General features: G+C 38.7%; 47 protein-coding genes, 1 tRNA gene and 1 other RNA gene (2 of these 49 cut by a window edge). 1 reads left to right on the top strand and 48 read right to left on the bottom strand.

Going from position 1 to position 57,671, the window contains the following annotated elements; translation table 11 throughout:
* The 3 genes from asnB to gltB form a co-directional block, all read right to left on the bottom strand.
* Positions 1 to 631, bottom strand: the start of a protein-coding gene (gene asnB / locus F0Q01_RS13105) for an asparagine synthase B (RefSeq protein WP_090489254.1). 956 nt of this gene lie to the left of the window's left edge; only the first 631 of its 1,587 coding nucleotides appear in the window; it begins with the start codon at positions 629 to 631; its stop codon lies beyond the left edge, outside the window.
* A gap of 310 nt (positions 632 to 941) precedes the next feature.
* Positions 942 to 2,438, bottom strand: a complete 1,497-nt coding sequence (locus tag F0Q01_RS13100) for a glutamate synthase subunit beta (RefSeq protein WP_090489252.1) — start codon at positions 2,436 to 2,438, stop codon at positions 942 to 944.
* Between the two features lie 2 nt (positions 2,439 to 2,440).
* Positions 2,441 to 6,973, bottom strand: coding sequence for a glutamate synthase large subunit (gene gltB / locus F0Q01_RS13095; RefSeq protein ID WP_090489250.1), 4,533 nt, complete (start codon positions 6,971 to 6,973; stop codon positions 2,441 to 2,443).
* A gap of 256 nt (positions 6,974 to 7,229) precedes the next feature.
* Between gltB and F0Q01_RS13090 the strand changes: the two genes are divergently transcribed.
* On the top strand, positions 7,230 to 11,480 hold the full coding sequence (locus F0Q01_RS13090) for a 2-hydroxyacyl-CoA dehydratase (RefSeq protein ID WP_090489249.1): 4,251 nt from the start codon (positions 7,230 to 7,232) through the stop codon (positions 11,478 to 11,480).
* A 69-nt stretch (positions 11,481 to 11,549) separates the two neighbouring features.
* Here F0Q01_RS13090 and F0Q01_RS13085 read toward each other — a convergent pair whose 3' ends face one another.
* The 45 genes from F0Q01_RS13085 to F0Q01_RS12865 form a co-directional block, all read right to left on the bottom strand.
* Positions 11,550 to 12,932, bottom strand: coding sequence for an alpha-amylase family glycosyl hydrolase (locus F0Q01_RS13085; protein ID WP_090489248.1), 1,383 nt, complete (start codon positions 12,930 to 12,932; stop codon positions 11,550 to 11,552).
* A 225-nt stretch (positions 12,933 to 13,157) separates the two neighbouring features.
* Positions 13,158 to 15,239, bottom strand: a complete 2,082-nt coding sequence (gene htpG / locus F0Q01_RS13080) for a molecular chaperone HtpG (protein ID WP_090489246.1) — start codon at positions 15,237 to 15,239, stop codon at positions 13,158 to 13,160.
* A gap of 203 nt (positions 15,240 to 15,442) precedes the next feature.
* Complete coding sequence (locus F0Q01_RS13075; protein WP_090489244.1) at positions 15,443 to 16,585, bottom strand: hypothetical protein; 1,143 nt, start codon at positions 16,583 to 16,585, stop codon at positions 15,443 to 15,445.
* Positions 16,586 to 16,611: 26 nt separating this feature from the next.
* Positions 16,612 to 17,013, bottom strand: a complete 402-nt coding sequence (locus tag F0Q01_RS13070) for a PaaI family thioesterase (protein ID WP_090489242.1) — start codon at positions 17,011 to 17,013, stop codon at positions 16,612 to 16,614.
* 172 nt (positions 17,014 to 17,185) lie between these two features.
* Positions 17,186 to 17,608, bottom strand: coding sequence for a DUF6465 family protein (locus F0Q01_RS13065; protein WP_090154989.1), 423 nt, complete (start codon positions 17,606 to 17,608; stop codon positions 17,186 to 17,188).
* A gap of 165 nt (positions 17,609 to 17,773) precedes the next feature.
* Entirely contained in the window at positions 17,774 to 18,766 is a 993-nt protein-coding gene (locus F0Q01_RS13060; protein ID WP_090154987.1) for a peptidylprolyl isomerase, read from the bottom strand.
* Positions 18,767 to 18,768: 2 nt separating this feature from the next.
* Positions 18,769 to 19,023: a glyoxalase gene (locus F0Q01_RS13055; RefSeq protein WP_090154985.1), complete on the bottom strand. Its 255-nt coding sequence runs from the start codon at positions 19,021 to 19,023 to the stop codon at positions 18,769 to 18,771.
* 2 nt (positions 19,024 to 19,025) lie between these two features.
* Positions 19,026 to 22,622 (bottom strand): helicase-exonuclease AddAB subunit AddA, encoded by a 3,597-nt coding sequence (addA, locus tag F0Q01_RS13050; protein ID WP_090489240.1) that lies wholly within the window; start codon positions 22,620 to 22,622, stop codon positions 19,026 to 19,028.
* A gap of 2 nt (positions 22,623 to 22,624) precedes the next feature.
* A complete protein-coding gene (locus tag F0Q01_RS13045; RefSeq protein ID WP_090489239.1) occupies positions 22,625 to 26,062 on the bottom strand; it encodes a PD-(D/E)XK nuclease family protein in 3,438 nt (1,145 codons plus the stop codon).
* A 112-nt stretch (positions 26,063 to 26,174) separates the two neighbouring features.
* Positions 26,175 to 27,722 carry an amidohydrolase gene (locus tag F0Q01_RS13040; protein WP_090489237.1) on the bottom strand — a complete coding sequence of 516 codons (1,548 nt, stop codon included), beginning with the start codon at positions 27,720 to 27,722 and terminating at the stop codon, positions 26,175 to 26,177.
* 26 nt (positions 27,723 to 27,748) lie between these two features.
* On the bottom strand, positions 27,749 to 28,993 hold the full coding sequence (locus F0Q01_RS13035) for a 6-phosphofructokinase (RefSeq protein WP_090489235.1): 1,245 nt from the start codon (positions 28,991 to 28,993) through the stop codon (positions 27,749 to 27,751).
* A 45-nt stretch (positions 28,994 to 29,038) separates the two neighbouring features.
* Positions 29,039 to 29,299: a hypothetical protein gene (locus F0Q01_RS13030; RefSeq protein ID WP_090154975.1), complete on the bottom strand. Its 261-nt coding sequence runs from the start codon at positions 29,297 to 29,299 to the stop codon at positions 29,039 to 29,041.
* A gap of 61 nt (positions 29,300 to 29,360) precedes the next feature.
* On the bottom strand, positions 29,361 to 29,897 hold the full coding sequence (locus F0Q01_RS13025; protein WP_090154973.1) for a phosphatase PAP2 family protein: 537 nt from the start codon (positions 29,895 to 29,897) through the stop codon (positions 29,361 to 29,363).
* Positions 29,898 to 29,900: 3 nt separating this feature from the next.
* Positions 29,901 to 30,434, bottom strand: coding sequence for a CarD family transcriptional regulator (locus F0Q01_RS13020; RefSeq protein ID WP_090154971.1), 534 nt, complete (start codon positions 30,432 to 30,434; stop codon positions 29,901 to 29,903).
* A 359-nt stretch (positions 30,435 to 30,793) separates the two neighbouring features.
* An RNA gene (gene rnpB / locus F0Q01_RS13015) (RNase P RNA component class A) lies at positions 30,794 to 31,168 on the bottom strand.
* A gap of 23 nt (positions 31,169 to 31,191) precedes the next feature.
* Positions 31,192 to 32,856 carry a nucleoside kinase gene (locus F0Q01_RS13010; protein WP_090154969.1) on the bottom strand — a complete coding sequence of 555 codons (1,665 nt, stop codon included), beginning with the start codon at positions 32,854 to 32,856 and terminating at the stop codon, positions 31,192 to 31,194.
* Between the two features lie 13 nt (positions 32,857 to 32,869).
* On the bottom strand, positions 32,870 to 33,583 hold the full coding sequence (locus tag F0Q01_RS13005) for a tRNA (adenine(22)-N(1))-methyltransferase (protein ID WP_090489234.1): 714 nt from the start codon (positions 33,581 to 33,583) through the stop codon (positions 32,870 to 32,872).
* Positions 33,584 to 33,706: 123 nt separating this feature from the next.
* On the bottom strand, positions 33,707 to 34,837 hold the full coding sequence (gene rpoD, locus F0Q01_RS13000) for an RNA polymerase sigma factor RpoD (RefSeq protein WP_090489284.1): 1,131 nt from the start codon (positions 34,835 to 34,837) through the stop codon (positions 33,707 to 33,709).
* A 280-nt stretch (positions 34,838 to 35,117) separates the two neighbouring features.
* Positions 35,118 to 36,887, bottom strand: a complete 1,770-nt coding sequence (dnaG, locus tag F0Q01_RS12995) for a DNA primase (RefSeq protein ID WP_090154965.1) — start codon at positions 36,885 to 36,887, stop codon at positions 35,118 to 35,120.
* Between the two features lie 19 nt (positions 36,888 to 36,906).
* Positions 36,907 to 37,923: a deoxyguanosinetriphosphate triphosphohydrolase gene (locus F0Q01_RS12990; protein ID WP_090154963.1), complete on the bottom strand. Its 1,017-nt coding sequence runs from the start codon at positions 37,921 to 37,923 to the stop codon at positions 36,907 to 36,909.
* Positions 37,924 to 38,020: 97 nt separating this feature from the next.
* Positions 38,021 to 39,298, bottom strand: a complete 1,278-nt coding sequence (locus F0Q01_RS12985; protein ID WP_090489232.1) for a sensor histidine kinase — start codon at positions 39,296 to 39,298, stop codon at positions 38,021 to 38,023.
* A gap of 3 nt (positions 39,299 to 39,301) precedes the next feature.
* Positions 39,302 to 39,973, bottom strand: coding sequence for a response regulator transcription factor (locus F0Q01_RS12980; protein WP_090154959.1), 672 nt, complete (start codon positions 39,971 to 39,973; stop codon positions 39,302 to 39,304).
* 12 nt (positions 39,974 to 39,985) lie between these two features.
* On the bottom strand, positions 39,986 to 41,383 hold the full coding sequence (locus F0Q01_RS12975) for a C45 family autoproteolytic acyltransferase/hydolase (protein ID WP_143096670.1): 1,398 nt from the start codon (positions 41,381 to 41,383) through the stop codon (positions 39,986 to 39,988).
* A 5-nt stretch (positions 41,384 to 41,388) separates the two neighbouring features.
* A complete protein-coding gene (locus F0Q01_RS12970; RefSeq protein WP_090489228.1) occupies positions 41,389 to 42,153 on the bottom strand; it encodes an ABC transporter ATP-binding protein in 765 nt (254 codons plus the stop codon).
* A gap of 22 nt (positions 42,154 to 42,175) precedes the next feature.
* On the bottom strand, positions 42,176 to 44,590 hold the full coding sequence (locus F0Q01_RS12965) for an ABC transporter permease (protein WP_163927278.1): 2,415 nt from the start codon (positions 44,588 to 44,590) through the stop codon (positions 42,176 to 42,178).
* Positions 44,591 to 44,897: 307 nt separating this feature from the next.
* On the bottom strand, positions 44,898 to 45,968 hold the full coding sequence (locus F0Q01_RS12960) for a helix-turn-helix domain-containing protein (RefSeq protein WP_090489223.1): 1,071 nt from the start codon (positions 45,966 to 45,968) through the stop codon (positions 44,898 to 44,900).
* 197 nt (positions 45,969 to 46,165) lie between these two features.
* Positions 46,166 to 46,249, bottom strand: a tRNA-Leu gene (locus F0Q01_RS12955).
* Positions 46,250 to 46,854: 605 nt separating this feature from the next.
* On the bottom strand, positions 46,855 to 47,604 hold the full coding sequence (locus F0Q01_RS12950; RefSeq protein ID WP_177209294.1) for a nucleoside/nucleotide kinase family protein: 750 nt from the start codon (positions 47,602 to 47,604) through the stop codon (positions 46,855 to 46,857).
* Positions 47,605 to 47,671: 67 nt separating this feature from the next.
* Entirely contained in the window at positions 47,672 to 48,358 is a 687-nt protein-coding gene (locus F0Q01_RS12945; RefSeq protein ID WP_090489221.1) for a hypothetical protein, read from the bottom strand.
* A 13-nt stretch (positions 48,359 to 48,371) separates the two neighbouring features.
* Positions 48,372 to 48,692 (bottom strand): zf-HC2 domain-containing protein, encoded by a 321-nt coding sequence (locus tag F0Q01_RS12940; protein WP_090489219.1) that lies wholly within the window; start codon positions 48,690 to 48,692, stop codon positions 48,372 to 48,374.
* Complete coding sequence (locus F0Q01_RS12935; RefSeq protein WP_090489217.1) at positions 48,692 to 48,988, bottom strand: zf-HC2 domain-containing protein; 297 nt, start codon at positions 48,986 to 48,988, stop codon at positions 48,692 to 48,694. Before F0Q01_RS12935 ends, F0Q01_RS12940 begins: the two co-directional genes overlap by 1 nt.
* Positions 48,981 to 49,466: an RNA polymerase sigma factor gene (locus F0Q01_RS12930; RefSeq protein ID WP_242941880.1), complete on the bottom strand. Its 486-nt coding sequence runs from the start codon at positions 49,464 to 49,466 to the stop codon at positions 48,981 to 48,983. Before F0Q01_RS12930 ends, F0Q01_RS12935 begins: the two co-directional genes overlap by 8 nt.
* A gap of 150 nt (positions 49,467 to 49,616) precedes the next feature.
* Positions 49,617 to 50,192, bottom strand: coding sequence for a GNAT family N-acetyltransferase (locus F0Q01_RS12925; protein WP_090489213.1), 576 nt, complete (start codon positions 50,190 to 50,192; stop codon positions 49,617 to 49,619).
* Positions 50,193 to 50,249: 57 nt separating this feature from the next.
* Entirely contained in the window at positions 50,250 to 50,705 is a 456-nt protein-coding gene (locus F0Q01_RS12920; protein ID WP_090489211.1) for a GNAT family N-acetyltransferase, read from the bottom strand.
* A gap of 43 nt (positions 50,706 to 50,748) precedes the next feature.
* Positions 50,749 to 51,465: a sulfite exporter TauE/SafE family protein gene (locus F0Q01_RS12915; RefSeq protein WP_090489207.1), complete on the bottom strand. Its 717-nt coding sequence runs from the start codon at positions 51,463 to 51,465 to the stop codon at positions 50,749 to 50,751.
* Between the two features lie 26 nt (positions 51,466 to 51,491).
* Positions 51,492 to 51,839, bottom strand: coding sequence for a cytidine deaminase family protein (locus tag F0Q01_RS12910; protein WP_242941877.1), 348 nt, complete (start codon positions 51,837 to 51,839; stop codon positions 51,492 to 51,494).
* Positions 51,840 to 51,967: 128 nt separating this feature from the next.
* Positions 51,968 to 52,405, bottom strand: coding sequence for an NUDIX hydrolase (locus tag F0Q01_RS12905; RefSeq protein WP_090154931.1), 438 nt, complete (start codon positions 52,403 to 52,405; stop codon positions 51,968 to 51,970).
* 54 nt (positions 52,406 to 52,459) lie between these two features.
* Positions 52,460 to 53,092, bottom strand: coding sequence for a class I SAM-dependent methyltransferase (locus F0Q01_RS12900; RefSeq protein ID WP_090154929.1), 633 nt, complete (start codon positions 53,090 to 53,092; stop codon positions 52,460 to 52,462).
* 49 nt (positions 53,093 to 53,141) lie between these two features.
* A complete protein-coding gene (locus F0Q01_RS12895; RefSeq protein WP_090154923.1) occupies positions 53,142 to 53,510 on the bottom strand; it encodes a hypothetical protein in 369 nt (122 codons plus the stop codon).
* Between the two features lie 73 nt (positions 53,511 to 53,583).
* A complete protein-coding gene (locus F0Q01_RS12890) occupies positions 53,584 to 53,928 on the bottom strand; it encodes a hypothetical protein (protein ID WP_090489203.1) in 345 nt (114 codons plus the stop codon).
* Between the two features lie 42 nt (positions 53,929 to 53,970).
* Positions 53,971 to 54,465: a hypothetical protein gene (locus F0Q01_RS12885; protein ID WP_090489201.1), complete on the bottom strand. Its 495-nt coding sequence runs from the start codon at positions 54,463 to 54,465 to the stop codon at positions 53,971 to 53,973.
* A gap of 54 nt (positions 54,466 to 54,519) precedes the next feature.
* Positions 54,520 to 54,774 (bottom strand): TIGR04076 family protein, encoded by a 255-nt coding sequence (locus F0Q01_RS12880; RefSeq protein WP_090489199.1) that lies wholly within the window; start codon positions 54,772 to 54,774, stop codon positions 54,520 to 54,522.
* Between the two features lie 61 nt (positions 54,775 to 54,835).
* On the bottom strand, positions 54,836 to 55,333 hold the full coding sequence (locus F0Q01_RS12875) for a GNAT family N-acetyltransferase (RefSeq protein WP_090489197.1): 498 nt from the start codon (positions 55,331 to 55,333) through the stop codon (positions 54,836 to 54,838).
* A gap of 334 nt (positions 55,334 to 55,667) precedes the next feature.
* Positions 55,668 to 56,684 carry a hypothetical protein gene (locus F0Q01_RS12870; RefSeq protein ID WP_090489196.1) on the bottom strand — a complete coding sequence of 339 codons (1,017 nt, stop codon included), beginning with the start codon at positions 56,682 to 56,684 and terminating at the stop codon, positions 55,668 to 55,670.
* Between the two features lie 171 nt (positions 56,685 to 56,855).
* A protein-coding gene (locus F0Q01_RS12865; protein ID WP_090489194.1) for a zinc ribbon domain-containing protein crosses the window boundary here: on the bottom strand, positions 56,856 to 57,671 show its 3' portion. It continues 489 nt past the right edge of the window; 816 of the gene's 1,305 nt are visible here — the last part of the coding sequence; the start codon falls outside the window, past its right edge; it ends in the stop codon at positions 56,856 to 56,858.

Genomic DNA, 57,671 nt, shown 5'->3' with positions numbered 1-57,671 from the left:
CAAGAAGCTCTTTTATCTTTGGTGCTGTTTCCTCTACGCCGTCCTTGCTGTAAGGCTTGCGCTTTGACAAATCTCTGTAGCAAATGAACTGACCTGCTTTGTAATAATGTCCTGGTGGAAATGGTTTTACTTCATCAGTTAGACCAACAAGATTCTTTGCCTCTGAAGCAAACATGATAGAGCCTTCACTGTCATAACCATAAAACAAAGGTCTGATTCCTATTGGATCTCTTGCTGCTAGCAAATCATCTGCATCCTTGTCGTAAATAACCATTGCATATTCTGCATCAAGCATATTAAACATTTCTGTTCCGTATTTACGATACATTGGTAAAATGATTTCGCAGTCGCTATCGCTGAAGAATTTATAGCCATCTGCTTTCAACTCTTCTCTCACCTTTTTGAATCCATACAACTCACCATTGCATATGGCATAATTGCCATCCAATTCAAAAGGCTGCATTCCAGCTTCAGTCAATCCCATAATTGACAATCTTTGAAATCCAAGAACCGAATCACTCACCTGAATGACCTTTTGCATATCCGGCCCTCTAGAAACTGTCTTAGAAAATGCCTCTTCAAATTCCTTCATGGAAATGTGGCATTTACTTAACGCCATTATTGAACACATACTTCTTTTTCCTTCCCAGTTTTTTTATAAAACAAAAAAGGCGTCGAAAACGATACTTTGTAGTATCATTTCCGACGCCTTTGTCGTTCCATTGATTAATATTTGTCTAGAATAATATTCCTTTGACAATTCCTTGTCAACTACTTTTTTAAAATTTTTAATTTCACGTTTTTTTGTTACGCTAACAATCCTACAATACTCTTCCCATCACTAATGTGATTGTCCAGAGTATGTAGAGATTGTTAGCTACAAAAAAATACTTATCAAAATAGCCACAAAATATTTACGCCAAATAAGCCACAATGGGGGTTTATAGATTGGTGTAACCCATTAAATATTCATCCACCTCGCGGGCGCAGTCGCGGCCCTGGCGAATAGCTTTTACAACAAGGGACTGACCTGTATGCATATCTCCTGCAGTAAATACCTTTTTCACGTTTGTAGCAAATGAATCCCCGCTTATGGATGCCACATTAGTACGAGCATCAAGACCTACCTTGAAAGCATCTGTGACATATTTCTGTGAGCCTAAAAATCCTGCTGCAATTAGACAAAGCTGGCATGGCACTTCCTTCTCTGTACCCTCTACTGGCACCATCATTCTACGTCCACTCTTCTTGTCTACCTTTGACTCAAGAGATACAAGTACAGCTGATTTTAAGTTGCCATTTTTATCTGTCTTAAATTCCTTGGCTGTAGTTGTGTATACACGTGGGTCGTGACCAAATTTGGCAATAGCCTCCTCCTGACCATAGTCTGTCTTGCAGACAAGTGGCCACTGAGGCCATGGATTAGTCTCAGCTCTTACATCTGGAGCCTTCGGCATCATCTCAAGCTGTGTTACAGACTTACAGCCGTGACGAATGGATGTACCAACACAGTCATTTCCTGTGTCACCACCACCAATGATAATTACATCCTTACCCTTGGCTGAAATATACTGGCCATCTACAAGCTGCATATCATTAGCCCAGAGGCATTTTGTTGTAGAGGTAAGGAAATCCACAGCAAAGTAAATATCCTTGGCTTCCTTTCTTCCTACAGCGTCAATATCACGAGGATTTGAAGAACCACAGCACAATACTACTGCATCATACTTCTTTACCAAATCAGCTGCCTTCACATCTGCTCCAACATCCGCATTTACGATAAAGCTAACGCCTTCCTCCTCCATGATTTTGATCTTACGGTCTATAATCTGCTTTTCAAGCTTCATGTTTGGAATGCCATAGCGAAGCAATCCGCCTACCTTGTCATTTCTCTCATAGACAGTAACCTGGTGTCCACGGCGGTTAAGCTGGTCAGCTACAGCAAGACCAGAAGGGCCAGAACCAATAACTGCAACAGTTTTTCCAGTTCTTACCTTTGGTGGCTTTGCATCTGCTAAACCATTTGCATAAGCATACTCAATAATTGCTTTTTCATTTTCCTTTGTGGATACTGCATCACCATTAAGACCACATGTACAAGCCTTCTCACAGAGAGCTGGACATACTCTACATGTGAATTCAGGGAAGTTGCTAGTCTTATGAAGACGCTTATAAGCCAAGTCATAATTTCCCTGATAAACAAGCTCATTCCACTCAGGAATAAGGTTGTTCAGCGGGCAACCTGATGTCATGCCCTTTATTGTCATACCTGACTGACAGAATGGTACGCCACAGTCCATGCAGCGGGCACCCTGTCTTTTTTGCTCCTCCTCACTGAGAGGAAGATGAAATTCATTAAAGTTTTTAATTCTCTCAAGAGGGCTGAATGCCTCAGCCTCTACACGGTCATATTCTAAAAATCCAGTTGCTTTTCCCATGACTATCTCCTTCCCATCAAAAGATTAAACGCTTCAATCTGTGCCTGCTCTGATGACAATCCCTTTTCCTCCATTTGGACAATGGTCTGCATCATTAACTTGTAATCAAATGGCACTATTCGCTTAAACTTAGGCAGATAATCACTGAAATTATCATAGATTTCCTTGCCCTTTACAGAGCCAGTTGCTGCCACGTGCTCTGCAATAATGCTCTTAAGCTCAAGAACATCATATTTGTCTGTAACAGTTTCAAGGCTAACCATAGACTTATTGAGTCTCTTGTACAAAGTGGCATCCTCATCAAGTACATAGGCGATACCACCTGACATACCTGCAGCAAAGTTCTTGCCGGTTGTACCAAGAACAACAACTCTACCACCTGTCATATACTCGCAACCATGGTCACCACAGCCTTCTACTACTGCTGTTGCTCCGGAATTACGAACTGCAAAACGCTCGCCTGCCACACCATTTATAAACGCCTTTCCTGATGTAGCTCCATAGAGAGCAACATTACCGATGATGATATTCTCATCCTGCTTGTATGTGGCATCCTTAGAAGGGTAAACTACAAGCTTTCCACCTGAAAGTCCCTTACCGAAGTAGTCGTTAGAATCACCCTCAAGCTTAAGTGTAAGTCCCTTAGGTACAAAAGCACCAAATGACTGACCACCTGCACCATGGCAATTTACAACATAGCTATCCTCCTCAAGAGTCTCACCATACTGACGGGTAAGCTGTGCACCTAAAAGTGTTCCAAGGGATCTGTCCACATTTGAAACCTGAACGTCAACCTCACCCTTAGCACCTGATGAAATAGCCTTTTTAAGCTCTTTTAAAAGAACCTTCTCATCTACTGTCTTCTCTAATTCAAAGTTGAATACATTTTTCTTGTTGTACTCAATCTTCTCATATGGATGTGGATTAGATACAACTGCAGACAAATCAACCTTGCCCATGCGCTTGCTTTCATCAACATCCTTAAGCTTCAGAAGGTCATATCTACCGCAAAGCTCATCTACAGTCTTGCAGCCAAGCTCTGCCATGTATTCTCTAAGCTCCTGAGCGATAAATCTCATAAAGTTAACTACATACTCTGGCTTACCAGCAAAACGCTTTCTAAGCTCTGGATTCTGAGTAGCTACGCCTACAGGACATGTATCAAGATTACATACACGCATCATTACACAGCCCATAGTTACAAGTGGAGCTGTAGCAAATCCAAATTCCTCTGCACCAAGTGCGCAGGCAATAGCCACGTCTCGTCCGCTCATAAGCTTACCGTCTGTTTCGATAACAACCTTATTTCTAAGTCCATTCATGGCAAGTGTCTGATGAGCCTCAGCAAGTCCTAACTCCCATGGAAGGCCTGCATTGTGAATAGATGACTTAGGAGCTGCACCAGTTCCTCCATCGTAGCCTGAAATAAGAATTACCTGAGCACCTGCTTTTGCAACACCAGAGGCAATAGTTCCAACACCTGCTTCTGATACAAGCTTTACAGAAATACGAGCATCCTTATTTGCATTTTTAAGGTCGTAAATAAGCTCTGCCAAATCCTCAATAGAGTAGATATCGTGATGAGGTGGTGGAGAAATAAGAGCTACACCTGGAGTTGAAAGTCTAGTCTTTGCAATCCATGGATATACCTTCTTTCCTGGAAGATGACCACCCTCACCTGGCTTTGCACCCTGAGCCATCTTAATCTGGATTTCCTTTGCGCTAACCAAATATCTGCTAGTAACACCAAATCGACCTGATGCTACCTGCTTGATTGCAGAACAACGATTAAGTCCGTCTGGGCCAACTGTATAGCGGCTTTCCTCCTCGCCACCTTCACCAGAGTTAGACTTACCCTGAAGAATATTCATGGCAATTGCCATAGTCTCATGAGCCTCTTTTGAGATAGAACCATAACTCATGGCACCTGTTTTAAATCTCTTTACAATTGAGTCAACAGACTCAACTTCATCAATACTTATGCCCTTCTTTGGATATTTAAAGTCGATTAATCCACGAAGATTTCTCACAGCATCCTCTTTATTCACAAGGGCTGTGTATTCCTTAAATGTATTGTAGTCACCTGTTCTAGTAGAAAGCTGAAGCAGGTGAATTGTAGCTGGATTGTATAGATGCTCCTCTGCACCTGAGCGCATCTTGTGCTGACCTCTAGAATCAAGTGTCTCATCCACAGATAATCCAAGTGGATCAAATGCCTTTGAATGCTGCATCTCCACATCAGCCTGAATATCCTCTATTGTGATTCCACCGATACGGCTGATTGTGCCAGTAAAATATTTATCAATAACATCTGAGCTAATACCGATAGCCTCAAAAATCTTGGCACCCTGATAAGACTGTACTGTTGAAATACCCATCTTAGATGCAATCTTGATGATACCAGAAATAACTGCCTCATTGTATGCATCAATAGCTGCGTGAACATCCTTTTTAAGCTGCCCCTTTTCAATGAGCTCGCCAATTGTCTCCTGAGCTAAATATGGATTGATAGCAGATGCACCATAGCCTAAAAGAGTTGCAAAGTGATGAACTTCACGTGGCTCACCTGACTCCAAAATCACTGAAAGGCTAGTTCTCTTTTTGGTCTGTACCAAATGGTGCTGAACTGCAGCAACAGCAAGAAGTGATGGAATTGCAACATGATTTTCATCTACACCTCTATCAGAAAGGATGATGATGTTGGCTCCCTCACGATTCACTCTATCTACCTCTACAAAAAGATGGTCGATAGCCTTCTCAAGAGAAGTGTTCTTGTAATATGTGATAGGTACTGTTTCTGCATGGATACCTGGAACATTCATTGACTTGATTTTCATCAAATCAGTTACTGTAAGGATAGGATTATTAATCTGTAACATATTACAGTTTTCTTCCTTTTCCTCTAATACATTTCCAGCTGTACCAAGATATATAGTTGTAGCTGTAACAATCTCCTCACGAATAGAGTCGATTGGTGGATTTGTTACCTGGGCAAAAAGCTGCTTAAAGTAGTTAAATAGTGGCTGGTGATTCTCTGAAAGAACAGCAAGAGGTACATCGATACCCATTGCGCCAGTATTTTCACCACCATTTAATGCCATTGGAAGGATTGAATCTTTGATTTCCTCATAAGAATATCCAAAGGCCTTTTGAAGTCTGTCTCTCTCCTCTGGAGAATATTTTGGAACAGACTCATTAGGAATCTTAATATCTGCCAAATGAGCAAGATTAGCATCAAGCCACTGACCGTAAGGCTGTCTAGCTGCATATGTAGCCTTTAACTCATTGTCATCAATAAGTCTACCCTCAACTGTATCAACAAGAAGCATCTTGCCTGGCTTTAATCTATCCTTTAATTTAATTCTGCTCTCAGGAATTGGAAGCACACCAACCTCTGAAGAAAGGATAAGATAGTCGTCATTTGTAATGTAATATCTAGATGGACGAAGTCCGTTTCTATCAAGGACTGCACCCATAATATCGCCGTCAGAGAAAAGAATAGATGCTGGTCCATCCCATGGCTCCATCATTGTTGAGTAGTACTGATAGAAGTCACGTCTAGCTTGATCCATTGCCTTATTTTTTACCCATGGTTCAGGAATAGTAATCATAACTGCAAGAGGAAGTGGCATGCCATTCATTACTAAGAACTCCAGGGCATTATCAAGCATGGCTGAATCGGAACCAGCCTGATTGCATACTGGTGTAATTTTTGACATCTCTGGCTCAAGAACCTGAGAAACCATTGTCTCCTCACGAGAGAGCATCTTATCAGCATTACCCTTAATTGTATTAATCTCACCGTTATGTACAATAAAGCGGTTTGGATGGGCTCTCTCCCATGATGGATTTGTATTAGTAGAAAAACGAGAATGTACTGTAGCAATAGCTGACTCGTAATCCTCATCATGTAAGTCTGCAAAGAAAAGTCTAAGCTGATTTACAAGGAACATTCCTTTATATACGATAGTTCTGCTTGAAAGAGAAGCTACATAGGTATCCTCTGCTGTTTGCTCAAATACACGACGAGCCACATAAAGCTTTCTATCGAAATCAAGTCCCTTACTACAATTTGCAGGTCTTTTAATAAAAGCCTGATATATTGTTGGCATGCAATCAACAGCCGCCTTACCTAAAATCTCTGGCTTTGTAGGAACCTGTCTCCAACCTAAGAACTGAAGATTCTCCTTTTCCACGATGATTTCAAACATCTTCATGGCCTGTTTTCTCTTCAACTCCTCACCAGGGAAGAAAAACATACCAACGCCGTAATCTCTCTCACCACCAATGGAAATTCCAATTTCCTTAGTTACCTTAGAAAAGAATTTATGGGAAATCTGAAGTAAAATACCTACTCCATCTCCAGTCTCACCAAGAGCATCTTTACCAGCTCTATGCTCAAGGTTCTCTACAATTTTCAGAGCATCAGAAACTGTCTGGTGAGTCTTGATTCCTTTGATGGAAACCACGGCTCCGATACCACAGTTGTCGTGCTCAAACTCGGGACTATACAATCCCATCTGTTGATTATCCATGTTTGCTACTCCTTCCACTTAAATGTATCTCTAAACGGCATATTTATATGCACGAAAAAAGGCGCCTAAAGAAACTCCCACTTCGGGAATTTCTTTAGACGCCTTTGTCTTGTGAAAAACTATACAACTATTTACATAATTATGCAAGCCCAATCTTAACAAATTTAATATTTTGTTTATTGTTATTTTCCTACAGTACATTTATAATACGTAAAGTTGGAAAAATGTATTTAATAAGGAAAGAATAATCACAATTATGAAAAACAATTTATTCAAACTCGGAATCGACATCGGATCAACAACTGTTAAAATAGCTGTTTTAGATGATGACAACAAAATTTTATTCTCAGATTATCAGAGACACTTTGCCAACATCCAGCAGACTCTTACAGACCTGTTGACACAGGCAAAATCAAAACTTGGCACAATAGATGTCAAGCCTATGATTACCGGTTCAGGTGGTCTTACACTTGCTAAGCATCTTGGAGTTGAGTTTGTTCAGGAAGTTATAGCAGTTTCCACATCACTTACTTTCTACGCACCACAGACAGATGTAGCTATTGAGCTAGGTGGTGAGGATGCAAAGATTATATATTTTGAAAATGGTAATGTAGAGCAGAGAATGAATGGTATCTGTGCAGGTGGTACAGGTTCATTTATCGATCAGATGGCCTCTTTGCTTCAGACAGATGCACCTGGTCTTAATACATATGCCAAGGACTACAAGGCTATTTATCCTATCGCTGCTCGTTGCGGTGTATTTGCCAAGACTGATATTCAGCCACTTATCAACGAGGGAGCTTCTAAGGAAGACCTTTCAGCTTCTATTTTCCAGGCTGTTGTTAACCAGACTATTTCTGGTCTTGCCTGTGGTAAGCCTATCAGAGGTCACGTAGCTTTCTTAGGTGGTCCACTTCATTTCCTTGACCAGCTTAGAGAGGCATTCATTCGCACTCTTAAGTTAGATGATGAGCACGCAATCTTGCTTGACAACTCTCATCTTTTCGCTGCAATCGGTTCTGCTCTTAATTCAAAAGAAGAATCAACAATGCCTATGGATCAGCTTATCGACAAGCTCTCTGAGGGTATTAAGATGGACTTTGAGGTTGCCAGACTTGAGCCACTTTTCGAGTCTGAGGAAGACTTCAGACAGTTCAAGGATAGACATGCTAAGGCTCAGGTAGAAAAGGGTGACTTAGCTAATTATCACGGTAATGTATATCTTGGAATCGACGCCGGTTCTACAACTACAAAACTTGCAGTTGTAGGTGACGATGGCAAGCTATTATATTCATTCTACTCTAGCAATAATGGTAGTCCACTTGCCACATCTCTTAAGGCACTCAAGGAAATCTACTCTATTATGCCAGAGGATACTCACATCGTTCACTCATGCTCAACAGGCTACGGCGAGGCACTTTTAAAGGCCGCCCTTCAGCTTGATGACGGTGAGGTAGAGACTATTGCCCACTACTATGCAGCTGCATTCTTCAATCCAGATGTTGACTGTATTCTTGATATCGGTGGTCAGGATATGAAGTGTATCCGCATCAAAAACGGAGTAGTTGACAGTGTACAGCTTAACGAAGCATGTTCTTCAGGTTGTGGTTCCTTCATCGAGACATTTGCAAAATCTCTTGATTTTAGTGTTCAGGATTTTGCAGAAGAAGCGCTTTTTGCACTTAATCCAATCGATCTTGGTACACGCTGTACTGTATTTATGAATTCAAAAGTTAAGCAGGCTCAAAAGGAAGGCGCATCAGTTGCTGATATCTCATCTGGTCTTGCTTACTCTGTTATTAAAAATGCATTATTTAAGGTAATCAAGCTTTCTGATGCTTCAGAGCTTGGTAAGAATATCGTTGTTCAGGGTGGTACATTCTACAATGATGCGGTACTTCGCTCCCTTGAAAAGGTAGCAGGTGTCGACGTAGTTCGTCCTGATATTGCAGGTATCATGGGTGCCTTCGGTTGTGCTCTTATTGCTAAGGAGCGCTACGAGGAGAATCCTACAACTACAACACTTGGAATCGATGAGATTAACAATCTTACATTTGATACTAAGCTCACTCGTTGCCAGGGATGTGTTAACCACTGTCTCCTTACAATTAACAGATTCTCAGGCGGACGTTCATTCATCACTGGAAACCGTTGTGAAAAGGGTGCAGGTGGAGTTAAAAACAAAGAGAATATTCCTAATCTTTACGATTACAAATACAATAGATTATTTGAGTACGAGCCACTTTCAGAAGAGGAATGCACTCGTGGTACTGTAGGTATCCCTAGAGTATTGAATCTCTATGAGAATTATCCTTATTGGGCTACATTCTTTAAGAAACTTGGATTCAGAGTTGTTCTCTCTCCTCGTTCTAACCGCAAGGTATATGAGCTTGGAATCGAGTCTATCCCATCTGAGTCAGAGTGTTACCCAGCTAAGATGGCTCACGGTCATGTACAGTGGCTTATTAATGAAGGGAATGTAGATTTCATTTTCTACCCATGTGTTCCATACGAGAGAAATGAATTTCCTGATTCAAACAACCACTACAACTGCCCTATCGTTACTTCATACGCTGAAAATATTAAAAACAATGTGGATGAGATTACATCAGGAAAGGTTCGTTTCCTTAATCCATTTATGGCATTTTCAAGTGAGGATATTCTTACAAATCAGCTTGTAAAGGTATTTGCTGATGAGTTTAATATCGGTGCTATTGAGGTTAGAAATGCTGCTCACGCCGCTTGGTTAGAGCAGGAGAATTTCAGAAATGATATGTATGCTAAGGGTCAGGAAGTTCTCAAATATCTGGAGGAGACTGGAAAGCACGGTATTGTACTTGCCGGTCGTCCATACCACGTAGACCCTGAGATCAATCATGGTATTCCTGAGCTTATAAATAGCTATGGTATTGCAGTTTTAACTGAGGATTCTATCTCAAATCTTGGAGAAGTAGAAAGACCTCTTATCGTAATGGATCAGTGGATGTTCCATTCACGTATGTATGCTGCTGCTAACTACGTTAAAAAGCATGACAACCTTGATTTAATCCAGCTCAATTCATTTGGTTGCGGACTTGATGCTGTTACAACTGATCAGGTTGCTGATATTCTTACAAACTCAGGCAAGATTTACACCTGCCTTAAAATCGACGAGGTTAACAACTTAGGTGCTGCTCGTATCCGTATCCGTTCTCTTCTTGCTGCACTTCGCGTCAAGAAAAAGAAAAAGGATACTCGCGAAATCGTACCTGCAAGCTATGACCGCGTTATATTTACAGAGGAGATGAAGGAGAAATACACAATTCTCTGTCCACAGATGTCTCCTATCCACTTTGATTTGATTGAGCCAGCATTTAACGCTGCCGGTTACAATCTAGTGGTACCAAATATTCCTACACGTACATGTGTAGACGAGGGACTTAAGTACGTTAACAACGATGCTTGCTATCCTTCACTTATGGTAATTGGTCAGCTTATGGCTGCTATTAATACAGGCAAGTTCGATATGAAGCACACTGCTCTTATGATTTCTCAGACAGGTGGTGGATGTCGTGCTTCCAACTACATTGGATTCATCCGTCGTGCACTTGCCAAGGCAGGATATCCAGATGTACCTGTTATCTCTCTCAACCTTAGCGGTTTAGAGAAGAACCCAGGATTTAAGCTTTCATTTAGCCTTTTACAGCATGGTTTCTATGCTCTAATCTTTGGAGATATCCTCCTTAGATGTGTATACAGAATCCGTCCATACGAGGCAGTTCCAGGCTCTACAAATGAGCTTCATGATAAGTGGAGAAAGAAAGTTACCGAATTTGTTTCTAATAAAAAGATGCTTTCTCATAGAAAGTTTAAGAAGCTTTGCCGTGAAATGATTAGAGATTTTGATAATCTTCCAATCATCGAGGGCCTTGTTAAGCCAAGAGTAGGTATTGTTGGAGAGATTCTTGTTAAGTTCCTTCCAGCTGCCAACAACAACTTAGCTGAGCTTCTTGAGCAGGAAGGTGCTGAGGCTGTTGTTCCAGATTTAACAGACTTCCTTCTTTACAGTTTCTACAACGCTAACTTCAAGGAAGAGAATCTTGGTTCAAGCAAGAAAACTAAGTTCTTGTGCAACATGGGAATCAAATTCTTTGAGTGGCTTAGAAGTGCTGCAAGAGACGAGTTCAACAAATCAAAGAGATTTACTGCTCCAGCTTACATTACCAATACTGCAGATGCCGCAAAGGAAATCGTATCTATTGGTAACCAGACTGGTGAGGGTTGGTTCCTTACAGGCGAGATGCTAGAGCTTATCGAAAATGGTGCTAGCAACATCGTATGTATCCAGCCATTTGGATGCTTACCTAACCACGTTGTTGGCAAGGGTGTAATCAAGCGTATCCGCCATGAGCATCCAGATGCTAATATCGTAGCAATCGACTATGATCCAGGTGCATCAGAGGTAAATCAGCTTAACCGTATCAAGCTTATGCTTTCTACAGCCAACAAAAATCTTAAAGAAGCATAGGCGATTATCAAATTCATAGTAAAAAATAAGCTCTGTTAGGCGTGTTGCTTAACAGAGCATTTATTTTGTTTAAATATTTGATGCTATTATGCGGAATTCATAAGGCTTTAGGAAGAATGGCTCCGCACTGTCTAAATCATAAGTACTGAAAACTATTCTATCTCCATAGAATTCTACCTGTCTCCTTGATGGAGTAAGATTGCAATAGACATAGAGTCTCTCTTCTTTTGCCTCACGGGTAAAAATCAAAACATCATAAGGTGCAGCAACTCTATGGTATACTCCTTCGGATAAAGCTTTTGAATTCTTTCTAAATTCAATCATCTTAGATGTGAAAGTGTATAAACTAGTAGGGTCTTCTTCCACCTTTGGGTCTCTACAATATTCGCCATCATTAATAAACGGAATCCCCACTAGGGAAAGATGCATTCCTGTATATACCTTAGCGAAATTCAAACAGTTTACCTTGTCATTGCCAAAGTACTTGGCAAAGCTGGTAGAATCTCCTGTTTCAACGTAATTAATAGGCGTCTCAAGAGTATGCTGACCCTTGTCTACTAACTTAATAAGCTTTCTATTATTTCGACGAGCCTGAAGCTTTTGAACCTTTTTGCTTTCTGAGTCTATTCGACCGCAGAAGAATATTGCATCAAGACCATCCTCACAGAAGTGTTTCGAATCATCTGGGAATATAGATGTTCCCTCGCCAATAACAAAACATTTATATTTTGACCAAACATCCTTATTTAATCTCTTAATTATATCTCGACAGCCCTTGGTATAAAGATAGTGCTCTCCACCCTTAACAAATATATTAAATCCGCCATCAGCCATTGAATTCTTGTAGATAATATTCATAGTATCAAGCCTAAAGCCTGCAATACCCTTATCTAGCCAAAATCGCATAGCATCAGCAATTTCTTCATACACATCAGGATTGCTCCAATTCAAATCAGGCTGATTCTTTCCCATTATGCTAAGATACCACTGACCATTTTCAGCTTTATTCCATGCACTGCGACTCCTAAGACCTCGCCAATTATTTCTCTTATATGCGCTTAAATAGTAATAATTTATATATTTTTCATCGCCTTCTAAAGCCTTCTTGAACCACCAATGCTCGTCAGAAGTGCTGGCAATGCACATATCCATCATTACCTTTATTCCGACTCTCTTAGCACGGCTAAGCAGTCTCTCTAAATCTTCCATTGTGCCTAAATCTGGATCAATCGCCCTGAAATCTGATGTATCATAACCACTGTCATGACGTGGGCTTGGAAAAATCGGACCCAATGCAATTACATCGACTCCTAATTCTTTTAGATAATGTAATTTTGAAATTATACCTGGAATATCACCAATATTATCACCATTGCTATCGCAGAAGGTTCTGGGATAGATTTGGTAAATTATAGCGTTCTTCCACCACTTCTTTGCACTAGATGCAGCCATAAATTTCCCCACTTTCGTCTCCCCGTATTAGCAATAATTCCCCACTGAGAAACTACCACCACTTCTAATATATAGCATTAAACATACTTTTACAACAATTATTTCACAATTTATACACATATAGGGGAAATATTCTGCACAATATCAAGTTATCCACAAAATAATAAAACAACGGCAGACAATTACGTCTGCCGCTGTGTAAAGTTGCAAGTTTGCTTTCATGCATTATTTAGCTAATAACATCATTATTTTATTAGAACGAGCAACAAATTCTGTCATTGCCTCTGGAGAAAGTGGCGCATTGGCAATCTTTGCTAAATCATAAAGCTGAGCTGCAAATACATCTACATTCTCACCATCCTTATTGTTAAGGATGTACTGGACTAAATCATTGTTAGCATTTAAAACAAGTGTCTCTGAAGCTGAGCCAAACATGCTCATATCCATGCCACCCATAGCATACATCTTCATCATATCCTGCATACGGCGGCTCTCTTCTGAAACAGTAATCATAGATGAAAGGTCCTTATTTTTGAACTTTTCTACCTTGACCTCAAGTCCCTGGTTATTAAGTGCCTTTCTAAATACCTCAGTAAGAGTCTCTGTCTCTGACTTAAGTTCATCCTCTGCAGTCTCTTCAACCATAGAATCTGTTACATCAGCATCGATACGGCAGAACTTGTAGTTCTCATTGCGCTGCTCAAGCTGAGTGATGAATGAAGTATCAATAGCATGGTCAAGGATAACGGCATTCATGCCCTGCTCCTTGAACATATTAATATACTGGCCCTGCTGAGCAACATCAGTTACATAGTAAACTGTCTTTCTCTTGTCCTCCGGCTCATTATTAGCCGCATCTGCATCCTTGTTGTCATCCACAACCTCTGCATCAACAGCCTCGCCATTCTCATCAGTAGCTTTCTCCTCTTCCTCAACAAGAAGCTCTGGAAGTGTAGTGTACTTATCATTAATATCCTTGAATAAGATGTAATCGTTCATCTTATCGCAGAACTTTGTATCCTTTAAGCAACCAAACTTGATGAATGGAGCAATGTCATCCCAATATTTCTCATATGACTCTTTCTCAGTCTTGCACATACCAGTAAGCTTGTCAGCTACCTTCTTAGTGATGTACTCAGAAATCTTTGTAACGAATCCATCATTCTGAAGTGCAGAACGTGATACGTTAAGAGGAAGGTCTGGACAATCGATAACTCCCTTAAGAAGCATCAAGAACTCAGGGATAACTTCCTTGATATTGTCAGCGATGAATACCTGATTGTTATAGAGCTTGATTGTACCTTCGATAGAATCATACTCTGTATTAATCTTAGGGAAATATAAGATACCCTTGAGATTGAATGGATAATCCATGTTAAGGTGAATCCAGAAAAGTGGCTCCTTATAGTCATGGAATACATCTCTGTAAAATGCCTTGTAATCATCATCTGTACACTCAGATGGATTCTTAGTCCAAAGTGGATGTGTCTCATTGAGAGGAACTGGACGCTTAACAATCTTGAGCTTGTCCTTGGCAGGAGAAACCTCTACCTGCTCCTTCTCACCATTTTCATTTTCCTTCTCCTCGAACTTAGCTTCCTCGTGAATCTCCTCGATTACCTTGTCAGTGTCTCTCTTGTCAGCTACGTCGATTGTCTCGTATTCTTCTGGAGCATCCTTCTTAGAAAGGAAAATCTCAGTAGGCATAAATGAGCAGTACTTTGTGATAACCTCACGAGCTCTGTACTCGTTAGCAAACTCAAGGCAATCCTCATTTAAGAATAATGTGATCTTGGTACCAACCTGGTCCCACTCGCCATCGCTCATCTCGAACTCTGTACCGCCATCACACTCCCAGTGAACTGCTGTAGCTCCATCCTTGTATGAAAGTGTATCGATGTGAACCTCGTCAGCTACCATAAATGCTGAGTAGAATCCAAGACCAAAGTGACCAATAATCTGGTCGCTGTCTGCCTTGTCCTTGTACTTCTCAAGGAAGTCTGTTGCACCAGAGAATGCAATCTGGTTAATGTACTCATCTACCTCGTCAGCTGTCATACCAAGACCATTATCAATGAATGTAAGTGTCTTATCCTCAGGGCTGACAACTACCTGAATCTTTGCCTTATAGTCAAGTGGAAGTGAATACTCTCCCATCATATCAAGCTTCTTAAGCTTTGTAATAGCATCGCAACCATTGGAGATAAGCTCTCTATAGAAAATGTCGTGATCAGAGTATAACCATTTCTTAATCACTGGAAAAATATTTTCGCTTGTAATAGATAAACTACCTTTTTTGTTTCCCATTATATGTCACTCCTTTGATATTAGCTGTTATGCTGACAATCCTAATATTTCTCCGCTCGCCTAAAATGATTGGCTTAAGAATTATTAGAGCTTGTTATCTACAGCTTTTATTCTCACTGAAATATATGATAATACTGCAAAAATAAGAAGTCAATAAAAAATTAGCACTCTTTTAACAAGAGTGCTAACAACGATTATTTTTATTATAAATTTGCTGCCTCGATGGCATCCTCATTATCTGCAAGAGGAGTGTAATCAAACATTACATTTTTCTCTTCCAATTTTTCTGCTGCTTCTATCTCTTCATCTGTCGCAGCCTCATACTCCTCACCGTCGTATGTTTTATACCATACGCCATCCTCATTTTCATAGTAATCACACTTATATCCAAATTGATAAATCATTTCAGTTGAATTGGACTCTAGATTGTATATGCCTATACCATATAAACCAGCGCCACCTGACCATACATTAGAAATAAAATGATTATCAAAATTGTAATATCTATTTCTAGCTGTGCCGCTAACTACAAGAGCAGGTTTATTGTCTACGATTGTATAGATATCATAGATTGCTCCCGGCAATTCATCATCGTCATAGATTATGCCTACAAAAAGCTCATCCACACCATCTATATTAATGTCTTTATACGCATATCCGATATGCTCAAGTGGATTGTCCATTTCATGTATCGCATATGCGAATTCAGGACTCATTTTTTTTTCTTCAAGCTTTGTAGCATCCCATTTGTCATTAACTGCTTTTACATACTCAGATAATACTGTGTTGTATAAGTCCTCACCTTTTGTACCAGCTTCATAGGTATATGTATATCCATTAATTCCTTCTAAGGATTCTACTACTGAATCTGCAGCATCGTAGAGCTTAGCAAAGCCCTCTGGCATATCAGGCTCATTATAATCCCACTGAACCTCTGTGGCATAGCCCTTTACAACATTGTATATATCGCCATTTTCGCTAGATAGTTCGCCCACTTTTTCATATGGCCCACCTGCATAATCGCTAGGACTACCAGCAGCCCATACCATAAATGCTAATCCGGAAAATCCAGCATCTTTTGCCTCTTTATAATAAATGTACATCTTGTCAGAATCTGTCTCTACCTCTGCAAGGTCTGCTAGTTCAGTTGGCAACGTGATTTTAAACAGGTCATTTGAATACTCTACTACATCACCTGTCGCATCCTCTGGCTTTGCCCCATCGGACTGAGACTCACCAGATTGGCTCTCACTAGGCTGAGATGAATCCCCAGTAGGATTTGTATTACCACATCCTGCAAGAACTAAAGCACATGCTAAAAGAATACCTAAAATTTTTCTACTCATCTAACTCTCCTTTTCTATATAATATTTTACTCAGAAACACAGTAATAATTAAATGTACCGCGACTAACTAGCTCACCACTATCATCAGTCACATCCACATCTACGACGCAAAACTTTCTAGTTCTTTTTATGACATTTCCCTTTGCAGTAATTCTACCTGATTTTGCACCTTTAAGAAAATAAAAGTTGGATTGCTGAGTAACATACTCTCTTCCATCTGCCCTTGATGAATAACCAGCACAGGTATCTGCCAGAGAAAAATGTGCACCACCGTGAGCTATTCCCAAAACATTTAATGTCTCAGGCACAATATCTATATGAGCTGTAGCTCCTGATACTTCTATATCATCAATCACGATGTGATTGTACTTAACAAACTCATTAGCCTCATAAGAACGGCGAAGCTTTTCTAATAATTCCTTACTCATAAAAAATCCTTCCAATTAAAAATCTCTTTTTATTATAAACGATTCTACAAGGAAGTGAATTATTTTTCATTAATAGGATATTACAAAGTTCCTATTAAGAAAAAAAGAGCTATACCGCATATACGGTATAGCTCTGCGCTACGACATTTAAAATTAATACCCTAAATAAATTTTAAAGATCTGCAGATCCAACGCAATCTTTGTTAGCTACATAATAAATCTTGCGCTCCTCTGGCTTGATGTAAATGTTAAGCTCTTCAAGAGTCTTTCCCTTATAATCCTTCTTGAAGGCTGACTGTGCTTTCTTTAAGCACTCTGCCTCAGAGAACTCAAGTCCCTGATACTGAACAACTGCTGTAGTAGCTACTTTCTTTTTAGCTGTAGTTTTTTTAGCTGTAGCTTTCTTAACAGTTTTCTTAGCTGCTGTAGCTTTCTTTGTAGCTGTAGCCTTAGCTTTTGCCGCTGTCTTTGTAGCAGCCTTTTTAGCTGTTGCAGCTTCCTTCTTAACCTCTGCTGCTGCAGACTTAACTGCTGATGCTGCAGAAGCAGCTGACTTCTTAACGTCGTCAACTGTAATTTTTGCACTAGTAACCATTTCTAATACCCTCCTATTTTTTGAAACAAAATAAATAATTTTGTACAAAACTTATTATAGTCATTTAGTTCGACTATTTCTAGTCTATTGTGGTAATTTTCTACCAATTAACTAATATTTGTAGGATATATTAATGGTTTATTGTAAAAATAATATTAAATTAGGTTAATTTTTCAGATATTTATTTAGTGTTTCAAAGAAGGCTCCACTGGTTAATTCCGATGCATCTTCTGGGAAAGAAATACCATCCCATAATTTTGTATTCATGTCAGAAAAATATTTTTCTTCTAGATCAGAAACAATATCATCCAATACTTTTTGTCTTCTTTTTTCGATGATTACTTCTTTATTTTCTTCTGATAATTCTTCATTGTATTTATCCAAACACTGGAAGAAATAGAAGCCATTATCAGCAGCAATTGCGCCAGATACTTCTTCTGTATCAAGATTAAAAACTACCTTGTCTACTTCTTCAGGATACTCGCCTCTTGCAAATGTAACCTGATATGTATCAAGCTCAGTGTAAGTTGATGCTAGACGTTCAAAGGTATATCCGTAATCTATCATGCCCTGGATTTCTTTCGCCTTTGACTCATCGGAAACAAAAAGTACAAAAGCTTCCATAACACGAGCTTCATCTTCCGATACTTCCTCATCAACAGAATCCATCAATTCGTTGTAAACTTTTGTTGCCAGAGCATATCGTATATACATATTTTTGATATCTTTTTTCTTGGCTCCAGTAAATGATTTTTCTGCACGAGAAAGGGAGTCATAATACTCAGCTGCTGCATCTTCACAAGCCTTGTTCTCATCATCAGTAAGTACTATCTCATGTTCCTGGGCATAAAGATTAAGAACGTAAACCTTTGTGAGATGCTCCAAAGTCAAATCCTTGATAGAGTCTGTCATAGTCTCAGTATCAAAATCCTCAGTCCAAAGATTGACCCCATCAACTGAACCATAGATGTTTTTTTCATTTAAAAGATATACAAGAGCCTCCTTTTTAGAGCACTTCATATCTCCAATTTTAAACACAGTACTGCGTCCACTTGATGTATCAAAATAAATTGTAGTGTCCTTATATGCGCATCCGGAAAAACTAACAGCAAGACATATCGTAAATACGAATGCGGTAATTCTTTTTATAAATTTCATAACTAACCCTCTACGATGAGATATCTACCATCGCCGATGGCAAAAACTTCTTCAGATGAAAGAATTTCATCCTCTGTCATCCCTGTAACATCCATCTCATCTTCAAGATACTCAATAACCTCTTTTTTATTTTTGCAAACAACTGCACATACATCCTCTAAAAACTCTGCAGCCTCCTCTTCTGTATCAACTACTGTCTCAGGAAAAAGCTGAAGCTGATTTTTGAGAAATGCTTCCACTGTCTTCTTGTCGTACATAACTAAACTCCTATCGTTTTCTCCAATGCAAAGGAATATAACAACACTTCCTTCACTGGTATATTATATGCTTTTTCAATGGCAGCCTTATATAGCTGCAATTGCTTTTCATATCTTAGCACTAATTGACTATCCTCGTCCACTCTATCAGTCTTATAATCAAGAAGTACTATTCCGTCATCTTCTTCGAAAAATACGTCGATGATACCCTGCACTAAAAGCATTTCATCTGTTGATGATTCATCTCCAAATAGCTCCTTGCCGTTGCTTCCGTACACAAAAGGCTTTTCCTTATAGAGCTTGCCATTTAATGCAGCTTTACTCATCCTATTTGCAATGTCATCATTTAAAAATCCCTGTAGCTTTTTATAATTAATTCTTTTTTGCTCATCCTCAGACAGACTATGAACATTTGTCATGTATGATAACTGCTCTTTAAATGAGAATGCAAAATCTTCTCTAGCAAAATCAAAGCACTCCATAAATCTGTGCATAGCTGTACCATAAAGGGCACCTGCCGGAACCTTGTCCCCTGCATCAATAGAAGTATCTGTAAGTTCCTTCATCATAAACTGTGGCACATACGCTTCATCTTCAGTATGTATAAATGCAGGAGCTGCATCTGCATTAAATTCAAAAGCCATCTCCATAGCCTGATGTTTAATCTCTGAAACGGAGTATTTGTTCTTGTATTTGCTATCGGCACTTCCTTCGTAATCAAACGAAACCGTATTTACGATAGGATTATCCTCTTCTAAATTTTTGGATTTTATTTCTTCAATTAATCTGCGAGCCTGTTCCTTCACAAGAGATTTTTCAACCTCCTGCACAAACAGCTGACTGCAATCTACAATTGTTCTATTGTAGTCTGCTGCCGAGGCATTCAGCGCTCTAATAATAAGCTCAATTGATGACTGAGCCTTTTCCTTTGTATAGTAATCAAGGATTGTATCATTTGCTGTATAGTCAGCTATAATATCAGGCACACTCTTTTTTGAAGTAGGCTTGATGGATGCAGTAATTATAAGCTTGTCCACCGGACGAGTAAGGGCTACATATAATATTCTCAAAAGCTCACCCTTGCTGCTTGCACTAACTTTTTTCTTTATCAGATTGTAAAAGCTGGTTTTAAAAGTAATGCGTTCCTTTGGGTCTCTATAATTAAGAGCAAGTCCCAAGGAATTATCATAAGCAAATGTGCCAGACTCATCCTTGAATCCTCTTCCCATTCCAGAAACAAAGCAAACTGGGAACTCAAGGCCCTTACTCTTATGAATAGTCATAATACGGACTGCATTGTCATTTTCGCCTACAGTTTTGGCTACTCCCAAATCCTCATCATAGCTCTTGAGCCCTTCTATATAGCTAACAAATCTAGACAGCCCCTTAAAGCTGGTACTCTCGAATGCTACCGCCTCGTCTATAAGCTTATCAAGATTTGCTCTAGCCATCTTGCCAAGAGGTAGTGCACTGACATACAAACCATAGCCTGTATCCGCAAGGACTCTTTCTATCATCTTATGAATAGGTGTATCCACAGCTGCATTTCTATGCTTTTCAAGAGAATCAAGGAAATATCTCACATCATCTGCAGAATGTTTCTCACAAAATTCTTTTAGGCATGTATATAGAGGAGACTTGCCATCTGTAGCTCTAATCTGCGCCAATCTGTTTGATGAAAATCCAAACATAGGAGAATGCAAAACTGCCGCAAGAGGAATATCATCAAATGGATTGTCAATGATTTTAAGCATAGATAAAACTGTCTCTATCTCCTCTCGCTCAAAGAATCCTTTTTCTTCTGCAACATATGCTGGAATTCCACTGTCTTTTAATACACTAATATATTTGTCTGCGTGGCCTGTTGTAGCACGCATCAAAATAACCACATCCGATAGTTTCATTGGACGCAATGTACGGCCATCTGCTCCCTTGTCACTTACCTGAAATCCTTCAGCTATAAGTCTTTTAATTCGAGAGGCAACCACTCTAGCTTCTAGCTCATCTGCATTATCGATGTCCATGCTAGCCATGTCTTCAGAATTCTGTGTGGCTATAATAATCTCTGGCTCATATGTTTTTGAGTCCCCTTTGAAAGTATCATCACCAACTTTAAGGGCGGCTTTTTCATCATAAATAACACCACCCATATCAGGTTGCATAAGTGGTCTAAACACCTGATTACAAAAATGTAAAACCTCACCTCTACTTCTAAAATTACTGTCCAAATCAATTCGAACTGAATCAGATGAATCATCCTGAGGATAGGTGCTTAATTTATCTATAAAAAGCTGTGGACTAGCCTGTCTAAATGCATAGATAGACTGCTTGACATCACCAACAGTAAAATAATTATTGTCAGAAGAAACAGCAGTAAGAATCTGCTCCTGCAATTCATTGGAGTCCTGATACTCATCTACCATTACTTCCTTGAAATGATGGCAAAGCTCTAGTGCTACTGGGCGCTTTTCATGGTCTTTTGATTCCTTATTTCTAAGAATCTCAAGGGCCATATGCTCCACGTCATTGAAATCAAAAATATTCTTTTTTCTTTTTTCTGCCATCAAAGAATCTGAATAATCTCTGGCAAAATCTATGAGAGCTACTGCCTGTCTTTTCACAAATATTAGGCTGTCAAATAGCTCTTCAACAGACAAATTGAAAAAATCTGCCTTCAAGCTTTCAATCAACTTTCTATATGAATCTCTAAAATCTTTTGCCTGCTGTGCTTCATATTCATTAAGAGATGTGTTTTTGCTAGACCATCTTTCTGGATCAAATCCATCAAATAAAACTCTCTTTTCTTCGTAGGTAGCTGCGTCATAAATAGCAGTAAAGTATGATAGTTCATTTGAAAAAATGGTCTTGTCCTTCGAGTCACAGTCCACTGTATATAAGCTTAAAAATCTTTTGATTCTTCCGATGATAGAATCCAAGCTCATATTAGTGTAGTCAAGTAAAGCCTTCATAAAGTCAGATTCCTGAAGAGCTTCTATAGAATCAATATCGTATATACGAAGCGCATTATCGTACCATTCATCCACCCATGCAAAACTAGTAGCCTTTGCATGAAGCTCAAAAATCATATTTTTTAGAGTGTCTACATTGCGCCCTACTATATAGGCATCAGCTAACAGTCTAAAGTCAGCTTCATTTTCCTGAAGTCGCTTTGAAAGCAACTCAGAAAACACCTCATCAGAAAGCATCTTAAGCTCTCCTGCGGTCCCGACTCTGAAAGATGGATCCATATTTATCTCGTAGAAATAATTCTTAACCACCCAGTTACAGAAGCTATCTATAGTACGAATCTGGGCATTGTGAATAAGTGTTGCCTGAGAGCGAATCCTGCCATTGTCTGCCTTTTCAGCCACAGCCTTGTCAATGGCCACCCGAATCCTGTCCTTCATTTCAGCAGCAGCGGCTGTAGTAAATGTAACCACAAGAATACGGTCTACATCAATGCCATTTTTCTCATCAAGTATCTCTGAGATAATGCGCTCTACCAGCACAAATGTCTTTCCACTTCCAGCAGCAGCGCTTACTAACATATTCTTTTTTCTTGTATCACGAACTTTAATCTGTTCTTCAGTTAACGCCACTTTTACTCTCCTTCTTCCATCTTTTCCTTCATTAGTCTAATGACTTCGTCTCTATCCTCTAGCTTTGCAAAAGTTCTAACTTCATATCCCTGCTCATTTTCATTGAAATGGCAGACGCTCCTATATCTACAGAAACGACATGCATCTATTGACCCTAGTCTAGCGGGTGTGCAATCAAATTTACCGGCGATTATATCTTTAGCCGCCTGCTGGGCTGTATATGCTCCGTATTTAATAACAGTCTCCATATCCTCTCGACTAACGGCATTAGTGGTCTTAGCAAGATCACCATCCTTTTTAATTGCATAAGGAACAATGGACGACTTATCTGTCTGTCCCTCTAGCGTACCAACAGTAGAATCATTGGCATACAAATCATCCTTATCAGAGGATAAAAGTCCTTCCATCTTACTAAGCTTAAGTCTATCCTCTTCTCTAGTGGAAGCATTTTTAGATGACTCTAAATATTTGTTGGCCATCTCATAGTAAAGCATAGCTGATGAGTGCAGCTTGGAATCTGGATAACGCTCCTTTAACTTTTCAAGAACAACTCCCATATAGATAGGCAGCTGCATAGAAAGTCCATAGTAGCATTCGTTCAAATCCAACTTGTGGCCGCTAGACTTATAGTCAATAATTCTAACCGCCTTATCCTCATCACCTGCTATATCAATTCTGTCTACCTTGCCTTTTAAATTGGCGATAGTCTCTCCACTTACATCATCTGTAATAGATGTTTGAATTGGCTCCTCAAAAAATGCTGGCTCAAACTCTCCTCTTTTTATCTGTGTAGTGATGACCTCCACCGTATATCTTAAGGTGTCCTTCATAGATTCTACTATGTATCGCTGGGTAGAATCCTCAAGAGTGTTTACCTTTGCCATAGCTTCAAATGTCTGATTTATAGCCATGTCAATATAAGCTTCTCGCTCTTCTTTTGAAACAGACTTAAAGCTCTTACCATCCGCCTTTAGGCTATCAGAATAGCGCTCAATAGCCTCATGGTAAAAGTTACCCATGTCAATACTAGATAGCTCAAATTCTTCTCTTTCCTTAAGGTTCAAAACATAGGTGAGAAAATATTTGTAGCCGCATTCATTGTATTCTTCAAATTTTGATACAGAGCCAGAAACTGTCTCGTCCTCATTAAATGCCTCGTTGACTGCCAGCATTATATCCTCATCTACCTTTTCAGGTGAATGCTCATAAAAGGCTGCTTTTAGGCATGTATCAAAATCAACAGACTCCTCATTTTTCGCCCAGTCGATTAAGTAAACAAATACTTCTTTTTCTCTATCGTCTAGACTCTCAATTCCGTATGTGCTGATACGATTGATAAGCTCTATCAAAAGCTTAAGGCTACTTTTTTTCGCAAGAGTCCTATCCGCAATGTCAAAGTCCTCTACTTCCCTAAGGCTTACTGCAGGGAAAAGTTTGGTAATCACATCCACTAGATATGATGGATTAACGCCCTTGCCTGCACCATCTACTCGAGGCATAGTAAGGAAAAGCTTTTCATTTGGCTTTGTAAGCATCAAATAAAGATAGAATCGCTGTCTAAATGACTTTTGCCTATCAGAAGGCGCAAGTTCAAATCCTAAATCAAGTAGCTGCTCTCTCTCTAGCTGAGAAAGGATACCGCCATTCTCCACCTTTTTAGGAATGGAATCATCAGATGCTCCCAGGCAAAATAGCACCTTGATATTTGATAATCTGGTTCTTTCTATATCACCCAAAATAACACTGTCGGCAGCTGGAGGTATAACGCCTATAGATGCTGCAGAAAGGCCAGCCTCATAGATGTCATGGAACTCTTCCATGTCCATTACATCATCACCTAATATAGAGACCATTTTGTCTAATATATCAATGATTACAGGATAAATCTGGCTGTACTCTTTTGATTTGACAGCATCAGTTTCCTCGTATAGTTTGCCTCTGGCATTTATCTTTTTTTCCACATCATAGGCAAGGAAAAATCTATATAGGGCCTTTGCTATATCCTGGACAGTTGCCTCTTTTCCCACAGCCCCTTCAAAATCTACAAAAGGTTTTATAAACTTTTCTCGAATTTCATTTACTTTTAGTAAATCCTCATCTTCTTTATATGAATTGGATCTAATTGCAAATGGGTGAAAATATTTATTTTTTCCACGAATGCCAGTTGCAATAATGTAGTTTTCCAGATAATCAATCTCCTGGAATGATAAATCTGTTAGGCCAGTTCTTAAAAATCTAAATACATCTTCGCATCTGAAATTTCTGCTGATTATGTCAAAAAGAGAATCTACCATTTCTGACATTGGATGGAACAAAATCTCAGTTTTGGCATCAATAAAGTAAGGGATATTGTAATCTGACCAAATCCCTGAAACAAGATATCTATACTGCTCCAAATCAGGAGCCACAACAGCTATATCCTTGTAATGCATCCCTGCTCTTACAAGTCTGCTGATATTAATCGCAACAAATTCTAATTCTTCTCTGGCGTTTTTTAGACTAACAAGATTAATAGCGTCATTTACATCCCCCTCATAGACCTTCGTCTTGTTTCTAAAAATATTATTCTCCAGGTGACTAAGGACAGGATTGGTGCTAAGCCAGCCATTATCCTCTGAAATGTAACATGGTTCATTAATTTCTACGCCAGCTCTTTTTGAAATGGTACTTAGCTTACGAACAAATTCTGATGACATAGAAAACAATTCATCATCAGCCAAATCTTCAAAGAGAGGTGTACTCTCATCTGCTGTAATAGTAACTGCCACCTCCGAGCAGATCTTAAGCATATGCTCCACCAGCTGATACTGAATTGGAGTAAATCCAGTAAATCCATCTAACACCACAGTGGAATCGCAGACTATATCAGAGTCATCTATCATAGAATTTAAAGTGGATAGAATTGACTCTGTGGTGACGTATTTGCCATCTATAAAATCAAGAAAAGCGCTATATAATACAGATAAATCCGTAGCCTTTCTTTTAAAGCTCTCTGACATTGTAGGAGAATCAATCATTGCCTTTAGCTTTTCTGGCGTAATGTTGTATTGAGTCATCTCTGAAATCAATGATTTAACCTGAGTGATATAACTGACTCTGGTAATGTTATTTTTCAAAACACTAAGGTCATTTAAATGATTTTCAACAAGCTTTCTAATTACAAGGGATTTGCCTGTATCATCCAAAACCGCATGAACAGCCGCCCCAAGCTCCTCAAAAACACGATATGCCAGTCGGTTAAATGAAAGCACATCAATATTCATAATACATTTATTAGGATGCATTGAAACTAGAAGTCTCTGGGTAGACATGGTGTATTGTTCTGGTACAATCACCAGGAAATTTTTGTCCTTGTGTTCCATAGACTCTTTGATGATTCGAGTATAGATGCTTGTAGATTTTCCACTGCCGGAATTTCCAATAATAAGGGAAAGTGACATATTATTCTCCTATAAAATGGAGTTTTGCTTTGCAAAACTCCTGTTATTTCCTAATTAAGAAATAAAGGCGCTCCTTCAATATAAAAGGGGCGCCTCATAAATACAAATCATATTATTGTGGGAACATACCTCTTAACATAGTGGCCATAGAGCCCATTCTCGAACGCTGATATGGCTTGCCCTTAAGATACATATCTACCACGTTGATATTCTTAATCTCATCCACAGGTACATCAAATGGATTAGCATCAAGAATAGTTAAATCGCAGCTCTTACCCATTTCTAGAGAACCCCTCTCCTTTTCATCGAAAAGAGAAAATGCTCCGTTATATGTGGCCATTCTAAGTGCCTCATATACAGTAACTGACTGAGATTTATTTTTGTTGTTGCATGCATCATGTATCCAAAGAATTGGGTCTGGATCTGATGCTGGTGCATCTGAATTAAAGCACACTTTTATGCCTAAATCCTCAATAGTTCTAAGAGGATTAATTCTAGAAAGTCGCTCCTTGCCTATCATGCTCTCAAGGAACTCCTCCGCTCCGTCAGTATGAGATAACATGGAAGGCTTCATAGATATCATTATCTTGTATTTTGCACAGGTCTTTAGTGCCTGCTCAGTAGGTAAACTACCATGAAGTATCACATGGCGATGATCATATCTAGGATAATCCTCCAAAGCCATTGCGATGGCATTGACAGCCTGCTCGAAGGCAGCATCACCAACAGCATGCAGTGCAATCTGGTAGCCAGCTCTGTTAGCATTTATACAAAATTTCTGAACATCTACATCTTGGAAATAAGATAATCCCTTATTATTAATAGTCTCATAATTGTCGATTAGGGCTGCATCCATATTTGAGAAAGTGCCGTCCAAATTGGCAAACACAACTCGAGTCATGTCCTTTTTGGCAATCTTATCCATGTTGGCTGTCTGGTATGCTGCACGTATCTGCATGCCATTATCAAGTCCCTTGGCAACAGATCGCTCCATATCAAAATCGTAGTCCCTGATAAAGCCAAGTCCACTGGCTGAGCAAATAAGTCCTATACCCTTGCTAGCAAGGAAGTCAGCTGTCTCCACCATAGAGTCTATGACCTTTTTGGTAGAAAGACCGTGAGTAATGAACTCACAAGCTGCCATAAAGGCCTCCTGTCTCAATTCGCCAGTATCTGGATTATATCCTCTTAAATTAGCTATTTTAGATTGAATGGCATTTAAAAACAAAGTGTTAGCAACACCTGAGTGGGCATCGTGCTTGATAATGAATGCAGGCTTGTCGTTGCAAGCCAAATCAAGCTGCTCCTTAAGGATAAGATGTCCCTCGGTAACCGCATACTCAGTAGCGCCAAATCCAACTACTATATTTTCTCGGGTATTTGCAGAGTATTCTTTTAACTGCTCCAAAATATTTGCATTGGAATCTGTATCACTAATTGGAAACATCCTATGCAAAACGGAAAAACCTGAATAATGCAAATGAGTATCAACAAAAGCTGGTATCATAACATTATTTCCCAATTCAATTGGTGGTACAACCTCGTACTGTGTAGGTAGCGTCTCTCCGATATAGGCAATTCTGCCTTCTCGTTCTACCAGATAGTTCGCTACAGTATTTTTCTCGTCACAAGTGAGAATTGTTCCATGAAATACCTGCATTTATAACCCCTCCCAAAATAAAACTATTAATTAGATTTCTTAGTTGGTCTATATATATGTCTTGGTATACCATCAACCATGATTGGTGATACATCGCCTTGAATCAATGGTCTTACATATGTGATGAAAGCCTCTGTAACATAAGTTCCATCATGTGTAATCCAATTACGTGGAACAAGCTTTTCATCGTTTGCTATCTTATGTACATCCTTGACCTCAGTACCACACTGATATGGGTCATCAGAATGACGGATAAGTGTAACCATCTTGCCAGTATCGCCCTCATCAGCGGCAAGGACAGCTGCACCACCTACCTGATATGCCTCTAAGATATCAACTCGAGATGCAAGATGTGAACCAGCTCTCTGTAAAGTAGAAAGCTCGATGGCTCTAGTCTTGCAGCCAAGCTCTGCGCCTATGTAATTGCAAAGATATGCTGCTGTACCAGTAAGCTGCTTGTGGTTAAATGCATCAACGAACTCAACATTGTTGCCAAGCTCACAGACGTACTTGCCGTCCTTAGTGTGGATACCCTCTGAAATACAGATAACTACAGAAGACTGGGTCTTCAATAGCTTTTCAACTCTCTGCTTAAATTTCTCAATATCAAAAGCTACCTCTGGTAAGTAAATCAAATCAGGGCCCTCGCAATCCTCTCCTTTTGCAAGGATAGATGCGCCAGTAAGCCAGCCTGCATTACGTCCCATTATCTCTACAATAGTAACAAGACCCTTGCCATACTCAAGGCAATAGCTATCTCTGATGATTTCTTTTACAGAAGTACCGATGTATTTAGCTGCACTACCATATCCAGGTGTGTGATCAGTAAGAGCCAGATCGTTATCGATTGTCTTAGGACATCCCACGAATCTGATATCTGATCCTGTAAGAATAGCATAATCAGAAAGCTTTTTAATGGTGTCCATGGAATCATTTCCACCAATGTATATAAGCGCTTCGATTTCTAGCTTATTGAGGATTTCAAAAATCTTCTCGTAAGTTTTCATATCCTCGTGAATCTCTGGTAACTTGAAACGGCATGACCCCAAATATGCCGCTGGTGTACGCTTTAGAAGCTCAACATCCAAATCATTTTTGATGTAATCGGAAAGATCAATGTACTGTTCATCCATTAATCCTTTGATGCCGTGGAGCATACCGAATACTTTTTTAGCACCACGGTCCTTAGCTGTTCTGATAACTCCCGCTAATGAAGAGTTAATTGCGGCGGTCGGTCCGCCTGATTGTCCCACAATTACGTTCCCTGTCATTACATCTTACCTCCCAATAAATACTTTTGTTTATTAATTCTCTATCTAGTCATCGGTAGGCAAGTCCCTAAAGTAGCTTGCAATAATGTCGCAAATAATCCATATTGCTCCTCCAACTGTGGATGCGACAAAAATCTTGATGACATTGATAAGTAGAATCCCCGCTGTAAGAGTACCGCCAGTAAAACTGGTAACCAGCCAGTATACCGGACGAACAAATAACCAGTATCCACCAATGTATATGCCAAGTACTGTACCAAGAACGCTGAAGAAAACAGCTAGCGCCCTTTTTACGTTCTTTTTCATTAGTAATTCTCCTGTTCCCTCTTATTTAGAAGAACTATCTCCAATATTTACTTATACTTAATTAAAATGGTAGCATAAGAAGTCCAAAAACGCCACCCAAAATACCATAACAAATGATGGAAATAATAATTGCGATACTTGCACCTGCCACAACGTCCTTAATAAAATGAACGCCGCCCACTACCCTAATGATAGCAAGGCAGATTCCAAGCACAGAAATTACAACAGCCATAAGAACTGATGACTGAAGAAATGTCATAGAAATCATAAATATAGAAAACACATGTCGGCTAGGAAAGCTCTTGCCAACAGTGTCTTTATCTAAAGCTGGAACAAAACCAAAGACCTCATAAGGTCTAGGTGCGCTGATTGCCTTTCTGAAAAGAGAAACAGCTACAAAAGAAACTCCCGGCACCAAAATGCTCCTATAAAGAAGCACTCCGCCATCTCCTGGAATCCATTTGTAGCAGAAATATAAGAAATAAAGATAAAATATAATTGTAATATAAGTAATGGCCTTGTCCATCACTTTTAAAGCTGTAACAAGACCATTATTATTTTTTATGCTATTAGTTACTCTAGTATAAGGAAAATTCATTAATTATGCCCCTATCAAAACTGAATCAGCTGTATGAGCCTTAAGAGTACTCTCAAACAAATCCTGAGCATAAGTAATATCCTTGCCCATAGAAAATGCCATTTCCTCGTAAAGCTTTCTTCCTGCAACATTAAGAGTCTTCTCATCTAATGCCATAACTTTCTTGCCAGACTGAATACGCTGCCATTTTCTAAGAAGAACTGTCTTAACTACAGATGCCATAGCCTCTGGTGTAAACTCCGCCATAACCTCTTTGAAGCGCTCCTGAAGAGCTCTGTCATTAGGCTCCTCCAGACACTGAATGTCGTCGATGTTCTCAAGAATTCTAGTAAAAGTCTCAGCCTCTGCTACTGGACGAAGTCTAACAGTAGACCCAACTGTAGGTGTGAATACCTTTGCTCCTGCCTTAAATACAGGGGCCATACAATAATAAGTTTTGCGAGAACCTTTGCCCATAAGCTCCATGTCATCAATATCCTCAATCTGACATACTCCACTTCCCTCATGAACTAAATAATCGCCTACGTGATATTCCATTATTACACCATCCTTTTAAAACACAACAACAAAGTACCTCCACAACTACATTCTCCCGCATAAACTACAATAATTATAGCACGATTCAAGGATTTAAGACACAAAAATTTCACATTTGTAAATAATTCCCACTGTCGAGGCAATTTTTCGTCATCCTTTAGTAATTATCACAATATATTCAGAAAATACTAGCAGTGAATAGTATCTATTCAGCCACCCATTCGCAAAATCGCGCTAACAGTCTGGCTAGAAAAAATTAAGAGACATGTAACTATCAAGCTCTAAGTGTTATCGCAGGTGACGTGTTAGTCACCGGAGATAATATCTTAGGCTTGAGAGTGTAACATGTCTCGTAAAATAAGAAAGGCCCGACTGTGAGCCGGGTTATGTCTTTTAAAGTAGTCATCTATCTAGGGCCACTGTCGCCAGTGGTCTCAAGCGTTCAACCTAGCGCTGGCGGGCCGCGTACGCGCTTTTTAGAACTTGCTTCGGATGGGGTTTACATGGCTATCGCTGTTACCAGCGATACGGTGGTCTCTTACACCGCCTTTCCACCCTTACCAGTTTCACGATTTCAAGCTTAACGCAGGAAATCGTGAAACTGGCGGTATCTCTCTGTTGCACTATCCTTGGAGTCACCTCCACCAGCCGTTAGCTGGCATCCTTGCCCTGTGAAGCCCGGACTTTCCTCTCCTCTACCATTACAGTAAAGCAGCGACTACTCATCGGACCTTTATTAACTTTTTAATTGAGGCTGCTATAGGATACAGCTGCCTCCGATGAACTCTCTAACAAGAGAATTGTTTGGAATAACATCCGGTGACATAGGTAAGAAGTAATCCAAAAGCTTAATGAGTCTCTTGGCCTCTGCATACATCGGATGATCTGGTTCAATAGCATAAAGCTGTGGATCGACGTATAATTTTAGCACAGCCATCTCATAAATTAAAGCTGTATTAAATAAATAGTCGGCATGTTCCTGGAATGGGAAAATGTATTTTTCCTCACCACGTCTAACTGAATCCCACATTGCTATTGTCTCTGCAGCTGATGTGGCACGTGTACGAGAATCTCTGACGATTCTACGGATAAGACGTCCATCTGCTGTAGAAAGCGGGTTGTGCTCATCTATTGAAAGCTGAGTTAAAGCTGATAAGTAAATTTTATATTTGCTCTCTGCTGGAAGAGATGCACTCATTCTGTCGTTAAGACCGTGGATACCCTCAATAACAAGAATATCATTTGGACCAAGCTGCATATAGTGGTCATTGTACTCTCTCTTGCCAGTTTTAAAATTGAAGTTTGGCAAAAGAACACGCTCACCATTTAAAAGCTTTACCATGCATTCGTTGAAATATGAAATATCAAGTCCCTCGATGGACTCAAAATCCTTTTCACCGTACTCATCTATCGGCATCTGATCTCTATTTAAGTAGAAATCATCTAGAGGCACTGGATGAGGCACACAACCTAAGGCTCTCAAATGAGCTGAAAGCTTGTGTGAAAATGTGGTCTTACCAGATGAGGAAGGACCTGCCATCATAACAAACTTAACATCGTGGTTGGATGCAATTGTGCGAGCTAAATCGCCTATATTGCGCTCCATTATCGCTTCTTGGGATAATACGATGTCCTTGATTCTGCCAGTGGCAATCGCTTCATTTAAAGCACCAACTGTAGGCACGCCCATTGTGCGACCGAACTCAGAAGATGCCTGCTGAACACTAAATAGCTTGATTGGGTTAGTAAACTCAGCCACCTTTCTAGTGTCACCAACTAACTTGTCCCCATTCGGGAACATAAGCATAAATCCATTTTCGAATTTTAGCAAGTCAAAATATCTAAGATATTTGGTGGATGGTACCATGTATCCATAAAAATAGTCGATACATCCATCCAAATCGTAAACGTTAATGTTAGAACTTGTTCTATATTTCAGAAGCTGTTCCTTGTCCTTCATGTTGAAGCTGTGGAACATCTCCTTAGCCTGAGTGGTCTTGATGGAGTATTTCTTCAACGGAATATCCTGCTCAACCAAATCAAGCATAACAGATTTTAATTCCTGTAATTTGTCTTCTGTAATATCTCCAACACCTTCGATTGTACAGAAATCTCCCTGTCCAAGAGAATGCTCTACTCTAAGGTATGGATTGTCTGGCAATGGGTAAACATCCATAAGAGCACGCTGAAGCAAGAAAACCACACTTCGCCTGTAGGCTCTACGTCCATCCTTGTCTGCAGTAGTAAGAAACTCTAGAGTCCCTACTCCATTAATCACTTTGTGTAGCTCTGTAAGACTGCCTTTGTACTTTGCAAGCACAATATCGTCTTTGTACTCATCCTGATGAATGGCTGCAATATCAACTAAACGAATGCCATCCTCATAAGTCTCTTCTCTGTCGTTAATGATTACTTTTGCCATAGCCCCACTCCTCCTAGATTGTATTTCGCACCTGAGCAATCAAATCAAGCTCATGTCTTAGCTGCTTCATTCTAGATAAAATTGCATCGCTTTTGCCGGTCTTTTTAGCTTCCAAAGACTCAAGGATAGAAGAATATTCCTTCTCATTTTTATCTAAAAGCTTAATCAAAAGCTTAGGCACCTTTTTTATAATCACAGGGCCGTATTCAAGCTCCGCCTCACTCAAATGAGTACGCTTGCCCTCATCCGGCTCGTAATATAACTTTATTATAGGATATATCTTGTTCTCTTCGCAGGTCAAATCCTCGTCAATGATTACAAACCCCATTTCCATAAGAGTCTTCCTTAAGGAATAGTAATCGGACTGAGGCTCGATGATAAGGGTCTCGGCCGATTTGGCCACCCTTTCCTCTGCTACTATTATTTTACCAATAAGTGTGCCACCCATGCCACAAATACATATAACATCTGCTTCATTTTCTTCAAGCTTCTGTAATCCGTTAGAAATCCTAAGAGAAGCCCTAGATGAAAGTCCTGCTGCAGTGATATTCTCCTGAGCCTTTTTTAGGGGGCCTGCATTAATATCCATAGCTATGGCAGAATCTGCTACACCATTTTCCAAAAGAGAAATAGTCAAATAGCCATGATCACATCCCACATCAGCCACAGTTCCGCAGCGAGGAACCATATCGTATACAATTTGTAATCTTGGTGACAATTTAATCATTATAATATGTTAACTCTGTTGTAATAATATCCAAGGAAGAACTGCATTTAAGATTGCCTTCGGCAATGGGCAGTTCTTGAGCATAACATAATTCCTCACTATTGTTCGGATTATATTATGCATTTACTGATCTAAATAATCCTTTAACTTTCTACTGCGGCTAGGGTGACGAAGCTTTCTAAGTGCCTTAGCCTCAATCTGACGAATACGCTCACGAGTAACGTTGAATTCCTTACCTACTTCCTCAAGTGTGCGAGCCTTGCCATCCTCAAGACCAAATCTAAGGATAAGCACTCTCTGCTCACGTTCTGTAAGTGTATCAAGTACCTCATGGAGCTGCTCCTTAAGAAGTGTAAATGTAGCTGCCTCAGCTGGTACAGGAACATTTTCGTCTGGAAGGAAATCTCCAAGGTGGCTATCTTCCTCCTCACCGATTGGAGTCTCAAGTGAAACTGGCTCCTGAGAAATCTTAAGAATCTCGTGTACACGGTCAACTGTGATGCCCATAGCTGTAGCGATTTCTTCTGGAGATGGCTCACGGCCGTACTCCTGAAGTAACTGTCTAGAAACTCTGATGAGCTTGTTGATAGTCTCAACCATATGTACTGGAATACGAATTGTACGGGCCTGGTCAGCGATAGCACGTGTGATAGCCTGACGAATCCACCATGTAGCATATGTAGAGAACTTGTATCCCTTGTGATAATCGAACTTTTCAACAGCCTTCATAAGACCAAGGTTACCTTCCTGAATAAGGTCAAGGAAAAGCATACCACGTCCTACGTAACGCTTTGCAATGGAAACAACAAGACGAAGGTTAGCCTCTGCAAGCTTGTTCTTAGCCTCCTGATCACCGTCTTCCATTCTCTGAGCAAGCTCAACCTCTTCCTCAGCTGAAAGAAGTGGTACCTTACCAATCTCCTTAAGGTACATACGAACTGGATCTTCAATGCTGACTGAATCAGGCACTGACATATCAATATCTTCAAGATCCTCATCATCGCTTGCAAGTAAAAGTGCATCAGATGGGCCTGATGAGAAGTTAACATCGATACCCTTTTTATCTAAGTATGTAAGGATACGCTCCATCTGCTTTGCATCTATTTTATAATCCTTTAAGAACTCTGAAATCTCATAGTCCTCGATAATGCTCTTCTGAGCCTTAGCAATCTTGATAAGCTCAGCTACCTTTGAATCAAGCTCATCACTACCGAATGAATCGCCATCATCATCGTCCTCATCATCGTCATCCATGAGCATTGATGTCTTTGCTCCTACTGAAGCCAAGAATTCATCAACATCATCGTCATCTTCCTTCTCATCGATGTTGTCAAAATCATGCTCATTAAACTCAAGATCTTCTGCCGAAATCTCCTCGATATCGCCAAAATCTACATCTTTGTCATCTGTGTCTTCATCTACCTCATCGACTTCTTCTGCTTCTGCCTGAGCTAAAAACTCATCAGCAGCAGCCTTTAAATCTCCGTTTTCGATTAACTCATCAACTTTCTTCTTTGCCATTGTTATTCCTTTCTTAAAGTGAAATATTGGTACGCTCAAGTTTCTTTAAGCTGTCATTAGTCTGTTTGAATCTAGCAAAATCGGCATTGTTTGCCTTTAACAGCGCGAGCGAATTTTTCTTTATTCTAAGCAACGTCTCTTTTAAGGCCTTGCTCAAATCAGCATTGTCCGTAAGTTCTCCTACAGTGGTATTAAAAAGTGCCGCAACTGTCTTGCGTTCCTCTTCGTCCATAAACATATCCACCACTCTGGCAGTGTCCACGGATTTCTTGTCCTCGCAGTTTTTGAAAACCTCTTCGGCAACTTTTTTATATACACCATCCTCGAAATCATCAGGTCCTACAAAAGGCTGAATCTTAGGAAAAATGGATGGGTCCTCAACTAGCCATGTAATAAGCAGACGCTGTGAGAATTTCATCCCATCATCCTTTGCCTTGTGGGCCTTGGCCCTGCCTTCAAATCCCTGATTTTCAGGCTTGGCTGTAATCCCCGATGCTCCCAGCTCAATAATGTATTTAGCCAAGGCATCCTTTGGAATGTTAAATGTAGCAGCTACAGCATCTGTATAATTCTCCCTCTCTAGCTGAGTAGGAAACTCTAGCACTATCATCTCCGCTGCCTTTTTCTGGAAGTCTGATTTCTTCTCAGGGTCTGTCATATCGTAATTGTTTTGAAGCATGCGTATCTGATACATAAAGCTGTTCTCTGCATTCAAAATACGCTTTTCATATTCCTCTGCTCCAAGGGCCTTGATAAACTCATCAGGGTCTTTGTAAGGAGTCATATTTATGATGCGGCAAGAAATACCTGCTCGCTTCAATATCGGAATAGCTCTAAGGGCTGCCTTTTGACCGGCTCCGTCGGAATCATAGCTCAAATATACGTCCTTGACATAGCGCTTCAGCATACCTGCATGACCCTCTGTAAGGGCAGTTCCAAGAGATGCTACTGCATTGTCAAATCCCGCCTGGTGCAAGGATATAACATCCATATATCCCTCGCATAAAATAAACTGCTCACGGCGAGTCTTTCTAGCAAAATATAATCCAAACAATGTACGAGATTTGTTGAAAATCTCAGTCTCTGGAGAATTCAGATATTTAGGCTCACCATCACCCATTACTCGACCACCGAAGGCAACTACCTTGCCATTGGCATCAAATATAGGAAACATAGCTCTGTTCCAGAACTTGTCATGGCCGCCACGCTTCTCATCGATAGTGATAAGACCGCAATCCTTAAGGATATTGTCATCATATCCCTTTTCCCTCAGATATTTATAAAGGGAATCAGAATACTTGCTGGTACAGCCTAATCCAAATTTATGAAGCGTCTCCTGAGATAAACCTCTCTTCGTGAAATAGGCCATGGCCTGCTCTCCTGCTGGAGAACGAAGTAGCTTGTAGTAATAAGCCGCTGCCTCTTTATTAATCTCAAAGAGACGACTGCGCTTGTCGGCATGCTGTCTCTCCTGATAGGTCATCTCCCTCTGAGGCAAAGTAACTCCACATTGACCTGCAAGCTCCTCAACTGCTTCCTTGAAGGTCATGTTCTCGTAGTTCATCAGAAAACTAAAAACATTGCCTCCAGCACCACAACCAAAGCAATAGTACATCTGCTTTTGTGGGCTAACGGAAAAAGAGCCTGTCTTCTCATTATGAAAGGGACATAGTCCAAAATACTGGCTGCCCTTTTTTTGTAAGTTAACATACTTTGAAATGACGTCTACAATGTCAGTCCTGGAACGGACCTCCTCAACGACGTCCTCTGAATAATAAGGCATTTATTCTCCCGTATATTTATTAAAATCCATCTACTACCCATGCCTTTGGCATGAAGTATTCGTTAAATTTAGTAATGCAATACTGGTCTGTCATACCAGAAATATAATCGCAAATGATGCGCTCTTCACTCTCGCCCTCATCTTCCATAGCGCGATAACGGTCTGGGAGCTCATCAAAATGGACTGTGTAATACTCGTATAATTCTCGAATCATACGCTTAGCCTTGACCTCTTCCACCTTTGCCACTGAATCCTTGTAGACATTGGCAAACATAAAGCGGCGAAGCTCTGCCATGGCCTCCTCTATCTCAGGCGACATCTTGATAACAGGGCTATCCTGGCTGCTAATGATTACATCATGAATAAGTGTATCAAGTCTAACAGCTGATGACATACCAAGAGTCTTTCTGATTTCAAGAGGAATATCCTCCTCTGTAAGAATCTGCGCTCTGATGGCATCATCTATATCACTATTAACATATGCTATCTTGTCAGATAGTCTGACAATCTGTCCCTCAGGTGTGGCTGGATGTCCACTGGTCTGATGATTTCTTATACCATCTATAACCTCCCATGTGAGATTAAGACCCTGGCCGCCCTTTTCCAATTTCTCAACAATGCGCACACTCTGCTCTGAATGGATAAATCCAGTAGAGCACATGGCATTAAGCTGTGCCTCACCTGCATGACCAAAAGGTGTATGTCCCAAGTCATGACCAAGAGCAATTGCCTCAACCAAATCCTCATTAAGTCTGAGGGCCTTAGCAATAGTCCTTGCATTCTGTGAAACTTCTAATGTGTGAGATAATCTCGTCCTGTAGTGATCACCCTGAGGAGTAAGAAATACTTGCGTTTTATTTTTAAGTCTACGAAAGGCCTTACTGTGTAAGATTCTATCCCTATCTCTCTGAAAAAGAGGTCTGATATCACACTGTGGCTCGTCTTTAGCTCGCCCTTTTGAATTCTCATTGAGCGTAGCATAACAACTAAGAGTCTCCCTCTCCATCTGCTCAATCATTTCTCTTATTGTGCCCATTTTAGCCTCCAAATTTTGCTTAACACGAACCTCTATAATACAAATTACGCAGAAAAAAAGGATATCCTTTTTTCTGCGTAATTTTTTTTAAATTTATTTAATTATCAGGAATATACATCAAAACTTCTGTGGTATTTTCCCAAATTTTCATAATTATGTCTCCGCCTAAGGCCTTGACAATTGACTTTGCCTCATATAATCCAATGCCGCTGCCCTCATGATTATATGAATTAGAACCTCTATAATAACAGTTGAAAACGTATGGAATCTCCCTACTATCAATAGTTACTCCGTTGTTAATCACACTGTAAAACATCATATCATCTTGTCTAAAGCATTTTAATCTTATGCCTGTTCCATCCCCATACTTAATGGCATTTTCAATAAACTGAGTCAGGCACTTTATGACTAAATTAATGTCACTATTTACAAGAGGATTCCCACTTAGCTCTATTGCAAATGGAATATTGTTCACATTGCACCTATTTTGAAAATCTTCTGCAACACGGCTTCTTATTTCATCTAAATAAAAATTCTCAATTTCAGGAGAATACTTACTCTGAAGGGAACCAGGATCATCTAATATTTTCCCTGCAAGTTCTGCTATATCATCAGCATTCTTTTTAATTTTAGCAGCTATCTCGCTGTCTTTTGGATCCGGATTACCATCCCGATACAAGCCTGTTTCTATTGCCTCAGAATATAGTTTTATATTAGATACAGGAGTCTTTATTCCATGGGCCAAAGTTGAAATGAACTGTTTTCTATCGAAGAGGAGCCTATCAATCTCCCGTTTGTCCTCATCGATTTTGTCGCCAAGCATATTCATGCCCCAAACATATCTGCCAAACAATCGGCTTTTTGTCTCAGGTAAGCCATCGGACACCAGCCCCTTTGAAAGCTTTTCTGGATAATCAGAAAATTCTTGAAAAGGTCCCAAAATCTTTTTGTTAATCATAAACACCGCTATAAATATAGGAATAAAGAAAACAAAAGCTGATATCTCCGCCAAAAACAGCATGTTTTTTGTCACTGTAGATTTGTATTTATAAACAACAAATCCCTCAACCGCTCCATCTTTATCCTTAAGTGGGAACAAATAAGTATTATCTTCCCCACCAACATTTTTCAGGTTGCCATCTTTTTCATAAAAAACTTCTATTTTTTCAGGTATGTCCTTGTCAGAAAAATCACGCAGCAAAGGGGTTACATCCGCGTTAGATGTTATACTAATCTGGTTGGTCATCCTATTCATAAATGCCATTCGATTTCCAGTCTCACTGACAGATAACTTTTTCCATAAGGAAAAAATAATCAGTCCCCAGCAGATATAATATAAAAATAGAAAAATCCAATATTTATAATATCTTCTCATAAATTATTCTCCAAACTTATATCCCTTTCCCCAGACTGTTTTTATAAAAATGGGTTCTTTAGGGTCATCTTCAATTTTCTCCCTAAGCCATCTGATATATACATTTAACGAACTCATTTCAGTATCGCTATAATATCCCCACACTTCATCAAAAAGTTCATTTTTATCCACAACCTGTCCTGGCTTTTTCATGAGGCACACAAGAATGTCAAATTCTTTTCCTGAAACATCTACACTCTGGCCGCTTTTCATAACAGTGCGTGCCCCAATATCAACTTTGATATTTTTATAAATCATTATATTCGATTCCTGATTAGGGTATGACCGTCTAAGGAGAGCCCTAATTTTAGATAAAAGAACAGGAATGGAAAAGGGCTTTTCGATGTAATCATCGGCCCCTGTTTCCATTCCAAGAATTTTACTTTCATCATCAGTCCTGGCGCTCATCATAAGCACCGGCATATTATAATTTTTCCGAATACAGGCAAGAGCGCTAAAACCATCCTGGCCTGGAAGCATTACATCTAATAAAAGTAGTCTGTAATTAGTATTTTCAATCTCCTGTAAAGCCTCCTCTGCCGATTGTACCCATGAGACTGTGTATTCGGTAGTACTAATAAAATCGAATATTAGCTGTCCCAGCTCTTTATTATCCTCTATAAGTAAAATATCCATAGCGCCTCACCATTATTTAAACTTCTCCACCTGATAAAAAACAGGCTTATCCTCCACACCGTCAAGCCCAGTAAATACAACCTGTACGCTACCCTGATGATAGTCTATGAGAATCATCTGTGTCAAATCGTCCTTGTGGACATTATAGATAACTGGAGAACCATAAAGATCCGTCTCTACCTGCTCCTGAGTCATTGTATTCTTAAGTTCTACCACATCAAACTTATCGGTGTTTTTTACCCACTCATTGTATTTTACAAATCTAGCCACATTAGGTAAAAAGCCCGACATAATGTCATAGTTATTCTCAGTCACAAAGGAATTAATAATGCAGAAGCTATCAGGGCTTTCCCATTTTACATCCTTCATCATAGGGGTTTTGTTGTCTCTTAAAACAGAATATCCCTTTCCCTTTTCTTTTATTTTTAAAACAGCATCTTCTGCACAGTAGGATTCATTTCCATCTGTAATCATAATGTTGTGGCTATAGGTGAATCTATCACTGTTAGATACCATGTATTCCCCAACATCCTTGGCAGTATTGTATTCCTCCAATGCCTTTCTTAACGAATAGGTATAACAGGTCTTTCCTTCAAAATCATATTCTTGACCAGTATCTACATCTAAAATAGCTCCAAATACGCCATCATTATTTATACCTGAAATCACCTCAAGCAATCCTAAAAACCCTATTGAAGCGATACTTTTTTCTCCATTTTTCAAGTGAAGGACAGAGTGAATTTTACACATAGTATTATCACTTCCCAATTGCCACTCTATGCATCTAACAGCTAGCATATCACCAGTGATAGTCTTCTCTCCCCACAGTGACAATCCTGAGCAGGCTGTCTGCCTCAATGCATCCGGAAGCATCTGGCCTGCCAAAAACTCCTGCCTACTCAATATTCCATCCTTTTTGATACCTTGATTTTTAAGACCTAGTCCATCGGCAAGTCCCTTTATTTCCTGTTGATAGTCACCATTTATAGAATTAAAAAGTCTATCTAGTCGCTTTGTTACAGGAGAAAAATCATCCTTAACATTCGGAAAAGCATATCTAATATTTTCGTGAATATAGGGTTCAAAATCAGCGCAATAACTGGGATAAACCTCTTTTATAGCCCTTCCATAAGCTAGTCCCGCCTGGTAAGGTGTGGCTTTTTCTTCATCCAAAGTAACATCATAATATGCCTCTGTCACTTTTATGGTGCATATCCCATCTGGTGTAGTGTATTCAAATAATACATCTGCTTCTATGCCATCTTCAGTGTATACCGCAGTTTCTTTTGTATCATAATTTGCCACCGGCTTTACAGGCTCACTTTGTCTCACCATAGCGTCACTCTTAGGTGTTCTCGCACCCAGCAAAAGCAAACCGCCTACTATTGCTATAGCTATTATCCTTTTCATAAATATTACCATCCCATCTCATCAAGCCAGTTTTTGAGTTTTCTTTCTCGCACCAAGCCATCACTATCATCCACTTGTTTTCCAAGATATAGCTCCCCTTTTATATTTCCATCTACCAGAAAAACCACTCTCTCTGAACTAGCTGCCACCTTTTCACTGTGAGTTACCATTAGAATGGTCATACCATCACTGTTAGCTTTTCTCAGCTCTTTCATAACCTCTGTAGCCGCTTTTGAATTTAACGCTCCAGTAGGCTCGTCTGCAAACAGAATTTTCGGGGAGTTAATTAACGCTCTGCACAGACAAGCCCGTTGAAGCTGGCCACCTGACACTTCATATATTTCATTCTGAGCAATGCTTTCTATGCCCAAATTGTGCATAAGCTTTCTTGCTCTGTCGTTAACCTCAGTTTTACTTGCTTTAGATGTCTGATATCCCGGCAAAATGATATTATCCAAAATGCATAGCTTTTTAAGCATATACATCTGCTGAAAAACAAATCCCATTTCATTCAGTCGTAGGTTGCTAAGCTGCTTATGATTCATTATAGAAATGTCTTTTCCATCAAACAAAACACTTCCTGAGGTAACTTCATCCATACCGCTTAAGGTGTACAAAAGTGTTGATTTACCTGAACCAGAAGGCCCCATAATAGCTGTAAACTCACCTTCATTAAGCTTGAAATCAACATTTCTCAGGACATTATTACTGTATTTATCAACAATATATGTCTTGCACAATTCCTTTGCTTCTAAAACTGTTTTACCCATCTTTTCCTCCAACTATATTTCATTAAATGTCACGAATTTTTGATATCTCCATATCATCAACTCTCTTTAGGGTTAGATATGTGATAAAGTCGATAATGACTGTAATCAAAATAGGAAGTACTATATAAAACCTAAAGACATCTTGATTTGAATGGTAGTTCAATATATATCCCAAATTAAAGAACAATTTTTTTAATCCAAAAGCAATCGCTGTGTTTACCAATAAGATGGCTAGTATGGATGAACCAATAGATATCATAGTACTTCTAATCAGCTGCCAAGCTTTAACGTTACCATTTGTAAAACCACCACATTTTAATAGAGCAATATCTGGCGTCTCATCTACCATATTCACTGATTGATACAACATTGTGACCATAATCATCAAAATCAATATCATTGGTATAAACAACATAAGAATCGTTGAGTACACAGCACCATATCCACTGAGAGAATAATCAATTTCTTCAATCTTATTTCTGATACTACTTTGACCATACATTTCTCTCATTTGTTCTATATATTCATCTTTCATACTATCAGGGGCATCTATTTTAGATCCAACAATCATTCGTCCTGCCTCGGCAGCTCCTTCAAACATATCACTGGTGTAAATACTTAGCTGTCCCTCCGCAACATCTACCAGACCTACAACTATAAACTCTTCCTCTACCTCTTTGTAAGTAAGTCCATCATCATTGTATTTGTAGTACTTTACACTTATGGAATCGCCAACCTCTATGCCACTTTTTTTTGCATCAATAGCGTCCATTAAAACCTCATTCCTTAACTTTGGATGCACTCCCTCATACAGCTCAAAGTCAGATATATAATCGCAGTCGAAGTACATGCCGGCCATATGGATTTCATTATTATGTGTAAGCTCTATATCACGAACATAACTGCAATAACCTACTGTTGCCGGGATATTAGCCCCTTTTAGTTCTTCATTCACAATATCTATGGCACCACCTAGACTTCCACCCCGTTGAATATACTCATCAGACATTTCCCTTGACATATCTAACACAAAATCAAACTCTGGTCGTCCCCACATTCTTTCAATCCAATATGAAGAATAGACTGTATTATATATTTCGAGAAGAGTGATAATTATTGCTATTCCAAAGGTATATGCAAATATAAGAAATTTATATCGCTTTATTCGATTCGTTAAGTCAGTAAGCGCCAAATAAAAAGGAACATTAATTTTCTTCATCTTATGGAGAAACAATCCCGGATGCTTACCAAACCGCTCTCCTCTATTCTCACCTGTAATTACGTCAATTATGCTGATTCGCTTCATTCGCCTTAAGCTAATAGCAACGAAAACTACTATAATAACAAAGGACATTAATGATGTTATTACTGCTACAGGTAGAATATTTCCAAGCTCAGGTTCTAGATATCCAAAAGTAAGATACTTTATTTCAAGCCTTGAAAAATAAATTCCTCCAAAGAGTCCAACTATGCTTGAAAATAATGAAATAGCTATATATTTTGCTGCAAAAAGCCAATTAAAGGACATTGATTCTATTCCCAGAGCTTTTAGCATTCCCAATTCTTTTTCTTCATTTTTTATTGCAGATTTTATAGTGAAACTAATGGTCATAAAAACCATAAGAATTAATAACACGGAAAATACAATCATCAAAGCTGTAAGCGTTGATGAAACTTCCTGGTCCGTATATGAATCATCTAGTTTGTATCCTCTGATATATTCAGCCTCTGATTCCTTCATCTCAGAAAAATCGTTAACCAAACTACTTTGGTCTAGATATGTATTCCCTTCGAAAAGCTTCACCATATATACATCTTCTATTATTGGGCTATCTTTCTTTAGTACTTCATAATCCTCTTCATTAAAAAAAAGTCTAAGATGTCCATTCATGCCCGGATCTTTAGTTATAACTGTGACCTTAAACTCATATATATTTCCTAGCTGAGTTGTAATTCTCACCGTATCACCAATATTTACGCCAGCATATTTGTGAATAATCTGAGGCACAGCAATTGTGCCATAATCCAAATCAAAGAATTGGCTGTTCATATCAGTAACTCGATTGTGTTTCATGTTCAGGTCATATGCAAAATACTTGGCATCTTTCAAAAGAGCCTGTGAGTCTTCTTCATATCCCTCAAAATCTATAGCATTTTGTATAAATGAAATTGTTTCACCTAACTCTAACTCAGTAACTCCATCTCTATTTAGAAACCACTCTGATAACCTTTTTTGTTTTTCCTCAATGCCCCCTAAATCCCTGCTATTGATTATTACTACATCCGCTGCATTGACTTTCTCTCTATCTTCTTTTATCCCTAATGTATTGGCATATAACATTATTGCGCTACATACTGTTAAAATGGATGCCATGCACATAAATATTAAAAGGATAATATTCAACCGCTTTTTATCTGCTAAATCTTTTTTCAACATCCTGAAAAACATCCGAAATAATCCTCCAAATTATCATTGTGATGACATGTTAACAAAATAATTCTTAAAAAATCTTTAAAGATAAATTTATATTTTCAAACCTGCACTTCTTAAATATTTATACAATAAAGCGACCTATTCCCGCATCACCAAGAGGGTCCGGGATAATATAAAAGCAGCCCATCGGAATGAGCCTACCTGCCCATACCAAAAGGCTGCATATTTGTTGCATTTTCCACTCAAATTTATATATCTTACATAATCTAAGATAGTCATTTTTCTTTATTGAAACCATCTCAAAACTAAGTTATTCATGTTCTATCAATTCCCTACATTTCTTGGAAAGCTCTCTGTCTCCAAGTTTTTCAAGGATTTTTATTATACTGTCACAAGCAGAGGCTCCGAACATATCGTATATTAAAAAATAAGTATCCTCTGTATATCGAAGTATATTTGTGCTGTAGTTTGGATTGGAATCAAATTTCTTGGCAATCTTAACAGCTTTTTCAAGCGAGAGGTCAGATTCCTTAATCCTTCCTTTTTTTCTTTCTATAAAAGACATTGCGGCAAGTAACTCTGAGTAAGCTCTGTCTATAGAATCCCCTTGGGGTCCCGATTTCATCCCAGAAAGGACATCTATTCCATAATTTGTTATCTCCAGTGCCTTATTCCAGTTTTTATTCGAGCAATAAACAAAAATGTATCCGGTAATTGCTGTCACTAATTCTGAAAAAGCTTTTACCATCCCTTCTGACAAAAAAGGTGCTGCTTCATCTGTTCTATTCATTTGAATAGACAAATATGCCCCAATCTCAGTGCTATACATCGAATCCGCATTGTTTTCTTTCAGTTTTTCCAGTCCCTTTTCAAATTCTCCCAGTGAAAAATACAAATACGCAATATTTCCTTGTATGGTCACTGTGCTTATACGAGGATTTGTGTTTTGCGAAATCAGCATGTTGGCTTTTTCAAAGAGTTCTAAAGATTTGTTCATTAATGAACGATTATTAGAACTCATTCCATAAACACTGTATATTTCTGCGCATTCATATACCATCATGAAGGAATTAGGGTATTTTACAAGGGCTTTTTCTGCCTCGTTTATAGCCTTTGGATCGAAAGTTGTTGCCAGATTTCTTATATTATTCAGGATTGTTTCAATGCGCTTATCCTTGACTCTATATCCCAAAAGCACATCAATCGATGTGTCAAATAAATCCGCCATTTCAACAATGAGACTCAATTCGGGTGTCGACAGTCCTGATTCCCATTTGTATACAGCACCTACTGTTACACCAAGGGCTTCCGCAAGTTTTTCCTGCGTCATTTTTCTGTCTTTTCTAAATCTTCGTATATTCTCAGAAAGTGTTATTTTCATATTCGTGCTCCTTGTGACAAATGCGATTATAAATTAGTCATCTATTTAAGAACAGATACCACCAATACTATTTGTATATTAAAAATTATACCATCAGTATGTGTTTACAAAAAGTAAAGATTCTCCTTAACAATTACAAATGACGGAACTTTATGTTTAAACAAAAAAAGCCCAGACACAAATGTGTCTAGGCTAAATGCAGGAAATGGGACTTGAACCCACACGATATTGCTACCACAGGCACCTGAAGCCTGCGCGTCTGCCAATTCCGCCATTCCTGCAAACATTTAGTATTCTAAGGAATTTAGCGCCTTTAGTCAAGGTGTTTCGACCTATAATTTCTCCTGTATTTTCTACTATATATACACAACAAACGGGCGACACCAACTCGAAACCACTTGATTCCTAGCTGATGCCGCCCCTGAAAATCGATCCCAATGGACTAATACCTCACATTCTGTTTTATTTTTTCATGTCACTGTCCATTTGAAAGCTTTTTTATCAGTGATGGACCTCATCATGAAATTGTCGCGTGTTTTTTAATGTTAATTCTCTGGTGGACTGTACCTCCAATCACTAGATTTTAACATTGTAACTTGGTTTTAAAATTTAATCCTCTGGTGGACCGTACCTCCATTCTCTGAATTTTAATACCAACTTAAAATAAAAAATAATAATCTACTCTCTCTTGAACAATACCTCCCTTTCTGAAACCATTTTTTCTGCTGTTAAGTATATTATAGCTTGGTTTTGTTAAATTGCAAGATAATTTCACAATTTACATCATATTTGTCAGATAGCTCAATGTTCGATTATTTGTTTTGTAAACATTTACAATTGTAAATTTAGGAAGCCGCTTGGCACTAGGTTTGGCAAAAAATGCCCCCTATTTACTGCCTATACACTCTATTGTGTTGTCTGATTTTACCTGTAGTGTGAGGTCAGCTTCTTTGCTATATTTCAGGCATGTCTTCACATTGACCATGTCGCTATAGTCTACAAAGGCTGTGGCTTTTTCTATAGAATTACCGCTGAGAGCCTTTCTTTCAATAAGACGATTTCTCAGCTGATTTTCATCCGCCACAATAGAAATAGTGTAATCAGCATATTTTGAAATCTCATCCCAGCCCGGCTGATTTAGCAATAGATAGTTTCCCTCTAGAAGTACAATATCCGATTCTACCTCAATAGCGTTGTCCACTGGATTATGGAGAGTCCTATCATATATAGGCCAGCCCAAAGAATTTTCCCTTGTAATTGATTGGATGCGGCTTTTCATTAAATCTAGGTCAAAGGTCTCTGGCGCCCCCTTTATCTCAACCATCTTAATCTCTTTACCATCTCTAATGGTAGTGTGGCAGGTCAAATACTCCTGTCTGCGATGGAACCCATCCATGCCAATAGCCTGAAGGGGAGTAACTCCATCCGTCTCTTTTGAAAGCTTCTCTAGAAAGGAGCAAAGAGTGCTTTTGCCTGCTCCTGGAGGTGCAGCTAGCATAACAAGTATTCTTCTATTTTTCTGTCGCTGTAACTCCGTCAATCTCTTCAGCAATGGAATAAAAATATTCTCAATACATTCCTCGGAGTAAAAAGCATCCACCGCCAAGCCGTTTATCAATACCTTATAGTCTATCATTGTCTTTCCTCGAATTTATTTATAATCCAAAAATGAACCACTAACCCCGTCCCCCTGGACCATTTTCCTATTTGTTTCTTGTGAAATCTGTTTCACCACCATTATGTATCTGGTAGATATCATAGTTCCCATCTGCCCAATATGAACCATTTTCAAGACTTAAGCTTTCTTCAAAATCATCAGGCAGATATTCATCTGGAATCTTTTTAAGACTTCCCAATGTGTTTTTAAATGCAGTATAGATATAGACAATGCTATTATCACCAAGATCCATGGCATATTCGTAGGAAAAGGAATGATGATCTATAGCTATATATGTTGGATAATTAAATCTATCGGAATTATCAAAAATAACCTTCTTGTCATTCTTAAACTCATTCTTAATTCTGTCTAATTCGGCTTTATAATCATCCTCCGAATAAGTGCATTTTAAGTATACTTCACAGGTAGGATCATCAATGGTATCCTGATAGGAATAATAAAAATCAGGCTTTTCCTTTTGCTCAAATGCACTTTCAGGGATAGTTTCTGGGAAAATAAAAAATCCTGTTCTTACTGGATTTTTACTACCAGCTTCGGCGGTGTATTTGTACATAGTTTTCTCATATTTGTTGACGTTTTTGGTGACTTTAGGCGGTCCACCAAAGAAAAACAACATCAACAGAATATACAAAATCGCTAATACTGTGATAATACCTATTATCACACCACCAACTATTCCTATTGTAATTTTCGCCCCTTTTTTCTGCAACATAATCCTCATCTCCTCAGTTGTTTATAATCACAAGTCCAACTACCCACAATACAAATATCAAAAATAGTCCTATTGGAATGCCTGCTCCTATTGCTAGTCCTATCAAATAATGCTTATATCTTCTGATACCACTTATAAATGCAGCATCCCTTTTTGCTGAATCACTCTTAGCATCATCCATCATAGTTTCCAGTTCATGTAATTTTTTTCTGCAGTCTTCACAATTATTCAAATGGAGTTCTACAGCATCATTAACACTATCTGTCAAAATTCCATCTTTATATGACGGAAGTAAATCTTCAATGATTTTGCAAGAAATATTGTTTTTTTCCATCAAATCACCCCGTTTAATAAAATGTATGAAAAAATAAATAATGCGATAATTATCACCACAAAATATCCAAGAACTATCAATGCCATCTTCATTATTCCATTTAATCTAAAGCGCCTTTTAATAGGTGACTGTTTGGCATCTACCGCAACATCTGCTATCATCGCCTCGTAGAGTTCTTTACAGTCTTGACAGTCATTTATATGTTCTTCGATAAATCGATTTGATTCCTCCGATGTCTTTTTATCTATATACCTAGGTAGAAGATCAGTCACCAAATCACATTCAAATTTAGTCATAATCACGTATCTCCTTTCCTAATTTTGCCTTTCCTCTATAAAAAGTCACTCGAGCCCAGTTTTCAGTCTTATTCAGTAGCTCTCCTATTTCCTTGAATGACAACTCACCAGTCAGCCTTAACAACATAACTTCTTTTGTGGAGCTATCCAGATTTTCAATACTCTTGTATAGAGTTCTATTGGTTTCTTCTCTGATGTAGATTTCCTCAATCAGCTCACCTGTAGATATATTCATTATCTCATCAATAGGAACCTGTTTGTATTTATTAGCCTTTTCAATGTGTTGCCATAAAGTGTATTTAGCAATCTGACAAAGCCAAGTAGAAACCTTGGATTCTCCCTTAAAGTTCTTGCTATTTTTTATAGCCCTAAGAAATGTTTCCTGTGTAAGGTCTTCTGCCAAATCCCTATTTCCATTAGTCAAGGTGAGTAGATACCCCAGTACTAGCGGGTAAAATTCCTCGCATATTTTTTTCAAGTTCAACCTAGGGTATCCTCCTTTCTTTTGTTCTAATAGATTAGTCCGTTTTTCTTATAATTCGTTACAACTATTTTAAAAATTTTTAGTCAAATAATAAATATAAAAAAAGAGTAACCTGTTACTTGGTTACTCGCTTTTAACGAACCGCTAACTCCGTCCCCTATGAATAGTCCAATAATCTTTATAGGCATAGTGGTCCATTGTTCCTACCATCAACTTATCTGATTTTTTAAAACCATATTCTAAAAAAGCCTGTGCACGGTCTATAGCATACAGTGGAACCTTAGAGATTATTTCATCACATTCAAATAAATCAAAGGCCGGTGGAATTATTAAAGATAGTATTTCCTTGATAGCCTCAACGTTCTCATAGTCACTTCTTAAATCTAAGCGAAGAACTCCCACATGATTAAAATCATCCTCTGCCTCTCTGTGAAACAGTTCAATGGTACCAATAGCTTTAGAAAGCTTCTTATCAATTATCGCCCAGCGAACAAAAAATTTCTCGTTATAGGAATAAAGCCAAAAATCTATAGCCTTTTCCATTGCTTCCTTGGTTGGATAATAGAAATTATCACCGTGACAATTGTCGCTGTTAAAGAATGGCAATGCATGCTTATCGCTATAGACCTCCAGCAGGTCTTTTGCATCCTCTTCTGTCACGAACCTCAAAAAATATGAAGCATCTTCAAATGTCGGACAAACCGAATAAACATCTCCCATAAATAAATCCCCCTTTTTTATTCTCTTTTGGACCACTAACCCCGTCCCCTAGGACCATTAAACTGCTCTGTAGAAACGCGGTCCTTCTTCACCATTAATTCCTAAAGGCGAAAACCCACATTTCTCAAGCACTCTCTGTGACTTCTTATTATCCCTCTCTGTTTCGGCTTCCACTTGGCGAACTCCTGATTGGTTCAATGCCCAAGTTATAACTGCCTCAACAGCTTCTGTCGCATATCCTTTTCCCTGATTTTCTTCTGTGATTCCATAACCGATTTCAATAGAACCATCTTCATTCAAGCCCTTAAAGCACAAATCACCAATATGCGTTCCATCTTTTTGCTCTATCGCCCATGTTGCATACCACTCCCAGGCATCACGGTGATCAAGAGATTCTTGCAACATTTCACTGTATGCTTTTATTAACTCTTTATCCGTCTGCTTTTCAATTAAACAACGCATCTCACTTTCTGACATTGTATGAATTGTTAAGCGTTCTGTTTCAATAATCATTTCATTCTCCCTACAAATTTGAAGTTGTCGATGTCTTTTAACACTACAAATTCATTCCAACTAAGAATAAACCTGATATTACCAAAAGAACTATAACTATCTTTTTTACAATTCTTTCATCCAAGACTTTTGAACTCTCCATTCCAGCAAACAATCCAATAATCATGAACGGAATAAGGGTTGCTGCTTGTTTCAATGAAACAAGCGTAAATACTCCAAGCAAATAATATGTAAAAATTCTTACTGTATTTTCAACAATAAAAACCGCGCTTATATTGGCTTTAAATTCATCCGTTGTAGTAGTCACTCGCCCAACATAGGCAGCAAGCAACGCTCCTATCCCAAACACTCCACATAAGATGCCAGATAGTACGCCAATGATGCACAATATAATATTTGAATCCTTTGCATTTGTACATTGATATTCTCTAAAAAATATTTCAACAGCAATAAAAATAACAACGATTCCAAAGAACACTTTTAAATATTTAACATCAACACTCTTTAAAAGTATTGCCCCAGGGATACTACCACCTAGAACCAACAATGCTAAAGGAATATAGACTTTTTTATCAAGTTTTTTACGATTATTCCAAGTCAATATTAGATTTGTCGGGTATCCAAGTAATAATTCCACTGGAGATATATTAACGTTTGCCACTCCAAATCCTAAAATAGATGTAAAGACTAGTGTATTTGCAAAACCACAAAGTCCCTTTATAAAAAAAGCACATAGCGTGGCAATTATCCAAAAAGTCAAACAATAATCCCCCTAATAAACCAAATCTATAATTCCTTTGCTTCTGCGTAACGTTCCTTGCCCCACCAGTTCGGCATCAATTCCATCAAGGTGATGGTCTCTCTTGTTTCATAATCAACCATGATTTCCATATCCTCGTTGGCCTCATTCAGCTGATACAGAAACTCTCTGCAAGCGCCACAAGGCATACCGCTGCCACCTCCACTTGGGGCCCCATCGCGAAATGCAATCAGTCGTTTCACTCTAGTCTGGCCGCTACTCAAATACATATTCAGAGCAGCCACTCGCTCCGCACATAGATTCATCACACCACTACAACTCTCGATGCAGAAACCTGTGTAAATCTCGCCATTCTCGGCTTCAATCGCACACACAACATGATGTGCATATAAAAAAGGTGATACCTCCTCTGGATGATATTCCACCTTTGCTTTTTCATATAACTTTTCCCAAATATCCATATTTACCTCTTTACTCGCATGTATATCCCGGCTTGTTTCACCTATATTCCTCTTCGATAGAATTCCTCCAACAGCTTCGGTTGAATCAGCGGATACGTCCACTGATCTGGCAGGTCGTCGAACAAAAATACTTTCTCTATTTCACTGTGCAGTTCTGTTTCTAGTTCCTGAATGTCTGCATAGAAAAGCCCGCCAAAAGTCTCTACTCCATCAAAATTGTCCGGTGCAGTTACAGAATAAACGCATATCGGCTTTATCGAATACTTGATAGCACCTGTTTCCTCGTACAATTCTCTCTTAGCTGTATCCATAATTGTTTCTCCTGGCTCTCTATGTCCGCCAGGCACTTCATATGTATTGCGGTCTCTATGCTTGCAGAGCACCCACTTTCCATCCTTCTTTGCGATAATCACTGCAAACTTTAATAGTGAATCCTCTACGGAATCATAAAACTTTACTTCTGTTGTCTGTCTCTCCATGTTGTCTACCCTCTACAAATTTGAAGTTGTGCGATTAACTTCAAATTTATCGTTCTATCCCATTTTTCCATTTTGAAAATCCATTCTGATAAATGCCTTTCCGTTAGGAAGTGGGATCCTTGCCTGGAGTATGTCCTTATATCCTATCTCCTGCATTTTTGTTAAAAGTGAATCCTCGTCCATCTGATGATGTACCTCATCCAGTCCGTCAAACGCATGCAAATAGGGAGAATCTGATACCCACTGCTTATCATCCACATTGATCTGAATCAAACAAGAAACATATTCAGGATTCACTTTACAAACCACTCTCTGAAATGCATCATACCCAATATACTCTATAAGAAGGTTTGCTATCAGCAACTGCGCTCCAGGAAGCTGATCAGCATCGTTGATCAGATTTATCTTCAAGCATTTCAGTACATCAGACAAATGTGCATATCGTTCCGAAACTATTCGAAGATAATCTTCATTGATATCCACTCCATAAACAGTCCGGTACTTATCCCGGCTTACATGCTCCAAGCCATTTCCACCAGCGACTCCAAGGACCATAGCCGTTGAAACCGGATAATCTTCAAACTGCTCCTTCATTATTGAATTCATGATTTGGAGTTGTTTAACAAAATCAAGGCTCATATGATTCTCATAATCATTCAAACTGATTTCTTCCCACGGATTACTCATAATTCTCCTCGATTATACTGTAATATAATTTGCCTCTAAAAATTCCGATTTATCGAATAGCTTTTCCTATACCTAGTTCTCTTCTCCAGACTGGCGCTTCACCATCATCGGACCAATACTCATCCATTTCCACAATTTTATCGTTTTTCATTTTAATAAAGCTTGTTACATGACATGATATTTTCGCATCTTCAGATTGGACTCTTCCAACAAAGATTACCTGAGAATCGAACTCTTCAATTCTTTCAATCTCGCCTTGCCATCTACCAGGATAGTCGCAATTAGCTTGAACATATTCTTCAACTGTAAATTGCTCATTCGTACAATGCCAACGAATAACTGCATCTTTACAGAAATAGGAAGATAAAGAACCTCTATTTTGAGTTATTATGTCATTCCAAAACAATTTAATATCCATATAATAATTCCCTTACAAATCCCGCTTTGTTTAATGAACCACTAACCCCGTCCCCCTGGTCCATTACTTACCATCACACCGAATATCCCAAGTTGATATCAAATGGTGCGATCAGCAATTTTTGTAGCTCTTTATTGTAATTGTCGAAAAAGATTTTTATGGCCTTGCCATAGTTTTCTTTAGTGTCAAATTCCCAGTATGAATAATACTTAACACACTTTACTATCTTGGTTAACTTCCTCGGAGGCTCGCCAAGTTCGATTCCATCTATTGTGAAAAATCTCTTGAAATACTTAAGTGATATGCAACCATCACATTTAAGCTGTTTTATGGTCATTTCCTCAATCTTAGTTTCAAATTGTTCGAGCTTATCAGGTTTTACCTGAAAGAGTTTCATCTCGATAAAGGTCTTATCCATTACGTGTCCCTCACTGTACTTGGTCAATTATGTTGTAAGATATTATCTCTTAACGGCAAAATTCATAATCCCGTTGATGGTATGAATCACAAAAAATGGAACCGCCGTCCCTGCCAACAGGTAATTTCTCTGCCAAAGTCCTAAAAACAAATAGTACAACGGAACAACGGCAAACTGAGTGATTATGATTAGCCATCCATACTGGTGACCCATATAGTACAGTATCCATCCAATAAAGTTGATCAGGATCATCAGCATCATAATAAAAAGGAATATCTTTTCTTTTATTGTTTCTTTCGGAATAAGATTAACATCATCCCTTACGATCAACATCAGCAGAATCATAGACAAAATACCAAATATTGCCTGTACTGTACCAATCCATTTAATCTCATTCGACATATTCATGATTGGATTTGATGCAGATTTTATCAATGGCATAACGATATATGGAATCTCTTGTATCACAAATGCTGCTATACCTATAAACGATATTCCCAAGTAATAGTTCTTGAACAAATGTAAAAACTTTATCATATTCCCCGTCCTCGTTAAAACTGAAATACAATTTACCTCTATAAATGCCGATTTTTATGATTCAATTTCAATATTAAATACTACAGTCTCACCGCAATCAGTACATTGATAAGGTCCATTTTTTAAATTGCCTCCTCTTCTAAAAGCATAAATGAACGGATATATTGCCTGCATTGCAACCATGCAAACATTATCACTATTATCTTTATCAAGGTCACTACCTATAAAATGAATAACATCTCCAACTTTGTACTTTGGACAATGACTTTCTACTACTGTAACCCTTACCTTGTTGTCTGTATAACCCACTTCAAACCTCCTTCAAATCCCGCTTTGTTTAATGTACCACTAACCCTGTCCCCTAGGTCCATTACCGTTTTATAATCATATTACATCTGCCCCAAGACTCATCTTTATACTTGAATGCGTCAGAAGTATTTTGTCTTTCTGTAAATCCGACGCCCTCATAGCATCTCTTGGCTCTTGCATTCTCAGGAAACACATTAAGCTGTACAGCCAAAACCTCCGAATCGGAAAAGGCATTTTGCACGGCTAGCTTAATCATTTCTTTCCCGATTCCTTTACCACGAACGGATGCATCAACCATAACAAATTTAAGCATCCCTTCATGAGTCTCTTGATTAAGCGAATAGCAATAGAATCCAACAACATGTCCTTCATCATCTACTGCAACGAAAGGAGTGTCCCCGAATTTTCCCGCTATTTCCGACAAAAAACTCCTAAGTTTTTCTTTTTCAAGCGGGTACGGAACTAGATTAGCGCACCACATCATATATGTTCTTTCATCTGTGATCCATGTCTTTACCACATCAAAATCATCGTCAATATTAAATAATCTAATTTTCATTTTACCTATCCTTATATCCTATAATGGACCACTAACCCCGTCCCCCTGGTCCATTTAAGCATACATCATTATACTCAAAAATCCAAATATGACTTTAATTTATTTATGTAAATGGAAATCGTGCAGAAGGCGTGGTGAGGTGGACTCTTCGACACATAAAAAAATAACCAGAGCTTTACGCTCTGGTTACTTTTTTATGATGCGGAAGGCGGGACTTGAACAGTTCTCTACCTTCAAAAACTACTATAGAATAAGGTGTCTATATATTTGATTATTTAACGTAATCAGCAGCTGAATCCAACAAAAATGTATCTTTAACGCTAAATGCATTTGATTACTTGGTTACATATCTAGTTACACAATCCAATTTAATAGAAGCGGAACCATCATCTGTGCTTATTATAAAATTATTAATTGTGTCACAGTACGAATTATAATAAATATAGTTCTTGCCTTCTGCTAACATAAAATGTGTTGTAGCCTGGCCAAGCTTCGCCATACCAGCTGCAGTTTCTTCCGGACTATCGAGTGAAAACCATATTTGTGAATAATCAATAGGGGCATTATTGTAAAAATCACTTGTGCAAATATTTAATACCCATTTATCTACTCCTTTTACATGAGCCGCAGCATATTTAAACTCACTATGGACAGAAATACATTGATTTAAATCAGTAGGGCAAAACAATAATGTATTTGGCAAAAAGATTTCACCATCTGTTCTTACTGTATTTTGCTGTATTTCTATTAGACATGGCTTGCTTGCAGTAATTTCAAAACATGGAATACTCTGCTCTATTTTTCTGTAACTGCAAGAATATGCATCATACCTAGCTTCATAAACATACTTAGTTTGCTTATTCATTTCGGAAACGACATTCTCTAACACTATTTGATTTGTATATTCGCTCTGAGGAACATAATTGGGGTCCACACTAGCCTTTGCTGTTCTATGATTAGGATCTACCATTAAACCTTTATCATATACTGGCATTGTCCCTTTTTTTATTTCCTCTAAAAGGATATTCCTTCCTGATTCCCAGGTTGGTTCACCCGGGGTTGCATAATAAACAAATGCAAAATCTCCAGCCTCTAAATCGTTACCATTTCCCACACAAATATATGAGTCAGAATCAAGATAGCAATACATATCATGAGCTTCATTCCATTTCATAGAATCATACCAGCCCAACCCCTCAGGCTTTTCATCAAAAGCATGCATAGCTTGAGCTGGAGATTGCTCATGACGCGCATAAATACCGCCCGCCAGACTATATATACTAGTGTAGTTAATTGTGGATACTATAACCGCTAAGGCCACACCAAAATTTAAAATATTAATCTTTTTCATTTAATTCCTCAACAAAATCTTAACAGTCGTTTCACTCCTTTGATACTTCATTAATAGTTAAATATTTCTGCCTTTATAGCCTCATACTCAGATACAGAAATTTGATCATTATTGAAATAGCAAGTAGCAGCTTCATCTAAATATCCCGAATCCTCTTCAATCTAATTTATGCTATTCCGAAACATTCCAATCGTAGTTGTACTCTGCAGCATTAGCATCAATAATCGCAGATTTAAGAGCTGTTAGTGAATCATATCCTTTAATAGAATAATAATTATAAACATTAAAATTATTAGAAGTAGTGCTATAATTCAATGCACTAATATCTGATTTTCCATCGCTATCAACCAAGATATCTTCATATGCCACATAATAGTAAGTTACGATATTATTCATTTTATTCATGTTCTCATATTGAAAAGTTAATTTATAGATAAACCCATAAACATTAACAGGGTCTGTTGAATTACCTTTAGAACAAATTGTAAAATCGCCCAAATAAACATTATCCTGAAGAGAAAACTTACCATCATAACTTGCAACAAAAGATGTGATAACGTCATCCGCTTGTCCCTTTAATTGCGATTTAATCTCAGAACTAATATCATCAACATTTTCCGCGTATCTATTAGGACATTCTACTGTATATGTCTTTGATGTTTCAGTGGGAATAACGCCATATGAGTTTGCTACTTCTTGTGTATCTACATCTAAAGTAACTGTAATTGTATCTCCATCTTTAAGAGCCTCATACTTATCACAGTAAAAATCACCGTTATTAAAATATTCACCATCGTAATCTAAAGCAATACTTGCCGATGGACTTGCCCCAACATAATTAATGGTTAAATGTTCAAATGCGTCATATTTATCTATTTCTTCAAGACCTTCAACAGTAACTTTTTCATTACTGTACTCAAACTCTAAATCAAAGTATTTTTCTAATTTCTTTTTATTAACATCCCAAGAATATTTAACAGTATCGCC

This window comes from Pseudobutyrivibrio xylanivorans, assembly GCF_010906925.1.
Classification (GTDB): domain Bacteria; phylum Bacillota; class Clostridia; order Lachnospirales; family Lachnospiraceae; genus Pseudobutyrivibrio.
This window is presented reverse-complemented; position numbering and strand designations above follow the sequence as displayed.

Bases quoted from the DNA above. Each gene is read 5' to 3' on its own strand.
- F0Q01_RS13040 (WP_090489237.1), bottom strand. From the start codon at position 27,722: ATGCAGGTATTTCATGGAACAATTCTCACTTGTGACGAGAAAAATACT.
- F0Q01_RS12870 (WP_090489196.1), bottom strand. From the start codon at position 56,684: ATGAAAAAGATTAATATTTTAAATTTTGGTGTGGCCTTAGCGGTTATA.
- F0Q01_RS12990 (WP_090154963.1), bottom strand. From the start codon at position 37,923: ATGGGCACAATAAGAGAAATGATTGAGCAGATGGAGAGGGAGACTCTT.
- F0Q01_RS13055 (WP_090154985.1), bottom strand. From the start codon at position 19,023: ATGTACGACAAGAAGACAGTGGAAGCATTTCTCAAAAATCAGCTTCAG.
- F0Q01_RS12935 (WP_090489217.1), bottom strand. From the start codon at position 48,988: ATGACTAAATTTGAATGTGATTTGGTGACTGATCTTCTACCTAGGTAT.
- F0Q01_RS12970 (WP_090489228.1), bottom strand. From the start codon at position 42,153: ATGGGTAAAACAGTTTTAGAAGCAAAGGAATTGTGCAAGACATATATT.
- F0Q01_RS13020 (WP_090154971.1), bottom strand. From the start codon at position 30,434: ATGGAATATCACGTAGGCGATTATTTAGTTCATGAGGGAAGTGGAGTA.
- F0Q01_RS13100 (WP_090489252.1), bottom strand. From the start codon at position 2,438: ATGGGAAAAGCAACTGGATTTTTAGAATATGACCGTGTAGAGGCTGAG.
- F0Q01_RS13075 (WP_090489244.1), bottom strand. From the start codon at position 16,585: ATGAGTAGAAAAATTTTAGGTATTCTTTTAGCATGTGCTTTAGTTCTT.
- F0Q01_RS12950 (WP_177209294.1), bottom strand. From the start codon at position 47,604: ATGATAGACTATAAGGTATTGATAAACGGCTTGGCGGTGGATGCTTTT.
- F0Q01_RS13085 (WP_090489248.1), bottom strand. From the start codon at position 12,932: ATGGCTGCATCTAGTGCAAAGAAGTGGTGGAAGAACGCTATAATTTAC.
- F0Q01_RS12985 (WP_090489232.1), bottom strand. From the start codon at position 39,298: ATGAGAAGATATTATAAATATTGGATTTTTCTATTTTTATATTATATC.
- rpoD (WP_090489284.1), bottom strand. From the start codon at position 34,837: ATGGATGACGATGATGAGGACGATGATGATGGCGATTCATTCGGTAGT.
- F0Q01_RS13065 (WP_090154989.1), bottom strand. From the start codon at position 17,608: ATGGTTACTAGTGCAAAAATTACAGTTGACGACGTTAAGAAGTCAGCT.
- F0Q01_RS13070 (WP_090489242.1), bottom strand. From the start codon at position 17,013: ATGAGTAAGGAATTATTAGAAAAGCTTCGCCGTTCTTATGAGGCTAAT.
- F0Q01_RS12895 (WP_090154923.1), bottom strand. From the start codon at position 53,510: ATGGATATTAAATTGTTTTGGAATGACATAATAACTCAAAATAGAGGT.
- F0Q01_RS12940 (WP_090489219.1), bottom strand. From the start codon at position 48,692: ATGGAAAAAAACAATATTTCTTGCAAAATCATTGAAGATTTACTTCCG.
- F0Q01_RS13035 (WP_090489235.1), bottom strand. From the start codon at position 28,993: ATGACAGGGAACGTAATTGTGGGACAATCAGGCGGACCGACCGCCGCA.
- F0Q01_RS12965 (WP_163927278.1), bottom strand. From the start codon at position 44,590: ATGTTGAAAAAAGATTTAGCAGATAAAAAGCGGTTGAATATTATCCTT.
- F0Q01_RS13090 (WP_090489249.1), top strand. From the start codon at position 7,230: ATGAAAAACAATTTATTCAAACTCGGAATCGACATCGGATCAACAACT.
- F0Q01_RS13030 (WP_090154975.1), bottom strand. From the start codon at position 29,299: ATGAAAAAGAACGTAAAAAGGGCGCTAGCTGTTTTCTTCAGCGTTCTT.
- F0Q01_RS13045 (WP_090489239.1), bottom strand. From the start codon at position 26,062: ATGTCACTTTCCCTTATTATTGGAAATTCCGGCAGTGGAAAATCTACA.
- F0Q01_RS12920 (WP_090489211.1), bottom strand. From the start codon at position 50,705: ATGATTATTGAAACAGAACGCTTAACAATTCATACAATGTCAGAAAGT.
- F0Q01_RS13010 (WP_090154969.1), bottom strand. From the start codon at position 32,856: ATGGCAAAAGTAATCATTAACGACAGAGAAGAGACTTATGAGGATGGC.
- F0Q01_RS13060 (WP_090154987.1), bottom strand. From the start codon at position 18,766: ATGAAATTTATAAAAAGAATTACCGCATTCGTATTTACGATATGTCTT.
- F0Q01_RS12975 (WP_143096670.1), bottom strand. From the start codon at position 41,383: ATGAAAAGGATAATAGCTATAGCAATAGTAGGCGGTTTGCTTTTGCTG.
- F0Q01_RS13005 (WP_090489234.1), bottom strand. From the start codon at position 33,583: ATGATTAAATTGTCACCAAGATTACAAATTGTATACGATATGGTTCCT.
- F0Q01_RS12925 (WP_090489213.1), bottom strand. From the start codon at position 50,192: ATGGGAGATGTTTATTCGGTTTGTCCGACATTTGAAGATGCTTCATAT.
- dnaG (WP_090154965.1), bottom strand. From the start codon at position 36,887: ATGCCTTATTATTCAGAGGACGTCGTTGAGGAGGTCCGTTCCAGGACT.
- F0Q01_RS13025 (WP_090154973.1), bottom strand. From the start codon at position 29,897: ATGAATTTTCCTTATACTAGAGTAACTAATAGCATAAAAAATAATAAT.
- F0Q01_RS12875 (WP_090489197.1), bottom strand. From the start codon at position 55,333: ATGAAAATTAGATTATTTAATATTGACGATGATTTTGATGTGGTAAAG.
- gltB (WP_090489250.1), bottom strand. From the start codon at position 6,973: ATGGATAATCAACAGATGGGATTGTATAGTCCCGAGTTTGAGCACGAC.
- F0Q01_RS12945 (WP_090489221.1), bottom strand. From the start codon at position 48,358: ATGTTGCAGAAAAAAGGGGCGAAAATTACAATAGGAATAGTTGGTGGT.
- F0Q01_RS12960 (WP_090489223.1), bottom strand. From the start codon at position 45,968: ATGAAAATAACACTTTCTGAGAATATACGAAGATTTAGAAAAGACAGA.
- F0Q01_RS12885 (WP_090489201.1), bottom strand. From the start codon at position 54,465: ATGATAAAGTTTTTACATTTGTTCAAGAACTATTACTTGGGAATATCG.
- F0Q01_RS12905 (WP_090154931.1), bottom strand. From the start codon at position 52,405: ATGGAGAGACAGACAACAGAAGTAAAGTTTTATGATTCCGTAGAGGAT.
- htpG (WP_090489246.1), bottom strand. From the start codon at position 15,239: ATGGGAAACAAAAAAGGTAGTTTATCTATTACAAGCGAAAATATTTTT.
- F0Q01_RS12980 (WP_090154959.1), bottom strand. From the start codon at position 39,973: ATGGATATTTTACTTATAGAGGATAATAAAGAGCTGGGACAGCTAATA.
- F0Q01_RS12900 (WP_090154929.1), bottom strand. From the start codon at position 53,092: ATGAGTAATCCGTGGGAAGAAATCAGTTTGAATGATTATGAGAATCAT.
- F0Q01_RS12890 (WP_090489203.1), bottom strand. From the start codon at position 53,928: ATGGATAAGACCTTTATCGAGATGAAACTCTTTCAGGTAAAACCTGAT.